Here is a 57,671-nt window from a genome sequence, read left to right as displayed (position 1 = left end):
TGCAGTCAGGTTGCCTGACTGGTTATCCGCTTCAATGCCGCGGTTGGCTTTGGCATCGTCAGCAGCATGTTTTACTAATACAAACTGCATTTTGCCGTTCCAGCCATCAGCCCAATCGACTGAGTCGTCGCCGTTAGCAGTAAGAACTACGTTTTTACAGTTCACACTACCACCGAAGAATTCCACACCGTCGTCCACGTTTTGGTGAACCTGGATATTTGAGCACTTAGTGCCTGAACCTACACCAGCAAAAGTAATACCGTTTAATTCGTTATTCGGGATAACTTCAAAGCCAGCGTGTTTGACTACAACGTAGTTTAATGAACCACTGCTGTCTGCAGAGTCCGGACCACCGTATGGGCCCGCATCACCTTCAGCTTGTACCAGGCAGTTCGCTAAATCAGCCTGATTACATTTGTTGGTTGGTGCTTTTCCTAATAAAACTAAACCACCCCATTGACCAGCTGCAGTAGGTGAACCAATCACATCCTGTACAGAAGTCATAGTGATAGGGTTAGCCGCAGTACCTTCGGCCATAAGTTTTGAACCGCGGGTAACCACTAAGAAATCAGCACCTGATTTGCCGTAGATAGTGACGCCAGGTTGTACTGTTAAAGTAGCGCTGGTGGTGTTATCCACACCCACACGTACACGGCCACTTAATACATAGTCAGCGCCAGCTGCTAAAGTTACGTTGGTGGTGATATCGCCTGTTAACTGGCAGTTTAAACGGCCTGTTAAGCTGGCTACTTCAGTAGTGCCTGTTGGGCAAGAATCTAAACCAGTACCAGTTTCAGCATGCAGACCGACAGTCCAGCCTTTGGTCCAGTCCGTAGTGCCATCAAAGGCACCAATGTAGTCCACATCATCAAACCAGCCGTCGACTTCGTTGGCTACGTTATAACCATTAGCTAATGCAGGTGAGTTAGGTGCAGGAACATAACCACCTAATAATGCATCACCTATGAAGTTATTTGGCTGCTCAGCAAACCAGGCTGTGGTATCCAGAATTTCATTGCCAGCTTCGTCTTCTGCGTTCTTCACTGGTTCAGCGCAATCCAGAATAGAGTTGCGGAAGATAATAGCGCCTGATGTGGCGTTGTTAACCGATTCCTGAGAGTTGATGTCGAAACATTCCCCCATGCCTTCAGGGCCTGTCACAACCACGTTGTATAACTCACCAGCAGTACCGGCACGTAATAAAATGCCTTCAGAATCATCTTCACCATCAAAGTTGTTACCAATGATAGTCATGTTGGAAATCTTAGGGTTACTGACTGGCAAAGCAGTGAGGTTACCTGATTGGTTGTCGGCTTCAATAGCGCGGTTTGCTTTAGTGTCATTTGGATTATGACGGATTAATACGTGTTGCATACGGCCGGTCCAGCCGTCAGCCCAGTCTAAAGAGTCATCACGGTTACCTGTTAATACTACATATTTCGCATCTACAGTACCGCCAAAGAACTCAACACCATCATCCAGGTTGTTGTGAACCTGAATATATTCAACAGTAGTGCCACTGCCTACACCAGCAAAAGTAATACCGTTTAATTCGTTGTCTGGAATAACCTCAAAGCCTGCATAACGGACTTGTACATATTTTAATGCACCGCTGTTATCTTCTGGATCATCACCACCATATGGGCCAGCTTCACCTTCAGCTTCAACCTGACAGTTGGCTAAATTAGCTTGATCACATTTATTGGTTGGGGCTTTACCTAATAAAACTAAACCGCCCCATTCAGCAGTGGACTCTTCATCAGATAAACCTAACATATCGTTTACTGAAGTCATGATGATAGGGTTAGTGGCTGTACCTACAGCCTGAATTTTTGAACCGCGGGCTACTACTAAGTAGTCGGCACCGCTTTTACCAAAGACTTTAGTGCCAGGCTGAATAGTTAAAGTGGCGCTGTTGGCGTTATCGTTACCTACTGTGACTTTGCCAGACAAAGCCCAGGCGATATCCGCAGTTAATGTAGTGTTGCTGGTGATAGCACCGGTGATTTCACAAACTGGAGTGGTTACACCAGCTAAGTCTGCAACTTGTGTTGCAAAAGAAGGGCAATCGCTGGTTGGAGGAGGTGTTACGCCGCCACCGCCGTTGCCGCCATTGCCAGTGTTGATGTTAATATCACCGCCACCACAACCAGCTAATACTAAAGCTGAGGCAATTGCGCTCAATTTTAAGAAGTTACGTAAAGCCATCACTCTATCTCCAATAATTACGGGAATACTGTTGTTATAAAAAGCTGGGGCTAACCATACTCAGGCTTAATGACTGTTTTATTACAGTGGGTGCTAAAGAGATTGAACTTAAATTGCAGGTCACGGCTGGCGCGCCATAGCGGCGATTCTGTCAAAAAAGGTTCATTAAACTGTCATCCGAAAGACTTTTTTGTTTATTAGCAAAATGTAAGCAGATTGATTGTTTTTTATTTCCATTGAAAGTAACGGGTAAAACCTGCGTGTTTTGTGTTCTGAACCCGTCAACTGGTCAGCACAGGGCAGATTGCTTGCTTCTCTTTCATAAAAATGTCATAAACTAACGCCATACTGGTCACAATCAATAAATTAGCTTGAATTGGTAGAGGGTTATGTCTAGAAAAATCCTGGTCGTAGAAGACGAAGCGCCGATCCGTGACATGTTGTGTTTTGTACTTGAACAAAATGGCTATCAAGCCAGCACAGCAGAAGATTTTGATTCGGCCGTTAATATGTTGGTAGAACCTTATCCGGATTTAGTTTTGCTGGACTGGATGTTGCCTGGTGGCAGCGGTATTCAGTTTGCAAAAAAAATGAAAGGACACGAGCTTACCCGCACTATTCCAATCATTATGATCACGGCTCGTGGTGAAGAAGAAGACAAAGTTCGTGGGCTGGAAGTGGGGGCTGACGACTATGTCACCAAGCCATTTTCACCAAAAGAGCTGATGGCACGTATCAAAGCTGTAATCCGTCGTGTGGCGCCAACCAGCCTGGATGATGTGATTGAAGTGCAGGGTTTAAAACTGGATCCGGTATCACACCGTGTCACTGCAGCCGAACAGGCTGTGGATATGGGGCCAACAGAATTCCGTTTGCTGCACTTTTTTATGACACACCCAGAGCGTGTTTATAGCCGTGAACAATTGCTGGATCATGTCTGGGGTACTAATGTGTATGTCGAAGACAGAACAGTAGACGTTCACATACGCCGTTTACGTAAAGCCATTTCTGTGGCTGGGCATGACCGTTTAGTGCAAACTGTACGGGGTTCAGGTTATCGTTTCTCTGCCAAATAACCATTCCCATTTACTTTGGCGATATGAGAAGGTGCTATGCGTTTGTTATTGTCGAAGAGAAAGATTTTAAGCAAAATCTTTCTCTTGTTCTTTGTGGTTGCGCTAATTGGCTGGTTGTTTGACCTGCTGTTTCCTGCTTTATTTTTGACCTCTGTTGTACTGCTTGGCTGGAATTACCGGCATATTTTTTTGCTGGACAAGTGGCTATGGCGTGATAAAAAACTGACGCCACCAGCTGGTGATGGCAGCTGGCAGCAAGTGTTTGACGGTATTTATTATCGTCAGCGCAAAGCACGCAAAAAGAATAAAGAATTGCGCTCCTTGATCAGACGTTTTCGTGACGGCGCTGAAGCTTTACCTGATGCCATTGTGGTGCTGAACAGTGACTGGACCATTATCTGGTGCAATAAACTGGCGCAGCAACTGGTTGGATTACGCTGGCCACAGGATGAGCGTCAGCGGATTGATAACCTGATACGAAATCCTGAATTTCAGACTTATATTCAGCACAAACAGTTTGACCAGCCACTGGAGTTGTCTTCTCCGGTTAACGAAGATTTAGTACTGGAATACCGTATGCTGCAGTACGGCGACGATCAGCATTTGTTGATAGTGCGTGATGTCACCCAACTAAAACTGCTGGAGCAGGTACGTAAAGACTTTGTGGCTAACGTTTCTCATGAATTACGTACCCCCTTAACTGTATTACAAGGTTATCTGGAAGTGATGGACGCGGATAACCTGCCGAATGAGGGCATTTGGCTCAAGGCTCATACTGTGATGCTGGAACAAACCAAACGTATGGATGCTCTGGTACAGCAATTGCTGACCTTGTCGCGTATTGAAGCCGCCGCCAAAGTGCAGTTTGAAGACCATATTGATGTGCCGGCTATGTTGGCGATGCTGGAGCAGGAATCCCAAACCTTAAACCGGGAAAAACAGCATCAGATCAGCTTTTCCATTGAACCGGGTTTAATGGTGTCTGGCATTCGTGAAGAGTTACGTAGTGCTTTTTCTAACCTGATCACCAATGCAATTAAATACACCCCTAATGGTGGTGAAATTCAGGTCAGTTGGGTACGGCAGCATCAAAAAGCGGTGTTTAGTGTCAGCGACAATGGCGAAGGTATAGCGCCTCAGCATGTGAAACGTCTAACCGAACGTTTTTACCGGGTTGACCAGGCCAGAGCCCGCGCCACAGGCGGCACAGGTTTAGGTTTAGCTATAGTCAAACACGTGTTGCAACGCCATAACAGCAAGCTGATGATTTTCAGTGAACCGAAAAAAGGCAGCAGCTTCTCCTTTAGTTTACCTGCTGAATCTCAGCCCAAGCGTAAAACAGTTAAACCCCATTAACAGGGCCTTCTTGCTGCAAAAATTGCAAAAATTTTTGCAGCAAGGGGGGCCGATAATTTTTATGTTGTACCAATCTGAAATGCCGTTGTAGCTGCAAAGGACTTTGCAGTACTACCAATTGTCCTGCTTTGATTTCATCCTGCACCGCCAGCAAAGGCAGGCAGCCTATGCCTAAACCTTGTTTTACGGCTTGCTTAATAGCTTCGGGTCTTTCCAGCTCTAACAGATTGTTGGGAGCCCAGTGTAAGCGGGCCAGTTCATGCTCTAACACAGCCCTGGTACCTGAACCTTGTTCCCGCACTATCCAGCGCTCTGCCAATAACTGTTCTGTCGATAAATTCTGATGCAGGCGCGGGTTGCCTATGAGCACTGTCAGGTCTTGTCACCAGTGCTGAATATGAAACTCCGCACTTAACACCGGTCCTTCAACAAAACCCAGTTGTGCTTGCTGCTGGTGCATCAGGTGCAGTACCTCACTGCTGTTGCAAAGCCGCAATTTAAAATCAATCTGAGGGTGTAAGGCAGTAAATTGCGCCAATAAAGCGGGCAGTAAATAACAACCTACAGTTTCACTGGCGACCAGCCGCAACTGGCCTTTTTCCGGGCTTGAGTTCACCAGTTCCTGTTGTAATTCAAGTAGCAGCTGTAACTTGGGTAATAGATCCAGCGTATGTTGAGTTGGGATCAATTGCCGCCCCTGGCGCAGAAATAACGGATGGCCCAGTCGTTGTTCCAGCTCTTTTAAAGCCTGACTTGCTGCTGATTGGCTTAATGCCAGTTGGTCAGCTGCTTTGGTCAGGCTATGCTGCCGGCAAATGGCATCCAATAATAACCAATGGCGTGGACTGGGATAATTCATTTGTTTATTTAATCTGAATGATAAGATTAATCCATTATTCTTATTTCTAAAGCGCAGTACAATAGCGCTGTCACTCCAACGAAGATGAATTCCTATGCTGGTGCTGTTACTGCTTAGCTTATTACTGCATTTATGTTATTTGGCTGTGCCTGAATTGCAGCACGTGATCAGTCCGGTTTTTATCGCTTTGATACTGGGCTTGCTGGCCGCTTTTGTGCTGCCTTTGCTGTCTGTTCAGCCCCGCCAGTTGTTGGCTGCTCAGTTGGATACTATCGCCAACTGGCAGCAAAAAGCCTTACGTTTGGGTATTGTGTTATTTGCTTTTAGTGTGGAGCCTGAACTGGTGCTGCAAACCGAGCCCCTGGCTTTAATGCAGTTGTTTTTTGTCGTGCTGCTGATACTAACTGCTGCGTTTTGGCTTGGTATCACGCTGTTTAAATTACCCAAAGAGCTGGTGCTTTTGATCAGTTGTGGTTTAAGTTTTTGTGGGACTTCAGCTATTTTTGCCACCTGGTCGGTTCGGCAAAGTAGTCAGGCAAGCTTAACTCAAAGTCTGGCTGTGGTGTTGTTGATGGGGTTGTTATCCTTGTTGGGCTACGCTGTATTGATGCAAACTGGCTGGTTGCCGGAGGCACAACTGGCCTGGCTGATTGGCAGCACAGCACCTGAAGTATCACAGGCTGTGGCCGCAGGCAGTCAGTTAGGGGATGCAGCGCCGCAGGCGGTGATCGCCAAGTTATTCAGGGTGTGTTTACTGGTGCCTTTTTTACTGCTGCTCAGTTTGAACAGTAAAACGAAAGATGGGTTGGTGTTTCCGTGGTTTGTTTTGGCGTTTATCGCCGTCTTGGTACTCACTATGGTTTTTTCCGTGCCAGCCTGGTTCAGCCAGGGCGCTGTGTTGCTGTCACAAAGTTGTCTGATTTTTGCGATGCTGGTGACAGGGCTTTTAACCTGTTGGCAGGATTTGAAGCAATGCAGCGGCAAAGTGTTTATCTTTGCCGCATTGGTGATGAGCTTACTTTTTAGTCTTTCTTATCTGTTTTTGCCGGGTTAGCCAGATAGTCCAAAGCCAGAGCTGTTAAAGCCCGAACGCCATTTTCCAGTGCCAGCTCATTCACCTGAAACAGTGGCGAATGGTTAGGCGCTGTTTGTTCCACCGGAGTATTCTCCGGGGCTATGCCTAAAAAGAAAAACACCCCCGGTACTTCTTGCTGGAAAAACGAAAAGTCTTCCGAAGCGGTAATAGGTTTAATTGGCGCAACCCCGGCTTTGCCAGCAGCCCAGTGCAAACTAGGCATTGCCCATTCGGTCAAAGTGGCATCATTCCAGGTGACAGCCGCAAAACTATGGTTATGAAATTCAGCAGTAGCACCACTGGCCGCCGCTATATGTTCTGAAGTGTGCTGCATTTTTTGTAGCAGTTGCTCGCGCATTTGTGGATCAAAAGTGCGTATTGTGCCTTCGAGTTTCACATCATCCGGAATAATGTTCCAGCGTACGCCGCCATGCACTTGCCCTACAGACAACACGGCAGGGGCCTGAGTCACATCTAACTGACGAGCCGGAATTTGATGCAGGGCCGTGATCAACTGGCCTGTCACCGCTATAGGATCCACCCCACGCCATGGGCTGGAACCATGCACCTGCTTGCCTTTGACAGTGATATTAAAACTGTCAGCCGCCGCCATGATGCCTTCACTTTTTACCTGCAACTGACCAGCGGGACCTGGCCATACATGCAGGCCAAAAATGGCATCGGGTTTGTATTTAGCAAAGACGCCTTCTTTGAGCATCAGCTTAGCGCCACCTTCTTCACCGGCAGGCGGACCTTCTTCGGCGGGCTGAAATACAAACAGAATAGTTCCGGCAAGTTGTGCTTTAAACTCTGTCAGCACTGAAGCGGTCGCCATCAGCATAGCGGTATGGGCATCGTGACCACAGGCATGCATCACACCTACCTCCTGGCCATTAAAAGTACTGCGTACTTTAGAGGCAAAAGGTAAATCGACCTGCTCTGTGACAGGTAAAGCGTCCATATCTGCGCGTAAGGCCACAGTAGGGCCAGGTTTAGCGCCTTTTAATACGCCCAGAACACCATGATGAGCGATGCCGGTTTGCACTTCTAAACCAAGAGATTTTAAATGCGCTGCGACTTTCTTCGCTGTATTGACTTCCCGGTTCGACAGTTCAGGGTATTGATGGAAATGACGGCGCCATTGCAGCATTTGTGGTTGGATGTTTTGAATCGCAGTTTCAGTTTGGGGTTTTAAATCTGTACTGGCTTGTGCCGAAAAAGCGCTGGCCAGCAGAACAGAAAATAGAGTTCTCGACATGATAGTTCCTTCTGGGTGAAGTCACTACCATACTGGTACAAGCTTAGAAAAGCAAAGTGCCTTGCGACACTTTGCCGGAAACGGAGTTTAAAAATAAAACACGAAAGCCAGCAGGAATACACCTAAAGCCAAACGGTAAATCACAAAAGGCATCATGCCCATTTTTTCTATCACTTTAAGGAAAAAATGAATGCAAACATAAGCCGAGATAAAGCTCAGCACTGTGCCTAAGCCCAAAGCAGTCCAGTCGACTGCCTGTTCGCTTTTCAGTAATTTCAGCGTTTGATAACCACCGGCCAGCAGAATAATGGGGATAGAAATCAAAAAGGAGAAACGGGCTGCCGCTTGTCGGGTTAATCCCAGCATCAAACCTGCTGTCATGGTAATACCTGAACGTGAGGTACCAGGGATCAGAGCTATAGCCTGCGCCAGACCAATAATGATCACATCTTTGACTGTGAGCTGGTCTGTTTCTTTGATTTGTTTGGCTTTTGCATCGGCGTACCACAACAGCAAACCAAAGATGATGGTTGTGCTTGCAATCACTACAGCAGAGCGGGCGTAGACTTCAATAAAATCTTTGATCAATAAACCAAACAAAGCTGCAGGTATAGTAGCCAATACAATAAGCCAGCCCATGCGGCTGTGTTGGTCATGTTGCCCTTTGAAACTGCCAAACCAACTGACGCTGATAAGACCTACATCACGACGGAAGTAATGCAGTACGGCGGCCAGTGTGCCTAAATGCACTGCCACATCAAAAGCCAGTCCCTGATCACTCCAGCCTAACAACTGCGAAGGTAAAATCAAATGAGCCGAACTTGAGATAGGTAAAAACTCGGTAAAACCTTGCAGTAAAGCCAATACAATAATTTCGAGTGTGGTCATAACAATCCATAATGCAGGTGATTAAAGTGAACCTTGTATTATCAGTTCAGCTTGAAAAAAGCCTCCTGCAACAGGAGGCCCGGATTTAGCTGGCAGAATTAACCTGTCTTATGATCAGGGTCTGACGCCTGTTCGTCAATAGGAAGTTTGCTGGCAAGAACTTTATCAATACGCTTACCATCCATATCGACAATTTCCAGTTTCCAGCCTGCAACTTCCACTATGTCTGCAGTTTGTGGGATCTTGCCTAATTGGTACATCACCATACCGTTTAGTGTTTGAAAGCGGCCTTCGATTTCATCAGGGATCTCACGGATATTCAGCGCGTCTTTAAAGTCGATCATAGGGATCAGGCCATCAATCAATAAACTGCCATCTTCTCTGCGCACTATCATCTGATCGTCTTCATCATCATCCTGCGCAAATTCGCCGGTCAGCGCATCTGTCATATCCTGCAAGGTGACTAAGCCTTTTAAGTCGCCATATTCGTCAACCACAAACACCATCTGGCTACCTGAAGTTCTGAAGTGATCCAGCAACTCCATGCCGGATAAACTATCAGGCACATAGTTACAGGTTTTGGCCAGCGAGGCGATATGGATTTCTTTGCCGGCGATAGACTGGGCTAACAGCTGCTTTGCTGAAACTATCCCTACTAAATCATCAATGTTATTGCGGCATACCGGAAAACGCGAATGAGGCGCCTGCATCACCAGCTTCAGGTTGTCTTCTATCGGCTTGTTCACATCCAAATAGACGATGTCTGAACGTGGCACCATCAACGAAGAAATGCTTCGTTCATCCAGACGGAACACATTTTTCACCATGGCATGTTCAGAATGTTCAATGATACCTGCGGTTGAGCCTTCCTGTAACATGGCCTGGATATCTTCATGAGTTACATTGTCTTCAATAATATGGCTAAAACCTAAAAACTTCATAATAGCGTGGGTTGAACCCGACAGCATCCAAACAAAAGGTTTGGTTGCTATAGCCAGAAAAGCCATAGGCCGGGCTACCAAACAGGCAATACGCTCTGCGCTGACCTGACCAATACGTTTAGGCACCAGTTCGCCTACCACTATCGACACGTAAGTAATGATGATAACCACCAGTATGGTGGAGACTATGCTGGTCACTTCAGGAGCAAAACCAAAACTTTGCAACCAGACTGATAAAGGTTCGGCCAAAATAGATTCACCGAAAATACCGTTCAGAATACCTATAGAAGTAATACCTATCTGCACAGTAGATAAAAACTGAGTGGGATCTTCAGACAGCTTTAATGCTGCTTTGGCGGAGCTGCTGCCGCTTTGTGCCAAAGCAGTTAATCTCGACTTTCTCGCTGTCACTATTGCGATTTCCGACATAGCAAACAGACCATTCAAAATGATCAGGCCAACAAGAATAAAGATTTCCATAGCGTGTTATTTAGACTCCGTTGAGTTTAAGGTTGAACTAACAAATAAGAAGTGGGTAATTGATAGCTGTACTCTATCAACTGTCCTGAATCAGATAGGATCAGATATAAGTTTTGTTCGTTGAATTTTCGGGCTTGTGGGTCAATAAAACGCACCACCCAAAGCTCTTCCTGGTTGGTGGATGAGGCTTTTTGTGCATATTTTGGTGATATAGAAGACCAATGCTCTGCAATAACCTGCTGCTGTTGCAACTGGACTATAGAGTGTTCTGCATGTTTAATGGCTTCGGAATGCGTCATAGACGCATCAGCCAGTGCTGTAAATTGTGTCAACGCTGCAATCAAAAAGACTACAGCGCTCCTTCGGAGAGGGTTCATATTAGAGTGTGTGTATTTAGTCTGTAAAAATAAAAATTTATCTTACCTATCATTTTAGACTAGTAAAGTAATTTGTTTCTTTTGCCACAAAACCTATGGTGTTTTGTGGTCGGAGTTTTATGTTATGGAACTGGTTCTGACGGCCTATTGTTGGCTGTGATCCGTTGTTGTGGATCATCAGCCAGAGGTTGTGGTGCTCTGATCCATTCCCGCCAGATAGCAACCAGCAGCGCCATCAGCACTGGGCCAACAAATAAACCCACCATGCCCATTGTTTGCACACCACCAATTAAACCAAAAAAGGTCGGTAAAAAAGGCAGTTTGACTGGCCCACCCACTAGCGTAGGTCTGATGGTTTTATCAACAATAAAGAGTTCAATACTGCCCCATAAAAACAAACCAACGCCAGCGGTTAAATCGCCTGTACCGACCAGATAAATTGAAATCAAGGTGAAAGACAAAGGTGCGCCACCAGGGATCAGTGCCATAAAGCCTGTTAACACCCCAAAAGCGACAGGAGAGGGCACACCTGCTATCCAGTAGGCGACCCCTAACACAACGCCTTCGCCAATAGCGATAATCGTCATGCCTATAACGGTTGAGCTAACAGTCGCAGGCACAACGCGTGAAAAGCGGTTCCAGCGGTCAGGCAAAATACGCTCACCTACAGTATCCAGTTGCCAGGCGATACGCTCACCGTCTTTATATAAAAAGAACAAGGTGATCAGCATAAACAATAAGGTCAACATAAATCCGGCTGTAGTCCAACCAAAGTTCAGCACCCATTTGGAGATACCGCTGATTTGTTCGCCGCTGACTAAACTGACAACTTGCCCCAGCTGATGAGGTTCGGCTAAATAGGTTTGCCAATAGCTGGCTAAGGTTTCACCTACTCCGGGTAATGCTTTGAGCCAATCCGGCACTACTGCACCATGTTCATTGGCATGTTTTAACCACTCAATCCAGGCCCGAATTTCTTCCATCGCATAACTGAACACCATAGCCAGTGGGATCACTAATCCTAAGACTATGGCAATGATAGCGACGCTGGCGGCCAGCATGGAATTGTTGCGGCAGTGGTTCAACAGGTGACGGTACAAAGGCCAACTGGCAAAACAGATAATGAGTGCCGCCAGTACAGGAACCAGAAAACCGACAAAAAAGAATACTCCTGCACCGAGGATAACCAGCAATAAAGCTCTGCTGATGGCGTCGTTACTAAAAATCTGCGGCATTTGTAACTTTTCCTTTTTGTCTCTGGAGCCTGGGTATGAAATGCTTATTCCTCATCCGGACTGGATGGATCAAACCCGGGACTTTGCAAGCTGCACTCTACCAAATAGGGGCAATCCAGCACAAAAGCAATCTTTTTCAGGTGAAACTGCTCCTGCTGCAGATCAGCTACTAATAAGGGCTGTTGTTCCAGCCATTCTTTCGGTAGTTGCAGCGTCAGTTGTTGATTTTTACCTATGACTTTGAGTTCAGGCAAAAAGTCGTCACGTCGTTTTTGGTTTAATAATACCGCCAGACGCAATAACACCAGTAAAGACACCACTGTGCTTGCGCTGTACAGATAAAACTGCGACAGATCCTCACTTTTAATTTTGCGACGATGTGAGCGTACTAAAGTCGCAATGAGTTGCTGTTGTTCCTGGTTGAACCCCGGTAAGTTGGCATTTTTTAGAATATAGGAAGAATGGCGCTGTACGCTGGAAGAATTGATATGCAGGCCTATTTCGTACACTGTGGCCGCCCAGCTTAATAAATCAGCCAGCTCGTCAGTCAGTTGCCAGCTGTGGCGCAACTGAGCAAACAACTCCAACGCTGTGCTGCGAACTCTGTCAGCCTGACTGGTATCAATGCTGTATCTTTTAATCAGACTTTGAATGGTATGTTCGCGAATATCATGGTGATGCAGCCGGTCACTCATTTCATAGAGCACGCCTTCACGAAGAGCTGCGTCGACATAATACATCTGCGAAATGCTGAGCATATTAAATGCGGCAATTAAAATCGCTAAACCAGAACAAATCAGTAATTTACGGTCGTCTGCTAAGCCAGGTAAATCCAGTTGCAGACTATTTTCCTGCGCGATCAGCAAGTCTTTTAATTGCAGTAAATGCTCCAGCTCAATACAGGCCGGATGCCAGCCTAAACCAACAATAATATCGCGTATGGTTTTAATAGTGCCTGATGTGCCTACGGCCTGTTGCCAGCCTGTTTCGCGGTAGGCGGATACTATAGGCTCCAGTTCCTGCTCGGCCTGTAAAATAGCCCGCTCAAACTTTTTCGCACTGATGCGGCCATTGGGAAAATGAAACTGGGCATAACTGACACAACCCATATTACGACTGGCCAGTCTGATAGGTAAAAAGCCTTCGCCTATGGCAAACTCAGTGCTGCCGCCGCCTATATCCATCACCAGCCGACGCCCTTGATAATGCTCAAAATGGGCCACGCCCTGATAAATAAAACGAGCTTCTTCCTGACCTGAAATCACTTCAATAGGAAAAGGAAATACATCCTGAGCGCGGCGTAAAAACATAGCGCTGTTTTTTGCCCGCCTTAAGGTGTAAGTGGCAATAACCCGCACCGATTCTGTCGGCACAGGCTGTAAGGTATCCGCAAACTGGCTCAGCACAGCTAAACCACGCAACATGGCTTCTTCGGTTAACAATAAATCTTCTGTTAAACCTTCGGCCAGCTGTACTTTTTGTTTTTCGCGGTGCAACAGCTGCAAAGCGCCATCTACCACACGAGCTATCACCATATGAAAGCTGTTGGAACCTAAATCAACTGCCGCCATATAAGCGGCTTTTTGGGTATCTGTCGTATCTGTGCTGGTCCAGTGGGTCATGTGCCGGCCTGAGTGGATTGCTGCAACTGAGCAAAATAATCATAGATTTCCTGTTGGGAGCGAATGCTACGCTTATTGCCTCTTTTTACATAGTGGTTGCTTTGATCTTTATCAATAATCCGGGCTTTGACATTGTCATGCCACTGAATATCCAGGGTCGTCATAATTTGCTGCTTAATGGCTGCATCATAAATAGGCACACCCACTTCGACCCGTTGATCCAGATTGCGAGTCATCCAGTCAGCGGAGGAGATATACAAATCGGTGTCACCGCCATTGTTAAACACATAAATTCGGGCATGTTCAAGGAATCTGTCCAGCACACTAATCACATGAATATTATCACTGCGGCCTTTGATACCAGGGATCAATGAGCACATACCGCGCACAATAATGCGGATTTTCACTCCTGCCATACTGGCTTTATAGAGTAAATCAACGATTTGATTGTCAACCAGGTTGTTGATTTTAAGCGTGATTTCAGCTTTTCTGCCTGAAGTAGCAAAACTGGTTTCCCGCTCTATTAAGGCGCATAGTTTGGGCCGGCTCCAGGTTGGAGACACCATCAGATGGTTAAACTGAAACGCCTTGTAGCTGTACTGAATAAATTCAAACACCTGGTCCACTTCATCACAAATTTCACTATGGCAGGTGAATAAGCTCATGTCGGTATAAATACGGGCGGTTTTTTCGTTGAAGTTGCCTGTGCCTATATGGGCAAACTTTACGGTTTTACCTTTTTCCTGTCTGGTGATCAAACAGAGCTTAGAGTGAATTTTTAAGGTCTGCAGACCAAAGATCACCTCAATACCGGCTTCCGTCATACGGCGTGCCCAGTTGATATTGTTTTCTTCATCAAAACGGGCTTTCAGCTCAACCACTACTGTGACTTGTTTGCCGTTACGCACAGCATCAAGCAGCGAGTTTATAACGCGCGAGTTTTTTGCCACCCTGTACATTGTCATTTTGATGGTGGTTACTTTTGGATCAAAAGACGCCTGACGAACCCACTCGGTAAAATAGCTGAAGCTGTGGTAAGGGTAATACAACAAAATATCCGACGTGCGGATCGCCTCAAAACTTGTGGTATGACGCTCAAACTCAGGGCTTTTCAGCACAGGCATGGCCGGGAATTCTAAAGACGGATGGCCGATATTAGGAAAACCAATAAAATCTTTGAAATTACGGTATTTACCGCCCGGTATTAAAGAATCATAAGAGCTGTAGCCGAGTAATTTTTTCAGCATTTTTAACATATGCTCAGGCATATGTGCGTCGTAAACCATTCGCACAGGCTCTGATTTCAGCCGCTGTTTAATGCCTTTCGACATTTTGTCTATTAACGACTGATCCAGTGTATCGCTGATATTGTATTCAGCGTCACGGGTCAGTTTCAGTGAAAAAGCCTGTATTTCGCAAAAATCAAAGAAGCCATCAAATAAGTCTTTCAGGCAATGCACTATGATGTCATCGAGCAAAATAATTTGCCGGCGGAAGCGGCCTCTTTTTTTACTTTTATTCAGATGGAGCGGCAACTCAACAAAACGTGACATCACGTCGGTAGGAACCTGCACTATGGCGTATTCGGCTTTATTGGAACCTGTCATTTCTACCATCAGATAAGTGGCGTTATCCTCTAAATGCTTCGCCAGCTTCACTTCTTCAGCGGATAAAATAATGGGGGACAAATGCCGCTGTATTTCACTGCGATAGAAGCTGCGAACCCATTGAGCCTGGGCATCGGTCAGCTTAAAGTTATCAATCAGCTCAATATTGTATTTACGCAGTTCCTGCTGTAAATCGTCATAAATTTTATTAAAGCGCTCACCCAGTTTCAGCACTATATGTTGAATATCGTGCAGTAACTGCTCCGCATCTTCCTGCTCATTGGCATGGTATTTTTTCAGCAGGATACGACGTTTCACATCAGCGACCCGGACCCGGAAAAATTCATCCATATTGTTGGAATAAATACCTAAAAAACGTAACCGCTCAATTAACGGGTTACGTTCATCTGCTGCTTCCTGCAGCACACGGCCATTAAAGGCCAGCCAGCTTAATTCGCGGGGGAAATAATTCGTATCGTTCACAGTATGTTTTAACTCTGCAAAGACCATAGCGCGCTCCTGATCGGGTTCCGGAGCTACTCTATGGCAGTTTTATGACAGACTGATGAAAGGATCAAGGGTCTGATCCTTTAATACAGGAATATTTTTTTCAGCAGAGTTAGTGTTCAATATCAACCACTACGTCCGAAGCTATAGCTTCCAGTGCTTTGACCACTTCATCTTTATTCAGATCGGCAGGCAACTCCACTGTAGCTATGGCATGAAACAACGGAACACCCCAGTTGGGGGCGCTTTGTTTGGAACTTTCAAAATGAACAATATTGGCACCTTTGTGTTTCATCACACTAGACAATTCGCGCACTATGCCAGGCCTGTCGTTGCCGGTAATGACAAACTGCAGTTGTTTATCCTGGTGGATTTGTGAATGTAAGCCTTGCTGAATTTTTATATCCAGATCGGACATACGTTCAAGCTCTGTTGTTAAGGCAAACACATGTTCTTCAGAGACTTCCAGTTGCAATATGCCAGCAAAGTAACCACCTAAGTGGCTTAAGTTACTGGCCATCCAGTTGCCCTGATGGCTGGCGATCACTGTGGCGAGTTGTTCTACTAAACCTGCTTTATCCTGACCTATAACAGTTAAAATCAACTGCTTCATATTACATCTCCCGGAAAATCAAATCTGATAAAAATGGAAAAGAACTCAGAAAAACAGTGAGTTAGCTAACCTTAGCTTTTCCCATTGTAGACCTATGGCTATTTTTTGACAGTCAAGTCGTCGCAAATTTCCTGACAATCTCAAAAAAAACTGATGTAGCTCAAAAGATGTTCTTTCGTTTCGTCATATTAATGTCATATTTCTTTCTTATGATGAGTTCCAGAAAACAACCTGAACCACGAACAGGCCTTTGTCTGTTGTGAGGAGAGCAACGTGAAAGTAGCAAAATTATTAACTTCAATCAGTCTTATTGCAGCCACTTTAGGCCTGACAGCTCAGGCTGCCATTATCGAAGCAGACCCGAAATTGCCTGCTTACGTAAAATCTACTGGTGTTTCAGGCAACATTTCCAGCATAGGTTCTGATACGTTAAACAACCTGATGACCAAATGGGCTGAAGAATTCCGTAAACAGTATCCAAACGTGAATATCCAGATCCAGGGTGCAGGTTCTTCTACCGCTCCTACCGCTTTAACTGAAGGTACATCCAACTTCGGCCCTATGAGCCGTGCTATGAAGCCATCAGAAGTGCAGGAATTTGAAGCCAAGTATGGCTACAAGCCAATGGCTATTCCAGTGGCTATCGACTTACTGGCTGTGTATGTCAACAAAGACAACCCGTTGCAAGGTCTGACTATTGCTCAGGTGGATGCCATTTTCTCAGCAACCCGTAAATGTGGTTATAAAGAAGATGTGACACGCTGGGGTCAGTTAGGTATGGAAGGCGCATGGGCAAACCGTGATTTCACTACGTACAGCCGTAACGCAGTATCAGGTACTTACGGTTACTTTAAAGATGTCGCTTTATGTGGCGGTGACTTTAAATCCAGCATCAACGAACAACCAGGTTCTGCTTCTGTAGTGCAGGGGATCAGTGAGTCTATCAACGGTATCGGTTACTCAGGTATCGGCTATATCACGTCTAGCGTAAAAGCTTTGCCTTTAGCGAAAAAAGAAGGTGAACCATTTTATGCACCTAATGCGGATCACGCATTAGATGGTAAGTATCCGTTATCACGTTTCCTGTACGTTTACATCAACAAGCACCCAAACAAAGAAATGCTGCCTTTAGAGCGTGAGTTTGTTCGCTTCGTGTTGTCGAAAAATGGTCAGGACGTAGTCGCACACGACGGTTATGTTCCGGTACCAGCTTCAGTAGCAGCAAAAGCTCTGGCTGACTTAGGTATTAAATAAGTTGTATTGAATAACACAAGGCACCTTTAAGGTGCCTTGTGTTTTTTTTATTTAAAACAATAGTTTGATTTTTTCTTGCCTGATTCGGTTTGTGTCATTTATATGACAAAAAACCACTCTGTAATATTTCCGTCATAAAACTCTACTATAGTTGCCAGCATCTAAAAGTAACTGGTGGTATAGCAACTATGCACTCAACCCATCCAAGTCAGCAGTCAGCCGGTGATGCACCGCGTTCCTTACTGCCAACTGGTGAACGTCGTGCCCGTTTACGGCGCTGGCGGTCTGTTAAAGATAAAATCTCCAAATATGGCATCAGCTTTGCCGGTATCAGTGTGGTGCTGGCTTTTGCGACTATATTTGTTTACCTGTTTTCTGAAGTAGGGCCTTTGTTTTCCTCTGCCTCAGTGGATCAGAAAACCAGCTATCAAAGCCCAGCTGCAGAACCTCTGTACAGCAATATAGAGCGTTATGGTGAGATTGGCTTAACAGTGACAGCAGATGCAAAGCTGCAGTTTTTTAACGCGGACACCGGGGAGCTGAAGCAGCAAGTGCAGCTGGCTTTGCCTGCTGATGTCACAGTTACTACTTTTGCCAAAGCTGACCCTCGTACCGGCACTATCATTTTAGGTTTATCTAACGGTCAGGCATTGATTGCCAAGCATGAATATTTGCTGAGTTATCCAAATGATAAACGTCAGGTGAATCCTAAGGTTAGTTACCCTTTAGGCGAAGCTCCTGTGCAGGTGGATGCCCAAGGTCAGGCTTTAGTGGCTATTGCTATACAGGAAAAAGACGAAAACCGGATGTTGAGTGCATATACGGCTGATGGTCGTTTAGTACTGTCAAATATGGTGGCCGAAACTGTATTCCTGACCGGCGAAACCACTGTAGTTCGTACAGATTATACTTTGCCAGATGCTCCGGCTTCAGCCAGCAGAATATTGATCGACAATACCTTTCAAAACCTGTTTGTTGCTGATAAAGCCGGACAAATCCATTATTACGCCATCAATAACCCGGAGCAAGCGCGTTTAGTGCAAAGCGTCAACGCTGTCAGTTCTGGGGCGCAGATCACTGCCATTGAGTTTCTTGTCGGTACTGTGTCTTTGATTGTGGGCTCGTCTAGCGGTGAATTGAGCCAGTGGTTTTTGGTACGTGACCAGCACAATAACTTCGACTTAAAACAAATTCGTGATTTTGAGCAGCACCCTGGTGCTATTACTCAGATTGAAGCTGAATACTCCCGTAAAGGTTTTATGGCCATAGATGACAAAGGTCATTTGGGCATTCATTACGGCACTTCAGCCCGCACTTTGTTTTTAGATGCCTTTGATGACGAGCTGATGGCAAAACAAATTGCCATTTCTCCTATTAATACCAATTTCCTGTTGCTGGATGACAAAGGTCAGATGCATAAGTTTGAGTTGGATAATGCTCACCCTGATGTGTCGTACAGAGCGCTGTGGAATGAAGTCTGGTATGAGGGCCGTGATGAAGCCCGCTATATCTGGCAAGCTTCTGCCGGTTCAGATGAATTTGAAGCCAAAATGAGCATGGTGCCTTTAGCTTTAGGGACTTTAAAAGCTGCCTTTTTTGCCATGTTGTTTGCTACCCCTCTGGCCATTATGAGCGCCATTTATGTCGCTTACTTTATGACGCCAGTACTGCGTGGCAAAGTGAAGCCTACCATCGAAATTATGGCGGCCTTACCAACAGTTATTCTTGGCTTCTTAGCAGGTTTATGGCTGGCTCCTTTTGTGGAAGAGTATTTAAGTGCTGTGTTCGCCATTCTGATCCTGATGCCATTTATGATGTTAGGTGCAGCTTACTTGTGGCGTTTTATGCCTGAATCTATCCGCAACCGTTTTGGCTTAGGTTGGGAAGCTGCATTTTTAGTGCCTGTGATTATTCTGTTTGGTTATTTAGCGGTCAGTGCCAGCCCTGTTATCGACAACACCTTTTTTGATGGCAGCTTACGCCAGTGGTTTACCGACAATGGCATTAACTACGACCAGCGTAATGCGCTGATTGTGGGGATCGCTATGGGCTTTGCTGTGATTCCAAATATCTTCTCTATTGCTGAAGATGCGATTTTTAACGTGCCTCGCCACTTAACTCAGGGCTCTTTAGCTTTGGGCGCCACACCATGGCAAACCATGGTCGGCGTCGTACTGCCAACAGCAAGTCCTGGTGTGTTCGCCGCAGTGATGGTTGGTTTTGGCCGTGCTGTGGGTGAAACCATGATCGTACTGATGGCGACAGGTAACAGCCCAGTAGTGAACTTTAATATCTTCGAAGGTATGCGTACTTTATCCGCCAATATAGCGGTGGAATTACCTGAGACAGCTGTCGGCAGTACTCACTTCCGAGTGTTGTTCCTTGCCGCGCTGGTGTTGTTTGTCTTTACCTTTGTATTTAATACCCTCGCCGAAGTGATACGGCAGCGTTTACGTCAACGCTTCAGCAATCTGTAATTAAGGGGCACTTTGATGAAATCTTTATTTGGCGTAAGAGCCTGGTTCAGATCAGGGACTCCCTGGATTTGGTTAAACGCCGGTGCTATCGCTTTGTGTCTGGTGATGGTGATTGGTGTGTTGGGTCTGATTGTGGTGCGTGGTGGCAGTCACTTCTGGCCTGCGGATTTGCAGCAGACTGAATGGTCGCCTGAATCTGGTCAGAAAAAAGTCATTATGGGTGAACTGGTTCGTGCTGAAACAGTGTCTGCTGTGATGCTGCGTGAGTCAGGTGCTACAGTGCCGGCAGAGCTGGAAGCTGTGACCCGTTATTTGGTGAAAGTGGGTAACCGTGATCTGTATGGCCGCGATTTCTCCTGGTATATGGATTATGAAATCAGCGGCTGGACTGCACCAGAGGGCGCTATTGCGCTGGAGCGTCGTGAGCGTGGCAATTTTTATGGTTTTCCATTAAAGCTGAACGAAGGCGATACCCTGATTGCTGAAGGTGCCGCCATGTGGCCTGAGTTGTTAAAACGGGTTGAACGTGCCAACGGTATTTTTCAGCAGATGAAAGATATCGAAAAAAATGACATCAGCCGCATCAACAACCAGATTGAAAAGTTACGTTTAACCGAACGTCGTCTGGTGTTGGATAAAGTGTCTGATGCTGAAATGGCAGAATTCAAAGCTCAGGCTGAAGCAGAAAACAAAATTCTGAACGATGAATATGCAGTGATCCAACAAAAACTGGATCAACTGCGTGCAGAGTCTAATCGTGACAACTTAGTGGCGCGTTCTGCGGAAGGCCGTGAAGTGACTATTTCGCTGGCGAACATCGTCAAGGCTTTTGCGCCTAACGATATGTCGGTCTGGCAAAAAACCAGACATTACTTCAGTGGCATTGGCACTTTCCTGACAGAAGAGCCGCGGGAAGCCAATACCGAAGGCGGTATCTTCCCAGCTATTTTTGGTACTGTCACTATGGTTATTTTAATGGCTATTATCGTGACGCCTTTTGGTGTGCTGGCGGCTATTTATCTGCGTGAATATGCCAAACAAGGGCCACTGCTGAAGATTATCCGGATTTCGGTCTACAACCTGGCTGGTGTACCTTCTATTGTCTATGGTGTGTTTGGTTTAGGTTTCTTTGTGTACATTATGGGCGGCAGTATCGATCAGCTGTTTTACCCTGAAGCTTTACCAAGCCCGACTTTCGGTACTCCAGGTTTATTCTGGGCGTCTTTAACCCTTGCGTTGCTTACATTACCTGTGGTGATTGTATCGACGGAAGAAGGTTTATCCCGTATTCCAAGTACTATTCGTATGGGTAGTCTGGCTTTAGGTGCAACCAAGTCTGAAACCTTATGGAAAGTGGTAGTGCCACTGGCTACTCCGGCTATGATGACGGGGTTAATCTTAGCAGTGGCTCGTGCTGCTGGCGAAGTAGCTCCGCTGATGTTGGTTGGTGTGGTGAAATTGGCTCCTACTTTACCTATAGATGGCAATTTCCCCTTTATTCACTTAGACCAGAAGATCATGCACTTAGGTTTTCATGTGTTTGATGTGGGTTTCCAGAGTCCAAACGTTGAAGCCTCGCGTCCGTTGCTCTATGCCACAGCACTGGTACTGGTGTTATTAATTGTGGTGCTGAATATGGCGGCTATTTACATGCGTAACAGATTACGTGAGAAATACCGCAGCGATACAGATTAGAAAGCATCCGGCCTGCCTGGCAGGCCTTGGAACACAGAATTTCACAGAATGGTAATGAAGATGAATCAAGATAAATTAACAGTTCCACCAGTAGAAGCCGAATTGAAATTGTCGGATGAAAAAATCAAACTTCAGGTCAATGATCTGAAGCTGTATTACGGTGATGCGCTGGCATTAAAAAGCGTCAATATGACGATCCCTGAAAAACGCGTCACGGCTTTTATCGGCCCTTCAGGTTGTGGTAAATCTACCTTGTTACGCTGTTTTAACCGGATGAATGACTTAGTGGATATCTGCCGTATTGAAGGCCAGATTTTAATGGATGGTCAGAATATTTATGACCCGAAAATTGACGTGGCTGAATTACGCCGTCAAGTCGGCATGGTATTCCAGAAACCTAATCCATTCCCAAAAAGTATTTATGAGAATGTGGCTTATGGCTTGCGTCTGCAAGGTGTAAAAGATAAACGCATTCTGGATGAAGTGGTCGAAACCTCATTAAAGGGTGCCGCTTTGTGGAATGAAGTAAAAGACCGTTTGCATGACAATGCCTTTGGCTTGTCTGGTGGTCAGCAACAACGTTTAGTTATTGCCCGTGCTATTGCGATTGAACCTGAAGTGTTATTACTGGATGAGCCAGCTTCAGCGTTGGACCCAATTTCCACGCTGAAAATTGAAGAACTGATTTATGAACTCAAAGATAAATACACTATCGTGATTGTTACCCACAATATGCAGCAGGCCGCCCGTGTATCGGACTATACTGCCTTTATGTATATGGGTGATTTAATTGAGTTTGATGCCACCAATAAGATGTTCACCAATCCATCGCAGCAACAAACTGAAGATTACATCACAGGCCGTTTCGGTTAACGGATTAGCCCCCACGAGGAGAGAGCGATGGACAAAATGAATTTAACGAAGCACATTTCCAGCCAGTTTAATGAAGAAATTGAGCAGGTTCGCAACCATGTGATGGCAATGGGCGGTTTAATTGAGCAACAACTGGCTGATGCGCTGAATGCTATTGCCAGCAGTGATGCTGAGTTAGCTCGTCAGGTGATCGCCAATGATGTGAAAGTAAACGACTGGGAAATTAAAATTGACCATGAATGCACTCGCATCATTGCTAAACGCCAGCCAGCAGCCAGCGATTTACGTCTGATTATGGCTATTATCAAAACCATTTCAGACTTAGAGCGCATTGGTGATGAAGCCGAGCGTATCGCCAAGGTAGCTCTGGAGTCCTTTAACAGTGCTCAGCAGGATTTGCTGGTCAATTTGGATAATATGGGCCGCCATGTCGCGCAGATGCTGCACGATGTGTTGGATGCTTTTGCCCGTATGGATGTCGAAGCTGCATTAGCTGTGCACCGTGAAGACAAAAAAGTAGACCGTGAGTACGAAGCCATCACCCGTCAGTTGATGACTTATATGATGGAAGATCCACGTTCTATTCCTAAGATCATGAATGTATTGTGGTCTGCCCGTTCGATGGAACGTATTGGTGATCGTTGTAAAAACGTGGCTGAATACATAGTCTTCCTGGTAAAAGGCAAGGATGTGCGCCACAGTGATGATGAAAAATTAGAGCAAGACGCGCGCAGTTAAACAATTTCAGCATTCAGTTGTCATAAAAGCCTGATAAAACCTATGTTTTATCGGGCTTTTTATACTCTGCTATTCTGCAGAGTATCCTTTGGCTGTTTAATAAGTTTTTATTACACTTTGATTGCAGTACAATGCGCGCCGACTTTCGTCAACTCAACAACAAGAGGCACACTTATTATGCCAAATCACTTTTTGGCGGTTTTCGCGAAATCCCCTATCAAGCCATTGGAAGAGCATATCAAAAAGGTTTTTGATGCCAGCCTGTTGCTGCTGCCATTTTTTGACGCAGTATTTTTAAAAGATTGGGAGAAAGCGGCTGAAGTTCGCAAATCTATTGTGACGTTGGAAAAGGATGCCGACAATTTAAAACGTGATATCCGTGTGCATTTGCCACGTGGATTGTTTTTACCTGTCGAGAGAACAGACTTATTAGAGCTGGTTTCACAGCAGGATAAAATCGCCAACAAAGCCAAAGACATCACTGGCCGTGTTTTAGGTCGTGAACTGGAAATTCCTGGCCCTATTCAGGTGGAATTTAAAGCTTATTTACAGCGTTGTATTGATGCTGTGGAATTAGCCAGCGAAGCGATCAATGAACTGGACGAGTTGCTGGAAACCGGTTTTCGGGGCCGTGAAGTCGACTTAGTGATCAAAATGGTGGAACGTATCGATGAAATCGAACACGACACTGACCAGTTGCAAATCAATTTACGTAAATTTGTTCGTAAAGCTGAAGCCGAAATGAATCCGGTTGATGTGATGTTCCTGTACCGCACTTTGGAGTGGGTAGGCGATTTAGCTGACTGTGCTCTGAAAGTAGGTTCGCGTCTTGAAATCATGTTGGCTCGTTAATTCTTAAGGTAATTCAAACATGGATATTTTAACTACGTACGGCTATACGCTGATTATCGTAGCCGCTGTATTCGGCTTTATTATGGCTTATGGTGTAGGTGCCAACGATGTGGCAAACGCCATGGGTACTTCCGTAGGCTCCAAAGCTTTAACTGTGAAGCAAGCTATTTTTATTGCGGCTATTTTTGAATTCGCTGGCGCTTATTTAGCTGGCGGTTCTGTGACCTCTACTATTCGTAGTGGCATTGTTGACCCTATTCATTTTGCGTCAGCGCCTGAACTGATGGTGTTTGGCATGATAGCAGCCTTGTTGGCTGCCGGGACCTGGTTGTTGGTCGCGTCTTATTACGGCTGGCCAGTCTCTACCACTCACTCTATTGTCGGCGCCATTATTGGTTTTGCTGCTGTAGGAGTAGGTGTAGATGCAGTGGAATGGGGCAAAGTAGGCGGCATAGTGGGTAGTTGGGTAGTCACTCCTGTACTGGCTGGTATTCTGGCGTATTTGATTTTTATGAGTGCCCAGCGTTTAATTTTTGATACCGACAATCCACTGGCTAATGCAAAAAAGTATGTGCCTTTTTATATGGCTTTTGCAGCGCTGATGATGGCTTTGGTCACTGTGACTAAAGGTTTAACTCATGTGGGTTTAGACCTGAGCACAGAGCAAAATCTGATGATAGCCGGTAGTATCGCTGTGGTTGTGGGTATAGTGGGTAAAATTGCTATTAGCCGGGTGCATATAGACCCAATGGCCGATAAAGAAATGCATTTTACCAACGTGGAAAAAATCTTCGGTATTCTGATGATCACCACGGCTTGCTGTATGGCCTTTGCTCACGGCTCTAATGATGTGGCTAATGCCATTGGTCCTTTGGCTGCTGTGGTCAGTGTGATCCAATCTGGTGGTGAAGTGGTAGGTAAAGCCAAGCTGGACTGGTGGATTTTACCTTTAGGCGCTGTGGGTATTGTGATTGGTTTAGCGACTTTAGGCGCTAAAGTGATTAAAACCATAGGTACCGCTATTACGCATTTAACCCCAAGTCGTGGTTTTGCTGCAGAAATGTCAGCCGCAACCACAGTGGTCATTGCATCTGGTACTGGTTTACCTATCTCTACCACTCAGACCTTAGTTGGTGCCGTATTGGGGGTGGGCTTAGCCCGAGGTATTGCTGCGCTTAATTTAGGTGTTGTGCGTAACATCTTTATATCATGGGTTGTTACTTTGCCTGTGGGTGCTGGTTTGTCTATTTTGTTTTTCTATATTATCAGAGCGATTTTCAGCGCCTGATCCCAGCTGTTGTTTGATTAAAAATCCCGGCCGTTGCCGGGATTTTTTTTAGTTCTTACTGGAATCTAAGATGTTAGCGGGCAGAGTGCCTGTTCTGAACGATTTGGCTGCTTTCTGTCGCAAAATAAGCTGTTGCAGCTTTGCTTTCTGATGTTATTCGATTAAATTGGTTTTAATTGAGTTTAATCATCGGAATAAAAGATGAAACGAGTGCCCAGTATCAAACAGTTGCAGTATTTGCTGGCTTTGCATGAACATCAGCATTTTGGTCGTGCTGCTGAAGCTTGTTATATAGGCCAGTCTACTTTAAGTGCTGCAATCGCCAATTTAGAAGAAACGATGAACGCGCAGTTGCTGGAGCGTGATCATAAAACTTTTATTTTTACTCCGCTGGGTGAAGACGTGGTGCGTCAGGCTCGTTATATAGTGGAGCAGTGCGAAGAGTTGACACAATTTGCTAAATGTCAGGGCAAGCCGATGGCTGGACCGATGCGTTTAGGCTGTATTCCTACCATTGCACCTTTTGTACTGAGTGAAGTGATGGCATTGGCCCGTGAACGTTTTCCTGAATTGCAATTGCTGTTGCGGGAAGATACCACTGAAAATTCCTTGCAGTCATTGATTGAAGGCCGCCTGGATTTAGTCTTGTTAGCTCTGCCTTATGATACTGGCACTTTGCATACCGAAGTGTTGGCACAAGATTCCTTTAAACTGGTGTTGCATAAAGACTGGCTGGACCGTGGTTTTCAGCAAGATATCAGCCAGTGGCCTGATGAAAGTATCTTCCTGTTAGAGCGAGAGCACTGCATGACAGGTCATGCTGTCAAAGCTTGTGAGCTGGATGATAACCGTAAAGTAAATCCATTTTTTGCCACCAGTTTGCATACCTTAAGTCAGATGGTGAATAACAAGCTTGGTGTGACTTTTATGCCACAGATGGCTATTAACAGCGGTTTGTTGCGTGGCACTGAGCTGGTGGCACAGAAACCAAGCTCTGGCCAAGCCTACCGTGATATTGGTGTCGCCTGGCGTCCCACCTCCAGCAAGTTACGCAGTTATCGTCAGATGGCGCAGTTAATTACGGAAGTTCTGCAGCAAAAATGCAGTGACTAAAACCTAAGGCTGAGTCGGCAAGGTCAGTTGTGGATAGTTGCGATAAAACTGTTTCAACTGACCGGTTTTATATAAATCGATAAAACGTCGATCCCAAATTTCTTTAAAGGAGCGTCCGGTTTCAGTGTCAGCAAAGGCCAGATAAATCGGGTCCCGCAGTAATTCTTTATAATGCAGAGGCTCCAGCTGTACTGCAGATTCCCCCTTTAAGTACTGATACAATTCACTTTTTTCTGCAAGATAAATATCAACCCGGCGATTTTTTACCAGTTCAAGGCCTTGCTCGATATTAAGTACCTCATAGCCTTTTTCCGGTAAGCCTAATACCAGATGTAAATCGTAAGCTAAGTCCCAGGCCAGCTTGTGTTGTTTTAGTTGTTCCAGTTCTGGCGGCGCTGTATGTGCAGGGTCGTAAATGGCAACTATTAAATCAAAATCAAAAGGATGGGCAGACAACAGTAAAGCTTGATGCTCTTTGTCCGATTCATAGGCGGACAAACCCGGCACCATATGGTGTTTACCTTGCTGCACCAGGTGAATGGCGCGGCTAAAGTTGCTGAAATGCCATACCAATTGCACTTGCTCTTTTGGGTAAATCAGTTGAAACAAATCTGCATAAGCACCAGTGCCGTCTGCATTAATAAAACCCGGCCAGACAGGCGCACTGATCTGTAGTTGTGATTGTACTTTTGGCTCAGCCACAGCGGATTGCACTATGAAAAAGCAAAACAGAAGCACAGTAAGGCGATACATCATGCGGTTTTGTCCTTGAGCTTTTCCAAAGCTTAGCTGAAATTTTGCTCCCTAGTGTCGTGGCGAAAAATAGCTTGTATTGAAAAAAACATCTTTGTAGACTGCCGCCGCGCTGTAAATGCGCATTTGGTGTCGGCATTAATGCCGATTTGATACAGTTTGTCGGTAAAGCGGACTAGACATATGCAAGTAAAAGATTTTTCCTTCGAGCTGCCAGAGCAGTTGATCGCACGTTTTCCTAAAGCTGAGCGTTCCAGCAGTCGTTTATTAAAAATGCAGCGCCGGACTGGTGAGTTATCCCATCTGGTGTTCACTGATTTATTGGCTGAACTGAACAGCGGTGATTTATTGGTATTTAATAATACCCGCGTGATACCAGCCCGTTTATTTGGTCAAAAAGAGTCAGGTGGCAAAGTCGAAATACTGGTAGAGCGGGTGTTGGATAGCCAGCGCTTTTTAGCTCATGTGCGCGCCAGTAAAGCGCCAAAACCAGACAGTATTATTTTGATCGATGACAACACAAAGCTGAAAATGCTGCAGCGCCACGATACCTTGTTTGAGCTGGAGCTGCTAGGCGAAGAAGCTTTATTGACTATGTTAGACCGGCTGGGGCATATGCCGTTGCCTCCATACATAGACAGACCAGACAGCGACGAAGATAAGCAGCGTTATCAGACTGTGTATAACCAGAAACCCGGCGCTGTCGCGGCACCTACAGCGGGTTTGCATTTTGATGAGCCTTTATTAGCGGCCTTAAAAGCCAAAGGTATTGAGTTTGCTTACGTCACTCTGCACGTCGGAGCTGGTACTTTTCAGCCGGTGCGGGTGGATAATGTGCTGGACCATCAGATGCATGCTGAATACATCGAGGTAGACCAGCAGGTCGTTGATGCTATTCATGCCTGTAAAGCCCGTGGTAACAGAGTAGTAGCTGTAGGCACTACGTCAGTGCGCTCACTGGAATCTGCAGCTCAAATTGCTTTGCAGCAAGGCAAAAACTTACAACCCTATAGCGGCGATACCAAAATCTTTATATACCCTGGTTACAGCTTTCAGGTGATTGATGGTTTAGTCACCAACTTTCATTTACCTGAATCCACATTGATTATGCTGGTCAGTGCTTTTAGTCAAAAAGACTATGTGATGCAGGCCTATCAAACTGCCATAGCACAAGAGTATCGTTTTTACTCTTATGGCGATGCGATGCTTATTCTGTAAAATTGTCCTCAATTGACTGTAGGGGCGGGTCTTGTACCCGCCCGTCTATTGATACCGCGATGTCCATCGACAAGCTGGGACAAGCCGCGGCCCAGATAACCCCTTCTGTCTCAAATTGCAATTCAATCTCGCACGGTTTAACCGCTCCCGCTTTGATACAACCTGAAGTACAAAGCTTAAAGGTGGGGTTTGGCCTTTTGTTCTGCTACAATCGGGCGCGAAAAAAGCCGGACTGTTTTTCTGGCAGAGACTGAGGTAGAACGTGAAATTTGAATTATTAAAAACCGACGGTAAAGCCCGTCGTGGCCGTCTTGTATTCGAACGCGGCATTGTTGAAACTCCAGCCTTTATGCCAGTGGGCACCTATGGCACAGTCAAAGGCATGACGCCTGAAGAACTGGAAGCCACTGGTGCACAAATCTGCTTAGGCAATACCTTCCATTTAATGCTGCGTCCTGGCACTGAAATCATCAAAAAACACGGTGATTTGCATGACTTTATGCACTGGCACAAACCTATTTTGACCGACTCTGGTGGTTTTCAGGTATTCAGTTTGGGTGAACTGCGCAAAATTAAAGAAGAAGGCGTGACCTTCCGTTCGCCGCTAAACGGTGAAAAAATCATGTTAACTCCTGAGCGTTCTATGCAGGTGCAACGTGATTTAGGCTCAGACATCGTGATGATTTTTGACGAATGTACGCCGTATCCTGCGACAGAGCAGCAAGCGAAAAAGTCGATGGAAATGTCTCTGCGCTGGGCCAAACGCAGTAAAGATGAACACGGCGATAATCCGTCAGCGTTGTTTGGTATTATCCAGGGCGGTATGTACCCACAGCTGCGCGATATCTCCTTGCAAGGTCTTGAAGAGATTGGTTTTGATGGTTATGCCATCGGTGGTTTGTCCGTGGGCGAACCGAAAGAGGATATGATTAAAATCCTCAACCACACCACAGGTCAGATGCCACAACATAAGCCCCGTTATTTAATGGGTGTCGGTAAACCTGAAGACATAGTAGAAGCGGTGCGCCGTGGTATTGATATGTTTGACTGTGTGATGCCAACCCGTAATGCCCGTAATGGCCATTTGTTTGTCAGCACTGGTGTGATTAAGATCCGCAATGCAAAACACAAAGACGATCCATCCACTTTAGATGCAGAATGTGATTGCTACACTTGTAAAAATTATTCTCGGTCATATCTACATCATCTGGACAGATGCAATGAGATTTTGGGTGCGCGCTTGAATACCATCCATAACCTGCATCATTATCAGAAGTTAATGCAAGGTTTGCGTGCAGCTATCGCTGAACAGAAGCTGGAAGAATTTGTGGTCGAGTTTTACCAGAAACGCGGTATGGATGTGCCGCCGCTGGAAGCACAGGTTACAGAACAATAAGATTTCATTTTTAATTTTTAACACTTTTAATTTAAAACTTTAGGGGACATGTGATGAGTTTATTTATTTCTAATGCATACGCCAACGCACCAGCTACAGCACCTGCTGGTGGTGGTTGGGATTTATTGATTATGTTAGCGGCTTTTGGTTTGATCTTTTATTTCCTGATCTACCGTCCACAAGCTAAGCGCGTAAAAGAGCATAAAAACCTGATGTCTGCGTTAGGCAAAGGCGATGAAGTGTTGACTCAAGGTGGTTTAGTAGGCCGCATTGCAAAGATTGCTGACGATAAAGACTTTGTGGCTATCGCATTAAACGATACCACTGAAGTGACAGTGCAGAAATCTGCTATCGCTGCCGTACTGCCGAAAGGCACGATGAAATCACTGTAAAAGGATTTTAATGTGTTAAACCAGAACTCCATCTGGCGGTACTTAGTGGTGATCATCGTGATGGGCGTCAGCATGCTGTACGCCCTGCCGAATTTGTATCCCAATGATCCGTCCTTACAAATCAATGCAAGCCGTGGCGCTGATGTGACTCAGCAAACCGTGGATCAATTGCAAAAAGCTTTTACTGAACAAGGGTTAACACCTAAGTCAGCTGTATTGGAAAAAGGCCAGGTGCTGGTTCGCTTTTTAAACACTGAAGATCAGTTAAAGGCACGTGAAGTAGCCAACGATACCTTGGGCGATAACTTCGTCACTGCATTAAATCTTGCTCCTGCGACTCCAGCCTGGCTGGATGCTATAGGTGCAGCCCCAATGAAATTGGGTCTGGACTTACGTGGTGGTGTACATTTCCTGATGGAAGTGGACATGAAAACTGCGATGGAAAAAAACGTCAACGATTTAGTACTGGTGTATCGCACTGATCTGCGTGAAGCCAAAGTGCGTTACCGTGCTGTAACTGCTGATGTACCAAATCTAAAAGTGAACCTGAGCTTCCGGACCGCTGAAGATCTGGCTGCAGCTCAAACGTTGTTAAGCAGTAAAGACCGTGAGATGACCTTTACTGAAACTGACGAGTTGACGCTGACCGCCGCTTTTAGCGACGTAAAAATTAAAGCGCTGCGTGAAGATGCAGTAGCACAAAACATCACTATCATTCGCAACCGTGTCAATGCTATTGGTGTGGCTGAACCTTTAGTACAGCGTCAGGGTGCTGAACGTATTGTGGTTCAATTACCTGGTGTGCAGGATACAGCTCGCGCAAAAGAAATTTTAGGTGCCACTGCCACTCTTGAATTCCGTATGGTAGACGAAGCAGGTGATTTGCAAAGCGCTATAGATGGCCGTGTGCCGCCTAATGCGCAGTTGTACAACGACCGTCAGGGTCGCCCTGTGTTGTTGCAAAAACGTGTAATGCTGACAGGTAACCATATTATTGGTGCCAACAGCAGCTTCGATGAATACAGCCGCCCTCAGGTGAATATCGATTTGGATGCCAAAGGTGGTAATACCTTCTCACAAGCCACCAAAGAAGCTATTGGCAAGTCGATGGCCACTGTATTTATAGAATACAAACCTACCGACAAAAAAGATGCGCAGGGCCGCACTATTCTTGAGAAAAAAGAAGAAGTGATTAACGTGGCCACTATTCAGGCACGTTTAGGTCGCAGCTTCCGTATTACTGGCGTAGATAGCCCGGCTGAAGCGCAAAATCTGGCGCTGTTATTACGTGCCGGTGCCTTGATTGCGCCTATTCAGATTGTGGAAGAACGTACCATAGGCCCAAGCCTGGGTCAGGAAAACATTGAGCTGGGTACCAACGCTATTATGGTGGGTATGCTGCTGACTGTGATCTTTATGGCGATTTACTACAAAGGCGTAGGTTTGGTTGCCAACGTTGCTTTGGCCAGTAACGTGGTGTTGCTGATTGGTGTCTTATCTATGGTGCCTGGCGCTACTCTGACCTTGCCTGGTATGGCCGGTATCTTGTTAACCATAGGTATGGCTATTGATGCTAACGTACTGATCAACGAGCGTATTCGCGAAGAACTGGCCAACGGTCGTTCTGTACAGCAAGCTATTCATGAAGGCTACAACAGAGCTTTTGCTACCATTACCGACTCCAACATTACCACTTTCTTAGTGGCGATTATCCTGTTTGGTTTAGGTTCTGGTCCTGTCAAAGGTTTTGCCGTAACTTTAGCCATAGGTATTATCACCTCTATCTTTACTGCTGTGACCGTATCCAGATTGTTTGTCAATCTGATCTGGGGTGGCCGTAAAGTTGAAAAATTACCTATATAAGGAATTATGATGAAGTTTCTTGATTTTAAAGAACCGCTTAACTTTATGCGCTTCAAATCGCCAGCCATCATATTTTCTTTGTTGCTGGTACTGGGGTCTCTGTTCAGTATTTTTACCAAAGGCATTAACTTTGGTCTGGATTTTACCGGCGGTATAGTGGTTGAAGCTGGTTTTGAACAACAGGCCGATTTGCCAAAAATACGAACTGCATTGGCAGCAGATGGCTTTCCTGATGCAGTAGTACAGTATTTTGGTACTTCTACTGAAGTGATGATCCGTATAGCTCCACGCGCTGATGTTGAACAGGCTGTGGTGGGTGAGCAGATTATTGAGTCTATTCAAAAAGTGGAAAAAGGCGAAGTCACCAAACGTCGCGTTGAACAGGTGAGTGCTTCAGTAGGTGACGAGCTGAAAGATGACGGTATGCTGGCTTTATTAGCCTCTTTTATCGGCATCATGATGTATGTGGCCTTCCGCTTTGAATGGCGTTATTCAGTAGGCTCTGTGGTGGCGTTAGTTCACGACGTGATCATCACTGTAGGTATGTTTTCTATCACAGGTATGGAGTTCGATTTAACTGTATTGGCAGCCTTGTTAGCGCTGGTGGGTTATTCAATCAACGACACCATAGTGGTATTTGACCGTATCCGTGAAATGTTCCGTAAACTGCGTGAAGCCACAGTCGAAGAGACTGTAAATGAAGCAATCACTTCCACACTGAGCCGTACCACTATTACCTCTGGTACCACGGCCTTGTCCTTAGTGGCGCTGTTTTACTTAGGCGGCCCGCTGTTACATGGGTTTGCTGCGGCCTTGTTATTTGGTATTGCCATTGGTACTTATTCTTCGATTTACGTAGCAAGTTCTGTTGCTGTGTTGTTAGGCGCATGCCGTGAAGATTTGTTACCTGAAGTGATTGAAAAAGAAGGTGAGAATACGCCTTCGCTTTAATTGTTTGAATGGTAGTTTGAACAAAAGGCCGGAAACCGGCCTTTTGTTTTTGAAAGAGAAAAACAATTTATTTTGCATAAATCATTTGCTTGTTATTTGCTCACATTTTTAATCATCTATTTGATAATATTCACTTTATTTAACACATTTCCTCCTTAAATGCATGGTTAAGCAGTTTCTTATCAAAACTATCCGGCTAAAAATGGCATAAAACTGCATGCTTTATCATTTCATTCCTTTCTGGTCTGATCAGTTTAATTTTAGCGCTTGGCGCACCGCATAAAACTTGTTATAACAGACGTGTAGAGCTCTGTTGTTGAAGTTTTCAGCAGTTTAAGCCGGACAGGTATACCCTACAAAAACACCTGACGGAACAATGAAAACATCGGAATGAGTTTTGCAGTACTGTGGCTTTATACTGGTACGATCTGAAAATTAGTGGTTCTAAAGGGTGCTCTTGCTCTTTAGAATGAGCCACCTTTTGGGTTGCACCACAACTCACGGCAAATAAAACACTATAGCCCACAGGGCATACTTACCTACTCATGGAACCTCTTACCTATGTCAGATTTTCGAGAACAGGCGCTGAAGTATCACGCCGAGCCTAAACCAGGCAAAATCAGTATTGAAATCAGTAAACCTGCTGAAACAGTCAAAGATCTCGCTTTGGCATACAGCCCTGGTGTGGCTGAGCCTGTGCGTGAAATCGCCAACAATATCGACGATGTCTACAAGTACACAGGCAAAGGCAATCTGGTGGCTGTGATCAGCAACGGTACCGCTATTTTAGGTTTAGGCAACTTAGGCCCTATGGCGTCTAAACCTGTGATGGAAGGCAAAGCTTTGCTGTTTAAGCGTTTTGCTGGTCTTGATTCTATCGATATCGAAGTGACGCACCGCACTACTGAAGAGTTTATCGATACCGTAGCCAATATAGCCGATACCTTTGGTGGTATTAATCTTGAAGATATTAAATCACCAGAGTGTTTTGAAATTGAAAAAGAGCTGATCAGACGCTGCAATATTCCGGTGTTTCATGACGATCAGCACGGTACTGCTATTGTGACAGCTGCAGGTTTACTGAATGCGCTGGAAATTCAGGGCAAAGAGATCAGTAAAGTGGTGATTGTTTGTTTAGGGGCTGGTGCAGCCGCTATTGCCTGTATGGAGCTACTGATCAAATGCGGCGCTAAGCGTGAGCATATTTATATGCTCGATACCAAAGGTGTGATCCACACCCGTCGTAACGATTTGAATAAATACAAAGAGCTGTTTGCCAATAACACCGACAAGCGCACACTGGAAGAAGCAATGGATGGCGCCGATGTATTTGTGGGTGTGTCAGGGCCTGACGCTTTACCTGCTGAAGCCTTAAAGCTGATGGCGGACAAGCCGGTGATTTTTGCCTGCTCTAACCCGGATCCGGAAATTAAGCCTGAACTGGCACATGCCCAGCGTAGTGATTTAATTATGGCGACAGGCCGCTCTGACTATCCGAATCAGGTGAATAACGTTTTGTGTTTCCCTTTTATATTCCGTGGTGCTTTGGATGTGCGCGCTAAGGTCATTAATGATGAAATGAAATTGGCGGCAGTGCATGCGATTCGTGCTATTGCCAAAGAACCGGTATCGCAGGCTATATTAACGGCTGCTCAAGTGGATAAACTGGAGTTTGGTGCGGACTATATTATTCCAAAGCCAATGGACCCACGTTTATTGTCCCGTGTCGCCCGTGCTGTGGCAGAAGCAGCTGTGGCATCAGGAGTGGCGCGTTTGCCCATGCCTGAAAATTATATGCAGTAAATAATTGGGGTCAGATCACATTATTGGCCAAGCCAATAATGTGATCTGACCCCATTTTCATTTACTCTTCGTCTGAATCCGCTTCCTGGATCACAGGAATTGGCTTACCCATACTGGTTAAAATGTTACGCACTTCCACTGGGATCTGGTGTGGATTGTCTTTGCGTAAATCTTCATCTGCGGGCAAAGGCTGTCCAGTGAACGCATGCAAAAAAGCTTCACATAATAATTCGCTGTTGGTGGCATGACGCAGGTTGTTGACCTGGCGGCGGGTTCTTTCATCTGTTAACACTTTCAATACGTTCAACGGGATAGAGACTGTAATCTTTTTCACCTGTTCGGACTTCTTTCCGTGTTCCGCATAAGGGTGAACATACTCACCATTCCACTTTGCCATAGGGATACCTTGATTGAATTTAGTTATATGGTCTGCTGACCTTTGCTACGTTGCGCACGTAATTGGACGAAATTTTACTTCTTTATACTCCCGAGTACAAACTCTGCGCAAGATTTAATAGTACAGACGTCTAAATGTTTTGACTTCTTATTTTTGCTGGGTATACTTTTAGACGTCTAAACATCTAAATTTGAGGTTTTTTATGAGCAAACAACACTCAGCCACAGTAGCTGCCCGCGCCGGAATAGCGCAGGACTCTGCTTATGGTGCTGTTACGCCACCTTTGTATTTAACCTCAACTTATGAACTCAAAGCCTTTAAACAACCGGGCAAATATGATTATTCACGCTCGAATAACCCAACACGGGATTTGTTAGGCGATGCGTTAGCAGAGCTGGAAGGTGGTGCAAAGGGTTTAATTACCGGCACTGGCATGTCCGCTTGTCTGTTGGCGCTGCAATTGATTGGCCCGGAAGATACTTTAGTCATTCCTCATGATTGTTACGGTGGCAGTTATCGTCTATTCCTGAATTTAGCTAATCGCAAAAAAGCTTTTAAGCTGGTTGTGGTGAATTTCCAGCAAGCCGACTGGGCAGAACAAATTAAAGCAGCACAGCCAAAAATGATTTGGGTTGAAACCCCAAGTAATCCGCTGTTGCAAATTACCGATGTTAAAGCGACAGCAGAGCTGGCAAAAACACTGAATGCCATACTGGTGGTAGACAACACTTTTTTATCACCGGCTTTGCAAAACCCTATAGCCCTGGGTGCTGACATAGTGGTGCATTCCACCACCAAATTTATTAATGGCCACAGCGATATCATAGGTGGTGCTTTAATTGCCAAAGACGCTGCAGTGGGTGATGAGCTGAAATGGTGGGCGAATTGTTTAGGTGTCACAGGCGGCGCTTTTGACGCCTATCAGACCTTACGTGGCTTGCGTACTTTATTACCCCGTATTAAACAACATCAGCACAATGCACAACTGGTGGTGGATTATCTGCAAAAACAGCCATTGGTTGGTCGTGTCTATTACCCAGGTTTAAAAGATCATCCGGGTCATGCCATTGCCAAAGCACAGCAGCACGGTTTTGGTTCCATGCTGAGTTTTGATCTGGCTGCCGATGAAGCCTATTTAGCGGTATTTTTCGAAGCCTTGCAGTGTTTCACTTTGGCTCAGTCTTTAGGTGGTATTGAAAGTTTAATCTGTCACCCTGGTTCTATGACGCATGCCTCTTTAGATGCCGCCACACAAAAAGCTGCTGGCATAGGCCCGACTTTAATTCGTTTATCTGTGGGTATTGAAGAAGCACAAGATTTAATAGCCGATCTGGCGCAGGCTTTTGCTGCTGTAGATGCAGCGGTAAAGCAAAACACTAAAACACAAAAGGTTTTGTCAGAGCCTGCAGCCGCAGATAAAGCAAAAGACGAACAACAGCAATTCAGATTAAACCCAGCACTTAGCGTGTTGTGGTAAGTAGTGGTGAGTGATGAGTAGTCCATTAGATCATAAAAACACAGTGCATAAATTTGGCGGCAGCAGCTTAGCCAGTGCTGAGCGTTTTTCTGCGATCGCCGCTATTGTGGCGAAAGAGCCACAAGCCTGGGTGGTGGTATCAGCACCTGGCGACACTACTGATGAGTTATTAGCGTTAATCGACAGCCGTGAACAACCAGAGCTTTTTGCGGCACTGTTACAGCAACTGACTGAAAAGCTGGGGTTACTGATCCAGCGTACTTTAAATGAACAGAACGCGGCTGTGCTTATCAGCAAAGTACAAAGCTGGTTCGCTGAAGTGCCGGGCTTTTTAGCCACTGCTCAGTTTAACGATGTATTGGCCATTGGTGAGCGTTTATCCAGCCAGTTATTAGCGGCTTTACTCAATCAACAAGGTCTGACCGCCACTGCTATTGATGCCCGCGACTTTTTACGTTTAGACGGCACTGAAGTGCAATACGAAGTGTCTTCTTCATGGCTGGCCCCTTTTGAAAGCAGTGGCATTAAAGTGGTCACTGGTTATATAGCTCGCGATTTACAAGGTAACAGCATTACTTTAGGCCGCAATGGCAGTGACTATTCAGCAACTATTGTAGGGCGTTTAGTCAAAGCTCAGGCTATTCATATCTGGACWGATGTGGATGCAATTTACAGTGCCGATCCACGTAAAGTGCCTTCAGCCCGGGCTTACCGTCAGGTGCCATGGCAACAGGCTTTAACTTTGGCTCAGCTGGGGAATCCGGTGTTGCATGCCAAAACCTTAAGCCCTTTATTGGATGCGCCTGCTGATTTAATAGTACGCAGCAGTTTTGAGCCGAATCACCCGGGCTGCAAAGTCAGTCAACAAGCGGCTATTGAAGTGCAGTTTTTAACTGACTTACCTCAAGCTGCATTAGTAACAGTGCCAGCGCACTGTACATTGACTGCTGCAACTGTGGCTTCCGCCTTACAAATTACCGTCTTTGCAGCACCTAATGCTTCAAATCAATGGATAGTCGCCAGCAATCAGGTGGATACATTATTAAGTTATCTGGCTGGTCAGCAGGTCTTTGCACGAGTGGATCCGCAAGCTTTTCATGCAGTGGTTTGGGTGAAACCTGCAGCCCGTCAGCAAAAACAAGTCAATGCTGCAGCAGGGCGTTGGTTAGACCGTCAGCAAGCTGCTTTTAATTTTGAAGACGAACAGCTGGCTTTATGGTTATTCCGAAGCGCTTTAACGTCTTTAGAGCTGACAGAGCTGCATCAGCTATTACTGCCGACTCAAGTGCAGTTAAATGTCGTAGTGGCAGGTACAGGCAATGTGGGCGCTGAGTTTTTAGCTTTATTGGCGAAGCAGCAGCAAGCCTTTGCTGGGCAGATTGATTTAAAACTGGCGGGTTTATTTAATTCCCGTCAGGCGCTTTTTGCCGAAAAAATTGATATTCACAACTGGCAGCAGTCGCTGTCTTTGGCTCCTGCTTATACTGAAGCTCAACTGGAGCTGGCATTGCAGCAGTTGCCTGAACCTAAAGTGCTGGTAGATTTAACGCCAAGCCGTGCTTTTGCTGAACGTTATCCGCAGTTTATCAACGCAGGTTTAGATTTAATCAGTGCCAATAAACAAGGTGTGACTTTACCACTGGCGCAGTATCAGCAGATTAAACAAGCGGCTGAACAGCAGCAGGTGCAGTGGCTGAGTAACACCACTGTAGGTGCAGGTTTGCCGGTACAACGTTTATTGCAGGAGCTGAAAAGCAGCGGCGATACAGTGCATCGGATCAGCGGTATTTTCTCCGGTACTTTATCCTGGTTATTGGCAAAATTTGACGGCAGTAAAGCCTTTTCGGATTTTGTGTTAGAAGCGCAGCAATTGGGTTTAACTGAACCTGATCCACGGGATGATTTATCGGGTAAAGATGTGCAGCGTAAATTGCTGGTGCTGGCCCGTGAGTTGGATTTAGATTTGGACATTGATCAGATTGCATTGGAGCCTTTACTACCTGCTTCGTTAAGCGCTGGCAGCATTGATGATTTTTGGGCCGGGCGTGACGTGCTTGATCAGGCATTAGCTGCGCTACAGCAACAAGCTCAGGCTGCGGGTAAAGTCTTACGTTATGTCGCCGATTTAAAGATAGCAGCAGGCAAAGCCAAGGCGCAGGTGTCTTTAGTGGCTGTAGAGCAAACCGATCCGCTGGCGGCCATTTTGCCTTGTGACAATATCTTTGTTATTGAGTCCGACTGGTATCAACAGAATCCTTTGGTATTAAAAGGCCCCGGCGCTGGTCGTCAGGTCACGGCTGGTGGTGTTCATGCCGACTTAGCCATTTTAGCCAAACAAAAAATTGCCGCTGCCAAAGCAGCTAAACATAGTCAGGCTCAGGCCGCAGCCTGGGTGAAGTGAGAAATAATATGTCTTTTGTCAGCGCACAGTATTTAGAATCCATTAACCGCAACCTGCAGGATGTTGCAGGCAAGGTCAATGTCAGCTTTGAGTTTTTCCCACCAAAAACAGAGCAGATGGAAAACACCTTATGGCAATCGATTGAACGTTTAGCGCCTTTGGCACCTTCTTTTGTCTCTGTGACTTATGGTGCGAACTCAGGCGAACGCGACCGTACACACGACATTATTAAGTCGATTAAACAGCGCACCGGCTTAATAGCTGCACCGCATTTAACCTGCGTTGATGCCAGCCGTGCTGAACTTGAACGTATTGCCAAAGACTACTGGGACAATGGCATTCGTCATATAGTCGCTTTGCGTGGTGATTTACCGCCCGGCAATAAAGAAAAACCAGCTTTGTATGCGGCGGATTTAGTAGAGATTCTACGTTCAGTGGCCGACTTTGATATTTCTGTGGCGGCTTACCCTGAAGTACATCCTGAATCACCAAACGCTCAGTTTGATTTACTGAACTTAAAACGCAAAGTGGATGCCGGAGCTTCCCGTGCTATTACCCAGTTCTTTTTTGAACCGGAAAAATACTTACGTTACCGCGATCGCTGCGCCGCTATTGGTATAGATGTGGAAATAGTACCGGGCATTTTGCCTGTGACGAACTTCCAGCAACTGACTAAATTCGCCACTATGACGAACGTGGCTATACCTGGCTGGATGAATAAAGCCTATGAAGGCCTGGAGCAGGATGCAACCACCCGTAATCTGGTCGCAGCCAATATAGCCATGGATATGGTCAAAGTGCTAAGTCGTGAAGGGGTGAATCATTTCCACTTCTACACCTTAAATCGCTGCGAATTGAGTTATGCAATCTGCCATTTATTGGGCGTGCGGCCGCAGAGTGCCATTGCCTGATGTCATTCATCGTATGAACGACAGATGCTTCCTCAGTCTGAAGTTCAGCCCGGAACAACAACGGCTGCTGCAAGCTTATCAGCAGCCGGAGCTTTGTCAGGAAGCCAAATGGCACTCAGCCAATAATTTGCATCTGACATTAGTCTTTTTAGGTCAGCAAACTTTCACTGTGCAACAGCAGTTATGGTCACAAAGCCTTGAATTGCTGCGCCAGCTCCCTTCGTTTGAACTCTGTTTTGACCAGTTGGATCAGTTTAGCCACGCCAAAGTGTTGTATCTGGGCGTCTCTCAGCCTCCCGCAGCTCTGATGGCACTACAACAAAAGCTACAGCAGCTGGCTTTGCCTTTTCTGAATGCGCCTGTGCCGGAACTTTTTGTGCCTCATGTGACTTTGGCGCGTAAGTTTCAGTCTGCGGCTGCTTTTCCTATCCCTGTTCAGCCTTTATGCCTGCTTTGTACAGAAGTGGCCTTGTATCACTCCATCAGCACAGAGCAGGGTGTGAGCTATCAGAGTGTCGAAACTTATACTTTAGTCCCAAAGAGTTGAATCTTTACACTAGATCAACACCTTAGCAGCTAGACTTAGTTACACTCAGCTTGTGTTTTGCTACTGGACGGATTCAGATGTCGCACCGCTCTTATTTGTTTTCTTTGCGTATTGGCCATGCGCTGCGGGAATGTCTGGCTGAAGGCTATAGCTTTGGCGCTTTTAAGCTGGATCTGTTGGCCGGTATCACTGTCGGTATTATCGCCATTCCACTGGCGATGGCGTTGGCGATAGCCAGCGGTGTACCGCCTCAATACGGTTTGTATACAGCAGTGATCGCAGGTTTTCTGATAGCCCTGACCGGCGGTTCCCGTTACAGCATTAGTGGGCCTACCGCAGCTTTTGTGGTTATTTTATACCCTGTTGCGCAAAGTTATGGTCTGGCGGGCTTGCTGCTGGCCACTATTTTGTCTGGTGTGATGTTGATCATCATGGCCGCTATGCGTTTTGGTCGTTTTATTGAATATATTCCCGAAGCAGTTACTTTAGGTTTTACCAGCGGTATTGCTGTGGTGATCGCCACTTTGCAAATTAAAGACGTCTTTGGTTTGCCGATAGAGAAGCTGTCTGAGCATTATTTAGAGAAATTACAGCAACTGTCTTTTGCCTTACCCGATCTGCATTGGCCATCCTTGCTGGTGGCTGCTGTGACTTTAGCTGTGATGTGGCTCTGGCCAAAACTCAAACTGCCTTTACCACCGCATTTACCTGCCATAGTGATAGCGACAGCCTTGGCCTTAGCGCTGGCTCACTTTGGGCTGGAGCTGGACACCATAGGTAGTCGATTTAGCTATCTGTTACCTGATGGCTCGCAAGGGCAGGGCATCCCAGCTGTATTACCCGAATTCACCTGGCCCTGGTTACAGGCAGGCCCTGATGGGCAAGCTTTAGAGTTCAGTACTCAAATGGTGAAAGACTTACTGGCAGCAGCTTTTGCAATGGCGATGTTAGGCGCTATTGAATCCTTACTGTGCGCCGTAGTTTTGGACGGTATGACAGGGCGCAGGCACAGTGCTAATAGCGAATTATTAGGCCAGGGCATTGGCAATATAGTGGCGCCATTTTTGGGTGGATTCACTTCAACAGCTGCTTTAGCCCGCTCCGCTGCCAATGTGCGGGCTGGTGCTCAGTCGCCCATAGCTGGCATGATCCATGCGCTGGTGGTGTTATTGGCTTTGCTGGTGCTGGCGCCTGTATTGGCCTATTTACCTATGGCAGCTATGGCCGCTTTGCTGTTAGTTGTCGCCTGGAATATGAGTGAAGCGCCTAAAGCTGTGCATCTGCTAAAAACCGCTCCGCGTAACGACATTATTATTTTCCTGATTTGTTTTGGCTGTACAGTGCTGTTTGATATGGTTATTGCCATCAGCTGTGGCATGGTCATCGCCGCTTTTTTCTTTGTTAAACAAGTGGCGGATATGACCCGTGTCGCGGATATCAGTCATAACAGAAAATACCTGCTTGAGCCTTTACCTGAAGGCTGGAAAGCATTTCGCATCAGCGGCCCTTTATTTTTTGCCGCAGCAGACCGGGTTTTTGGTGAGCTATCGGTCAAACTCAAGCAGCAGCAAGGCGCTATTTTAGTGATGGATGCAGTGACGCTGATGGATGCGGGTGGACTCTCAGCTTTTACTAAGCTGGTGAGTCTGGCTGAAAAGCAAGGCACTCATTTATTGGTGACAGATTTAACCTTTCAACCGCTGAAAACTCTGGCGAAAGCTAAGGTGCAACCTTTGCCTGGTATTTTGAGTTTTTATTCAACCTTAGCTGATGCGCTGAATAGCCTGTCGGGTCAGAATATCGATCCTCAGGGCGAAGCTATGGGTCTTTGATTTAAGTCAGTTCGACTTCTGCCTTGGGCCATTTTGGTCTAAGCTGTGGTCTTTCTGCAGTGGATCTTGTGCTTGTTTGAATTTATGAATTAAATAAAATAAAAATTCACTAATTCAGCATAATAATTCTTGAAACTGCATGGCGAAGCCACTACACTGGCCACACTTTTTTGGCGTGGCCTTAATTTATTATTTTTGTTTTCGGAGACTCAGCGACCTATGTCCACTCAATCCACTTCCCCTACCACCACACTGCGCAGCGCTGTATTAGGTGCTGCCGGCTATAGCGGCGCCGAATTGGCCGTTATGTTGGCACGGAATCCGTATTTTGAGTTGAGTTACGCTTTTGCTTCCGCTGGCCGCGCTGCTGAGCCTTTTTCTAATTTATATCCACGTTATCAGGGCGTTGTAGATATCCAGGTACAGCCGTGGACGGACGATTTAGTCGAAGACTTAGCTGGCAAACTGGATGTGGCTTTTTTAGCTTTACCGCATGAAGTCAGTGAAGCTGTCACGCCTTTGTTATTGGCCAAAGGCATAGCCGTGTTTGATTTATCCGGTGCTTTCCGTTTAAAAGATCCGGCTTTGTATCCTAAGTATTATGGCTATGAGCATCAGCATCCTGAACTCTTGGATCAAGCTGTGTATTCACTGATGGAGTGGCTGGATAAGCCATTGCCTCAGTTGGTGTCTGTGCCGGGTTGTTACCCAACAGCTTGTTCGTTGGCCTTGTTGCCTTTATTAAAAGCAGGTTTAGTGGCCGATGGTTGTATTCCTGTGATTAACGCCACCAGCGGTGTGTCTGGTGCGGGTCGTAAAGCGGCATTAAGTACGTCATTTTGCGAAGTGGGCCTGAATGCCTATGGCTTCTTTAAACACAGACACAGACCTGAAATCGAACAGAATTTAGGCCGCAAAGTGGTGTTTACGCCACATTTAGGCAACTTTAAACGTGGCATTCTGGCCACCAGCGTGGTGACTTTAAAGTCAGGCGTTACTGCAGAGCAAGTGGCAGCCGCTTTCCAGCAGGCTTATGCAGCTAAGCCATTAGTACGTTTAGTCAAACACTCACCGAATGTGGCTGATGTGGCGGGCACACCATTTTGTGATATCCACTGGCAACAGGATGGTGAGCAACTGGTGATTGTGTCCGCTATTGATAACTTACTCAAAGGTGCTGCTGCACAAGCTATGCAGGCGGCCAATATCAAATTTGGTGCTCCCGAAACCGCAGGTTTATTTGCTGGAGCCGCAGAATGAGCCAGACACCTTTAGTACTTAAAATGGGTGGCCGTTTATTACAGGATCAGGCCGCTTTAGATGCCTTATTAAAAGTTTGTGCCCAGCTTAAAACTCAGTATCCAATAGTACTGGTGCATGGCGGTGGCGATCAGGTGGATCAGTGGCTGGCTAAATTTGGTTTTACCACTGAAAAAATTGATGGCCAGCGGGTATCTCCAGCAGAACAAATGCCAGTGATTACTGGTGCTTTAGATGGTGCGGTCAACGCTGATATGGTGGCGCGGGCCACATTGCAGGGCTTAAATCCTGTGGGGTTAAGTCTGGCTGCAGGTGGTAGTTTAGCTTTTGATATTAATCATAAATTAGGTGCTGTTGGTATTGCCAAACCTAACAATCCACTACTGCTGAATACCTTATTGGCCCAGGGTTTTACCCCTGTATTCAGCTCTATTGGCTTAAGTGCTGATGGTCAGCTACTGAATGTGAATGCTGATATTGCTGCAGCCGCCATTTGTCAGCTGGTACAGGGCCAACTGGTGTTGCTGACCGATGTGCCTGGCATTCTCGATGCCAATATGCAGCTTATCCCCACTTTAACTGCAGCAGAAGCGCAACAACTGGTCACAGATGGTGTGATTAAAGGGGGCATGAAAGTAAAACTGGATGCGGCGCTGGAAACAGCTCAAGCACTGAAACGTAATATTACAGTGGCAGGATGGCAGCATCCGGACGATTTATTAAAGTTGATGCAACAACAAGCAGTAGGTACTTGCATCGTGTATTGATCCCGAAACAAAACATACCATAAGGGTGTGTTGCAACGATAAGGATGCCGCCTAGCGGACATGCAGTGTGTTTTTATGAGTAAATTAACCCAGCTTTTATGTTTAGCTGAATTGGATCAGAACCAATTATCCGACCTGCTGGAGCTTGCGCTTCAGATCAAACAAAAACCAGAGCAGTACAGCTCTGCACTCAAAGGCAAAAGCATTGCCTTATTGTTTGAAAAGCCTTCTTTGCGAACCCGTGTCAGCTTTGATGTCGGGATCAACAAGTTGGGTGGTCACAGTGTGTATCTGGATCAGCAAAACGGAGCTATGGGCGTACGCGAATCAGTGGAAGATTTTGGCAGTAATCTGGCCTGTTGGTGTGATGCCATAGTGGCGCGGGTCTATTCTCAGAAAACATTAGTATTGCTTTCGCAAAGCAGCAAGAAACCAGTGATTAATGCACTGAGCGATTTGTACCATCCTTGTCAGGCGCTGGCGGATTTGTTGACGTTAAAAGAGCATTATGGCGACTTAAGCAAGGTGCATCTGGCTTTTGTCGGTGACGGTAACAATGTCTGCCACTCGCTGATGTTAGGCGCGGCCATTATGGGTATGACGCTGACTGTGGTCACACCACAAGGCTTTGGTCCTGATGCTCATGTATTGTTAAAAGCTCAGGCCATAGCAGAAAAAAGCGGCGCTAAACTGACTTTAAGTCAGCATGTGTCAGCTGCTGCCGGTGCGGATGCTATTTACACCGACACCTGGTTGTCGATGGGGGCTAAGGCCGACCCTAAACTGGTCGAGAACCTGTTTGCGCCTTACCAAATCAATACTGCAGTGATGCAGCGTTTAGCGGTGAAACATTTTATGCACTGCCTGCCTGCACATCGTGGGCATGAAGTGACCAGCGAAGTGCTGGACAGCGATAATTCGTTAGTGTTGCAACAGGCTGAAAACCGTATGCACGCTCAGAATGCAGTATTAGTCAGTTTATTTAGTTGAGGTTGGACATGAGTATCAAAAAAGTAGTGTTAGCGTATTCAGGTGGTTTAGACACATCAGCCATTGTGCCTTGGTTAAAAGATAACTATGACTGTGAAGTGATAGCTTTTGTGGCCAACGTAGGTCAGGGCGATGAGGAACTGGCTGGTGTGGAAGAAAAAGCTATCAAGTCAGGCGCAAGCTCGTGCCATGTGGTCGACCTGCGTGAAGAACTGATCAAAGAAGTGATTTACCCAACCTTAAAAACAGGTGCAGTGTATGAAGGCCAGTATTTGCTGGGTACTTCTATGGCACGCCCTGTGATTGCCCGTGCTCAGGTTGAACTGGCGCTGAAATTAGGTGCTGATGCTTTATGCCATGGTTGTACTGGTAAAGGTAATGATCAGGTTCGTTTTGAAGGTGCTTTTGCCGCCTTAGCTCCGCAGTTAAAAGTGATAGCGCCATGGCGTGAATGGCAATTTAATTCCCGCCAGTCACTGTTAAATTACCTGGCAGAGAAAAATGTACCAACCACAGCTTCAGCTACCAAAATTTATAGCCGTGATGCCAACCTATGGCATATCTCGCACGAAGGTGGTGAGATTGAAAACCCGTGGAATGAGCCATCAGACCAAATCTGGATGTGGACTAAATCTCCAGAGCAGGCGCCGGACAAAGCTGAACATATTCAGTTAAGTTTTGAAAAAGGCGAACTGACGAAGTTAAATGGTGAAGCTGTAGCTCCAATCAAAGCCATTGAAGTGCTGAATGCTATTGGTTCAGAGCATGGCATAGGCCGTATCGACATCGTTGAAAACCGTTTAGTGGGTATGAAATCCCGCGGCTGCTACGAAACTCCTGGCGGTACTATTTTAGTCGCTGCTTTGCGTGCACTGGAATCTCTGGTGTATGACCGCACTTCACTGAAATACCGTGAAGAAGTGGGCTTAGAGTTTGCTCAGCTGGTTTATGATGGTCGTTGGTTCACGCCGTTAAAAGATGCCTTGTTAGCTGCTGCGACTTCTTTAGCCGACCAACTGACAGGTGACATAGTGGTCAAGCTGTACAAAGGCAACGTGACTGTAACGCAACGCCGTTCACCCAACAGCCTGTACTCTGAAGCCTTTGCAACTTTTGAAGGTGATGAAGTGTACAACCAAAAAGATGCTGCAGGTTTTATCCGCCTGTATAGCTTAGCCAGCCGTATCCGTGCTTTGCATAGCAAAGGTTAATGGTTCTGAGCATCAAGACGGCTCAACTGTGAGCCGTTTCTCTTTTCAAGTTTTGGGGTATTTATCATGGCGATGTGGGGTGGTCGGTTTACCGAAGCCAGTCTGGCCGAGTTCAGTGAATTTAATGACTCATTAAGTTTTGATTATCTGCTGGCGCAACAGGATATTCAGGCCTCCCGTGCCTGGACCATAGGCTTGCTTGAGGCTGGTATTATTACCGCAGCTGAAGCAGAGCAACTGGATCATGCTTTGGCTGATTTAGCTTTAGCGTTGGAATCCAATCCTAAGCTGCCGTTGCAGACGCAGGAAGAAGATATTCATAGCTGGGTGGAAGCTCAGTTGCAGCAAAAAATTGGTGCGGTGGCGAAAAAGCTGCACACCGGCCGCAGCCGTAACGACTTAGTGGCAACCGACTTACGTTTGTGGACCAAACTGAATGCCAGTCAGGTTCGCAGCACTTTAATTACTGCCATTGGTGCATTGATTACTTTTGCTGATGCGCATTTTGGCGCTGTGATGCCGGGCTTTACTCACCTGCAACGGGCTCAGCCTGTGCTGGTCAGTCACTGGGCTTTGGCTTACATCGAAATGTTTAAACGGGATTTAAGCCGTATTGACGATGCGTTAGAGCGGATGGATGTTTGTCCTTTAGGTTGTGGTGCTTTAGCGGGCACTGGTATTCAAATCGACCGCACAGCTTTAGCGCAGCGTTTAGGTTTTAAATCCGCAGCGCTTAATAGCTTAGATGCAGTGTCTGATCGGGATTATGTGGTTGAGCTGTCTGCTACCGCCTCTTTGTGTATGACACATTTATCGCGTTTATCTGAAGATGTGATTTTCTTTTGCTCAGGCGAAGCGGCTTTCTTTAAGCTGGGTGATGCTATCAGTAGCGGCTCGTCCTTGATGCCACAAAAGAAAAACCCGGATGTATTTGAATTATTACGTGGTAAAACCGGCCGGGTGCTGGGTCATTTAGTGGCTATTTTGCATGTACTCAAAGGTTTGCCTCTGGCGTACAACAAAGATATGCAGGAAGACAAACAGGGCTTTTTCGATTTAGTGGCAAGCTGGCAGCAATGCTTGCTGGTGCTGGCGACAGTACTGCCGCATTTATCGGTTAATGTGGAACGTTGCCGTTTAGCTGCAGAGCTTGGCTACAGCAATGCGACCGACCTGGCCGATTATCTGGTGGGTAAAGGCATCGCTTTCCGTGACGCTCATGAGTTATCCGGTGAGCTGGTGCTGGTGGCTTCGAAGCAGCAAAAACCGCTGGAAGCTTTAGCTTTAGCCGAAATGCAGCAGGTATCGCCTTTGATCAGTGAGGATGTTTTTGCCGCCCTGACTATTGAAGCAGGTCTGGCGAAACGGGCATCTTTGGCTGGTACCAGTCCTGAGCGGGTTAAAGAAGCGCTGGATGCAACTAAGCTTTGGTTCGAAGCTTTGTAATTCAAGGGTTAGAAAATGGGGTCAGCTCAGATTGTTAACAGTTAACAATCTGAGCTGACCCCATTTTTGTTTGGCTATACTTTAAAAAAACTGGGTGGATCAGACACTGATGAAAAAGTGGCTTTTTTTATGTTTTGTGGCATCAGTGCAAGCCACTCCAGTGGTCAAAGCTGGCCATCCAACGAATTTCAGCCTGTCTTTACCTGGAGCAGCAGAGCCAAGAGGTTATGATGCTTCATTGCTGCGCTGCATAGAGCAACAAAGTCAGTTGCAGTTTGACTGGAAAAGTTACCCTAACATCCGCTTATTTCATCATGTCGCAACAGGAGAGCTTGATTTAGTCTACCCGGCTTTGTTTGATGCTGAGCGTGATAAAAGCTCTGTGCGGTCTATCGAGTTTGTCACAGTGAATAATATATGGTTAACCTTGCCAGACTCAAAAGTTGACCTGACAAACAAGGCTATCTCCGTCTCCGTAAAACGTGGTTCGCTACAAGCCAGTTATTTGGAAAAAGCTGGGTATTTGAATGTTGTTTATGTTGAAGAATTTGATAAACAATTACTGACTCTGGACGCCAGAAGGGTGGATGCTGCCTTGCTGCCGGATTTGTCATTAAACGCATTGCTGTCTGAGCAAAGTCCGCTTTACCACCAGCAGGTGTTTAATACCACATCAGGTGGTTTTTATCTGAGCAAGGCTTTTGGTAAACGGCATATTCATTCGATTAATCAGGCTATTCTGGCTTGTCAGCAACAAATTCCAAAGCCAGCGTTGCCGAATGAATAGCCTGATTAACGGTCAGATGTTATTGAGAAAGGGCCTGCTTGGCCTGAAAATCCAGTTCAGCTTTGAGTTCAACCGGCAGTTTGAGCTGTCGTGCCAGCTCCTGTAAATAAGCGCCTTCCATATAATTTTGCTCATTGATCACCAGTAAACTAGCCAGATACATCTCCGCTGCCATTTCTTCTGTCGTAGCCGCCAAAGCAATGTCAGCCGGATCCAGCGGCTTTGCCATTTCCTGGTCAAACCAGCGCTGCAGGCTAAGATCTGAAGTCAGTTTGGCTATTTCGCTGTCAATCAATTCGCGTTCCTGTTGATCTATATGACCATCAGCTTTGGCTGCACCGATCAGCGCTTTTAAAATAGCGTTACTGTGCTGCTCAGCCTCTGCTGCAGGCAAGCGGTCTACAGTTTGTGGTTCATGTTGATCCACTGTCCCTTTATTTTGTTGTTGCCAGTTACCATAGGCTTTATAGGCAAGTACACCCAAGGCAGCCAAACCGCCATAAGTAATGACTTTCCCACCCAGACTGCGGCCTTGTTTTGAACCAAGCAGCAAAGCCAAAGCACCACCTGATAAAGCGCCACCGCCAAAACCTGACATGAGTTTGCTGACAGAAGATAAATCAGCTGTTTTAGAGCCCATAGTGCCTGAGGTTTTTTGCTGCATTACATCAGAGCCAGCTTTTAACAGTTGTTCTAACAAAGCTTTTGTATTCATCACTTTTTCTCTTCCTGAATTGAATTATAAATTTCAGACCGCTGTTTCCTTAAAAAATTCATTGGGTTGTGTAAGTGAATGTATCTGGTTGCACTTGCTGGTGGTCAAAAGCCTGACCTTCTCTGGCGGATTCTTTTGCTGAAAGAAAATGCACTAAATTGAGTGAACCGGCTGCACTACTTAAGATGAAAAGACAAACTAGTGAACCGCATTGGTGCATTTATATTCACTTTAGTGGTTGGGTGATTATCTGGCTGTTTTATTGTGGTGCAGTAGTTGTATTTGATGTTTTCTGAATAAAAACAAATTAAAACATGCTGTTATATAAAATACTAATTTTCATCTGATGGTTAATTTTTATTCAATTGACGTGAGTTGAACTAAGTAGGACTGTATTTATATGTTGATTATATGAATGGAAAATCAGCAGGCGGCGTCGCAGTTTTTGTCGCGTAATGCAGGAACATCAGTTTACCTCTCACCCTGGATAAAAACTATGAAAATAAAAAAAAGTGCGTTATGTCTGCAGATAGGTGCCGCATTACAAGGTGCTGTTTTACTGGGCTATAGTGGTGTTGCTTTAGCGGCCGAAGAGGATGATGCAGCCAAAGAGAAAGAAAATGTAGAGAAAATTGCAGTGGTAGGCTCCCGCGCCGCACCACGTTCTGTCGGTGAGTCTCCCGTGCCTATCGATATTATAGGTGCTGAAGAGTTCGCCAATCAGGGTAACCCGGATATGCTTAATATGCTGAGTACTCTGGTGCCCAGTTTTAACATCAATGCTCAGTCTATCAGCGATGCCGCTACTTTAATTCGTCCTGCCAATTTGCGTGGTCTTGGTCCGGATCAAACGCTAGTGTTAGTGAATGGTAAAAGACGTCACCGCGCCTCAGTCATTGCCTTTGCTGGTGGTGGTATTTCAGATGGTGCTCAGGGCCCTGATATTTCGGTGATCCCTGCGGTTGCTATAAGACAAGTCGAAGTATTACGCGATGGTGCTGCGGCTCAGTATGGTTCTGATGCTATAGCTGGTGTGCTGAACTTCCAGCTAAAAAATGATAGCGAAGGTGGTGTGCTGGAAGCCAAATGGGGCCAGCATTATGAAGGGGACGGCACCAGTGAAACATTGGCCGGTAATATAGGTTTACCTCTAACCGATTCCGGTTCTGCCAACTTCAGTTTTGAATACAAAAATGCGGACCCGACCGATCGCAGTGTGCAGCGCTCTGACGCTGCAGCTTTGATTGAAGCTGGCAATACAGCAGTGTTGAATCCAGCTCAGGTTTGGGGTTCACCGGAAATCAAAGATGACTTTAAACTCTTCGCCAATCTGGAACTTGATTTGAAAAATGGCAAAGAGGCCTATGCCTTTGGTAACCATGCCCAGCGTGAAGTTGAGGGCGGTTTTTATTATCGTAACCCCACTAACCGCGGCGGTGTTTATGCAGGTCCTAAAGTAACAGTAGATGATGTCGAATACGATTCGGTGTTGGTTGGCGACATGACTCCGGATGATGGTAACAGTTGTGGTCCATTACGACTGGATGCCAATGGTATTCCTATTGCATCTGACCTGGCTGCTATCACTGCAGATCCAAATTGCTGGTCTTTTGTTGAAATGTTCCCGGGCGGTTTTACACCAAAATTTGGTGGCACAGTGACCGACAGCGCCATTGCTGGTGGTGTCAAAGGCGAACTGGTTAATGACATATTTTTCGACTTAAGTGCATCCTACGGCCGCAACCAGGCCGAGTTTAAAATAAACAATACAGTGAACGCGTCCTTAGGCGCCAATTCACCGACCAGTTTTAGTCCTGGCACTTATGTGCAAAGTGAGCTCGGATTAAATATGGATTTGTTCCGCGAATTTGAAGTGGGTTTCTATGATGCAGTGGTGCTGGCAGGTGGCATGGAATGGCGTGAAGACACCTTTGAAGTCAAAGCCGGTGATGTGCCCTCTTACTCTGTGGGTGTGTTGGCGGATCAAGGTTTTGGTATTGGTTCCAATGGTTTCCCCGGTTTTAAACCTGAATCTGCAGGGGTATTCAGTCGCCATAATTTATCTTTTTATACCGATGTATCCAGTTGGGTTACAGAAAACCTGATGCTCAATGGCGCTGTTCGTTATGAAGATTATTCCGACTTTGGTGATACCACCAACTGGAAAGTCTCCGGCTTGTTTAAAATCACCGATAGCTTGTCGTTGCGCGCTGCAGCGGGTACAGGCTTCCGTGCGCCTACAATAGGCCAAAGCAAAGTGGTGAACGTCAGTACAGCTTTTGGCCCTAATGGTTTGGTAGACGAAGCAACACTGCCGCCGGATAACCCCATATCAATTCAAAAAGGCGGAAAAGCGTTAAAGCCAGAGGAATCTGAAAACCTTTCTTTTGGTTTAGTGGGCGAGTTTGGTTCCACTCACGTTTCTTTAGACATGTACAGAATTGACGTGGAAGATCGGTTGAGTCAAACCTCTCCGCTTGAACTGTCCGAAACTGATATTGCTGCTTTGCTGGCTATGGGGATTAACGACGCAACCAGCTATACCAGCATTAAGTTTTTTACCAACGACTTTGACACTAAAACGACGGGAGCAGACTTAGTCATCAGTCAGGATCTGGATTTGGGATCTGGTGCATCCAAATTAAGTTTTGTTATGAACTGGAACAAAACCGAAGTCACTGTTGATCCGCTGACCACCAATATAGATGACGTCAAAATCCGCACATTGGAGGAGAACTTACCTAAAACCCGTGGCAGCATCAGCTTTAATCACTCAGAGGATAACTGGCGTGCACTGGCCAGAGTGAACTACTTTGGTTCTTTCTGGGAAGTAGACGATACCTACGACGCTGCTCAGGGCATGTCTGAAGGATCTGCACTTCTGGTCGATCTTGAATTGGGCTACATGCTCAGCGATAACATAGAACTGATTGTCGGTGCACAAAACGCCTTTGATAAATACCCGGGTCTGAACCCTTATGGTGATTCTGTTGGGGCTAAATACCCTGTGACTTCGCCATACGGCTTCAACGGCGGCTATTACTACTTCAGAGGCGTTTATACCTTCTGATTGAGCAGTCAGGGCAGAACTCAGGCTGCATTAGGGATACCGCAGCCTGGGTTTTGTTCTTTTGATCGTGACCCGTCTGCTTTTGTGCAGGATGTAGAGGGAATAGTGCCGATGACAGAGATACATAATAAACAGCTCAGCCGAAGAGAAGCCTTGTTGTGGATAGGTAAAGTGGGTGGTTCAGCCGCTATGTTACAGGCAGCTGGTTTATTTGGCTTATTCGCCACTCCGGTGCAGGCCCAGGCTGAACTGGTGAAGCTGAAGCCTTTAACCTCGGGACCTAAAACTGTATTAATACTGGGAGCTGGCATCAGTGGTTTGGTGGCTGCCTACGAACTTGGCAAAGCAGGTTATCACTGCAAGATCCTTGAAGCCTCCCACAGAGCGGGCGGCAGAAACCTTACCATTCGTCATGGTGATTTTATTGATGAGCTAGGTAACCCGCAATTTTGTAACTTTGATAAAGACCCAGACCTGTATTTCAATGCAGGTCCTGCCCGTATTCCTGCCCATCACACCGCTATTCTGCACTACTGCCGCGAATTTGCTGTAGAGATGCAGACGTTTTGTAACTACAACAAAAACTGCTACACCCAGGATGACAATGCTTTTGCCGGAAAACCTGTTCGTATACGTGAATACGAAGCGGATACCCGGGGTTTTTTCAGTGAATTGATGGCAAAGTCTGTGCAGGCACAGGCAAAACTGGATGCTCCCTTTGACGATATAGACCGACAAAAGCTACTGGAGTTTTGCCGCTCTTATGGTGACTTATCCAGTGATTTTACTTATGAGGGCAGTGACAGAGCTGGTTATCAGTCAGGTGGCATTTTATCGCCAGGGGTGTTGAAAAAACCGAGAGCCTTTGCTGATTTGCTGCAAAGTAATTTCTGGGCTGGAGCCATGCATTTTGGCGAATTGGCTGATCAGGCGGCAGCAGTGATAACACCTGTTGGCGGTATGGACAAAATAGTCGATGCTTTTCTGAGTCGCTTAGCCGGCAAAGTGCAGTTAAAAGCACAAGTACAAAAAGTACAGCTGCTGCCACAAGGTGTTGAAGTCAGCTACTGGCTGGATGGTCAGTTGCAGGTAGAGCAGGCCGACTATTGCCTGAACTGTATTCCTGCTCAGTTGATGGCTGGTATAGAAAACAATTTCCCTGCTGACTATGTTGCTGTGATGAAGGCGCTGCAGCGTGGAAAACTATCGAAAATAGCCTTGCAGGCGAAAGAACGCTTTTGGGAGAAAGATCAGATTTATTCAGGCATCAGCTGGACCAATCAGGATATCACCCAAATTTGGTACCCTTCACATGGTCTATTTAAAGCCAAAGGCATTTTGCTGGGGGCTTACAGCTGGGACCCAGCCATCTCCGATCGTATTTCTGCAATGACCCATCAGCAGCGGATAGCCACTGCTATCACTCAGGGGGCAAAGTTGCATCCGGACTATGGTAAATACATAGAGCAGGGCAACAGTGTGTGCTGGCAACGTATGAATCATATGCTGGGTTGTGGCGCTGTCTGGTCGGAAGATTTGCTGAAGAGTAGTTTTGCGACCTTACAGGCACCTGTGGGTGCTCATTATATGGTAGGCGATCAGGTTAGTTATCACCCTGGCTGGCAGGAAGGAGCTGTGCGCTCGGCCTGGTATGCGATGGAAAGTATCCAGCAGCAGGAACACCAAAAGCAGCGGCAGGTGGCGGTATGAAGGACTGGATCTTATATTGTGCCTTGTTCGCTGTTTTATTCAGCGCTACTGTTCAGGCTGAAACTTTTCATACCGATGCCCAGTATTGTCTGGTCTGTCATGGCAGCAATGCACAGGGCAACGAGGCTATCAGTGCGCCTAATCTGGCTATTTTACCCGACTGGTATTTGTCTTCTCAGCTACAGGCGTTTCAATCGGGTTGGCGTGGTCATCAAAGCACAGACGCTTATAGTAAGGAAATGATGGCGGTGGCTCAAAGTATGAGCCCGGAGGATATAAAACGCGCCATTGGCTTTATCCGCGGTTTTCAGGTCAGCAAAACGGTTGAAAAGGTTGCCGGAGATGTGAGCCAAGGCAAAACCTTGTATCAGACTTGCGCGGCTTGTCATGGTGCTGCCGCTGAAGGTAATCAGACAATGGGATCTCCCCCTCTGGCAGGCCAGTACAGCTGGTATTTGTTACGTCAATTACAGGCTTATCGTAGCGGACAGCGTGGTAGTGCTGAAAAAGATGCAGCCGGGGCGCTGATGAAACAAATTGCACTTTCAATTAAGCGGGATCAGGATCTGACTGATCTTGTGGCTTATATCACTACTTTGGATATTCAAAAGACAAATCTTCAACAAACGGACATTAAAAAATAAGAGGAAACCACCGAATGAAAAGCCTGACAAAATTAGCTCTGTTATCACTTTGTGTTGCAAGCAGCAGCCTGATGGCAGAAGTAAAACGCTATCCTTTGCCCGACAACAGTACTTTTCCTATCGCCAATGCAGTGGAAGTAAATAAACTGGTGTTTGAAAGCGGCAAAGTACCAGCACCTAAAGATCCAAAAGCGGCCAAAGGCTCAGTGGAGTTTTGGGGCAATACCGAAGAGCAAACCCTGAACGTGCTGAGCCAGATTGAAAGCTCATTAAAGCAAAAAGGCCTGGGTATGGGCGATGTGATTAAAATGACAGTGTTTCTGGTTGGGGATCCAGCTTTGGGCGGAAAAATGGATTTTGCAAATTGCAGGTTTAGTGGCGGATGGCATGTTGGTCGAAATCGAGGTGATCGCCGCTAGACCTTAATCCCTATGGGTATGCAGTATTGGTGACAAAAAAGGCCGCAAAAGCGGCCTGTTTTTTAGCTTGGGTAAGCTATCAGAACAACTCTATTTCGTCTTGCTGTTGCTGATTATTTTGTGTTGGTAATTGTTGCACTGATGAGTTCACATAAGTTTTGGGTTCTGTACCCTGAATAAAAAACTCGAAGCCACTGCTGTTATCTGTAGCCTGAGTTAATAAACCCGTTTTCAGATCAATCCGTACTGAGGTGATGCCTACAGGAGGCTGCATATAGACTTGTGGTTTATCTTTTAACGCAAAACCGACAAACTCCTGCCAGGCCGGTAAAGCTGTTCTAGCTCCGGACTCACCGCCAGCAATCTGATCTTTGCCTAAGTTATTATTCCAGGCTGTTTTACCTAAGCGGCTTTCAGCATCATCAAAACCTACCCATGAAGTGACGACAAGTTCTGGCGAAAAACCAGAGAACCAGGCGTCTTTTACATCATTGGTGGTACCTGTTTTGCCGGCTAAATCCTGGCGTTTTAACTCTCGTAACCTGTGAGCTGTACCCAGCCAGCCAGTGCCGGCTTTCCAGTCACCGCCACCCCAAATCGAACTTTTCAGTGCGTCAGCAATTAAAAATGCATTTTGTGCTGATAACACCCGTGGCGCATAAGCCGGAGCTGTTGTAGTCGCTGGTTCGGTTGTCGCTGTTTGTTCGGCAAAAGTAGCTTCCAACTGAGCTTCAGGATCTGCTGTTTCTGCCAGAGCTGCAGCTTCCTTTGCTGCTTGTTCGGCAGCGGCCTTGGTTGCTAAGTCTTGTTGTTCGCATTCAGCGCAGACTGGCACAGGAATATGCTCGTAAATCAGGTTATTTTGATCATCCAGAATTTTGGTAATGACATAAGGCTTCACTAAATATCCACCGTTGGCGAATACCGCATAACCTGTGGCCAGTTCAAGCGGAGTTAACGAAGCTGAACCTAAGGCAAGGGTTTCACTGTGTGGCAGATCTTTTTCTCTGAAACCAAATTTAGTCAGATGCTGGCGGGTGTTTTCTATACCTACAGCACGTAATAAACGCACTGCGACTACGTTTTTTGATTTGGCTAAAGCTTCACGAATACGGATAGCTCCGTCATACACTTCAGGGGAGTTTTTCGGTCGCCATGCCTGATTTGAACCTTCATCCCACTGGTGAATAGGTGCATCGTTCATTAAGGTTGCCAGTGTCAGATTAGCTTCCAGCGCAGCAGAATAAATAAAAGGTTTGATGTTAGAACCCACCTGGCGATTCGCCTGAGTGGCGCGGTTAAACTGTGTCATGGCAAAACTGTAACCGCCTACTAAGGCCTGCACAGCACCATCCTTCGGATTAATGGCCACTATAGCGCCACTGACACCTGGAATTTGGCCTAAACGCCATTCGCCGGCATCGGGACGCACTAATACATGCATACCTGGTGCTAACACGTCGGCCGCTGCTTTAGGTGGATGGCTTTGTCTGTCATGACTGATAAAAGCTCTGGCCCAGTTTAACCCCTGCCATGGCAAGGTGATTTTACGGCCACCGGATAAAATGGCTTCTGCCTGCTGGCCTGACACTTCAGTAATAACGGCCGGAATTAAATCTTCCAGACCATTTTGTGTATCCAGATAAGCCAGAATAGCTTCATCCGTCATGCGGTCTGTTTCGGCAAATTTAACTGAACCATCTTCCTGAGGTTGGGCTGTGGCTTGCCACAAAGTGGCGACAGGGCCACGGTAGCCATGGCGTTCATCATAGCCCACGACATTTTTTTGCACAGCAGCTACAGCTTTACCCTGTAATTTAGAATCTACAGTAGTAAACACCTGAAAACCTTTGGAATAGGCTTCTTCTTCGCCATATTTATCCACCACTTCCTGACGCACCATTTCAGCTATATAAGGAGCTGAAGCGGTAATTTGCGCGCCGTGCAGTTTGGATAAAATAGGCTCCTGCAGTGCTTCATCATACTGAGCCTGAGTGATGTAGCCTTCATTCAGCATACGCCCCAATACAATATTGCGACGAGCCCGGGCACGGCTTGGCGAACGCACCGGGTTTAATACCGAAGGGCCTTGCGGTAAACCGGCAATAATAGCCATTTCAGATAAAGTTAAATCCTGAATGTTTTTGCCAAAGTACACTTGCGCTGCAGCACCCACACCAAAAGAGCGATGCCCTAATTCAATTTTGTTTAAATACAGCTCCAGAATTTCATCTTTGGTGAGTTCCTGTTCGATACGTAAAGCTAAAAATATTTCTTTAATTTTACGGATTAGCTTTTTCTCCCGAGTCAGGAAAAATA

Annotated in this window: 45 protein-coding genes and 1 pseudogene (2 of these 46 running past the window's edge); 32 read left to right on the top strand and 14 right to left on the bottom strand. The window is 46.1% G+C overall.

Annotation, left to right across the window (positions count from 1 at the left end; genetic code table 11):
- Positions 1 to 2,208, bottom strand: the 5' portion of a protein-coding gene (locus tag P3C17_RS05945; protein WP_300928545.1) for a hypothetical protein. The gene continues 477 nt to the left of window position 1, outside the view; only the first 2,208 of its 2,685 coding nucleotides appear in the window; it begins with the start codon at positions 2,206 to 2,208; the stop codon falls past the left edge of the window.
- A 389-nt stretch (positions 2,209 to 2,597) separates the two neighbouring features.
- Between P3C17_RS05945 and phoB the strand changes: the two genes are divergently transcribed.
- Both phoB and phoR read left to right on the top strand, forming a co-directional pair.
- Positions 2,598 to 3,284: a phosphate regulon transcriptional regulator PhoB gene (gene phoB, locus P3C17_RS05940; protein ID WP_233081357.1), complete on the top strand. Its 687-nt coding sequence runs from the start codon at positions 2,598 to 2,600 to the stop codon at positions 3,282 to 3,284.
- 36 nt (positions 3,285 to 3,320) lie between these two features.
- Positions 3,321 to 4,640 (top strand): phosphate regulon sensor histidine kinase PhoR, encoded by a 1,320-nt coding sequence (phoR, locus tag P3C17_RS05935; RefSeq protein ID WP_300928544.1) that lies wholly within the window; start codon positions 3,321 to 3,323, stop codon positions 4,638 to 4,640.
- Here the strand turns inward: phoR and P3C17_RS05930 are convergent.
- Positions 4,627 to 5,499: pseudogene (locus tag P3C17_RS05930) on the bottom strand (LysR family transcriptional regulator). The gene phoR and the pseudogene P3C17_RS05930 sit on opposite strands and share 14 nt — an antisense overlap.
- 94 nt (positions 5,500 to 5,593) lie before the next feature.
- Here P3C17_RS05930 and P3C17_RS05925 point away from each other — a divergent pair.
- Positions 5,594 to 6,553 carry a putative sulfate exporter family transporter gene (locus tag P3C17_RS05925; protein WP_300928543.1) on the top strand — a complete coding sequence of 320 codons (960 nt, stop codon included), beginning with the start codon at positions 5,594 to 5,596 and terminating at the stop codon, positions 6,551 to 6,553.
- On the opposite strand, the gene P3C17_RS05920 is transcribed toward P3C17_RS05925, so the two are convergent.
- The 8 genes from P3C17_RS05920 to P3C17_RS05885 all read right to left on the bottom strand — a co-directional run bounded on the left by P3C17_RS05920 (position 6,522) and on the right by P3C17_RS05885 (position 16,102).
- Positions 6,522 to 7,832, bottom strand: a complete 1,311-nt coding sequence (locus tag P3C17_RS05920; RefSeq protein WP_300928542.1) for an amidohydrolase — start codon at positions 7,830 to 7,832, stop codon at positions 6,522 to 6,524. The two genes, P3C17_RS05925 and P3C17_RS05920, sit on opposite strands and share 32 nt — an antisense overlap.
- An 87-nt stretch (positions 7,833 to 7,919) precedes the next feature.
- Positions 7,920 to 8,720 (bottom strand): undecaprenyl-diphosphate phosphatase, encoded by an 801-nt coding sequence (locus tag P3C17_RS05915; RefSeq protein ID WP_300928541.1) that lies wholly within the window; start codon positions 8,718 to 8,720, stop codon positions 7,920 to 7,922.
- A 98-nt stretch (positions 8,721 to 8,818) separates the two neighbouring features.
- Complete coding sequence (locus tag P3C17_RS05910; protein WP_300928540.1) at positions 8,819 to 10,141, bottom strand: hemolysin family protein; 1,323 nt, start codon at positions 10,139 to 10,141, stop codon at positions 8,819 to 8,821.
- A gap of 26 nt (positions 10,142 to 10,167) precedes the next feature.
- Positions 10,168 to 10,518, bottom strand: coding sequence for a DUF6488 family protein (locus P3C17_RS05905; RefSeq protein ID WP_300928539.1), 351 nt, complete (start codon positions 10,516 to 10,518; stop codon positions 10,168 to 10,170).
- A gap of 122 nt (positions 10,519 to 10,640) precedes the next feature.
- The gene (locus P3C17_RS05900) at positions 10,641 to 11,753 is read right to left on the bottom strand and encodes an AI-2E family transporter (RefSeq protein ID WP_300928538.1); all 1,113 of its coding nucleotides are present in this window, start codon (positions 11,751 to 11,753) and stop codon (positions 10,641 to 10,643) included.
- Between the two features lie 44 nt (positions 11,754 to 11,797).
- Positions 11,798 to 13,375, bottom strand: a complete 1,578-nt coding sequence (locus tag P3C17_RS05895; RefSeq protein WP_300928537.1) for an exopolyphosphatase — start codon at positions 13,373 to 13,375, stop codon at positions 11,798 to 11,800.
- Complete coding sequence (gene ppk1, locus P3C17_RS05890; protein WP_300928536.1) at positions 13,372 to 15,492, bottom strand: polyphosphate kinase 1; 2,121 nt, start codon at positions 15,490 to 15,492, stop codon at positions 13,372 to 13,374. The genes P3C17_RS05895 and ppk1 overlap by 4 nt, the downstream gene beginning before the upstream one ends.
- Before the next feature lie 109 nt (positions 15,493 to 15,601).
- The gene (locus P3C17_RS05885; RefSeq protein ID WP_300928535.1) at positions 15,602 to 16,102 is read right to left on the bottom strand and encodes an ACT domain-containing protein; all 501 of its coding nucleotides are present in this window, start codon (positions 16,100 to 16,102) and stop codon (positions 15,602 to 15,604) included.
- 309 nt (positions 16,103 to 16,411) lie between these two features.
- Between P3C17_RS05885 and P3C17_RS05880 the strand changes: the two genes are divergently transcribed.
- From P3C17_RS05880 to P3C17_RS05845, 8 genes are all read left to right on the top strand, one after another.
- Entirely contained in the window at positions 16,412 to 17,356 is a 945-nt protein-coding gene (locus P3C17_RS05880) for a phosphate ABC transporter substrate-binding protein PstS family protein (RefSeq protein WP_300928873.1), read from the top strand.
- A gap of 188 nt (positions 17,357 to 17,544) precedes the next feature.
- Positions 17,545 to 19,833, top strand: coding sequence for an ABC transporter permease subunit (locus P3C17_RS05875; protein WP_300928534.1), 2,289 nt, complete (start codon positions 17,545 to 17,547; stop codon positions 19,831 to 19,833).
- A gap of 15 nt (positions 19,834 to 19,848) precedes the next feature.
- The gene (gene pstA / locus P3C17_RS05870) at positions 19,849 to 21,528 is read left to right on the top strand and encodes a phosphate ABC transporter permease PstA (RefSeq protein ID WP_300928533.1); all 1,680 of its coding nucleotides are present in this window, start codon (positions 19,849 to 19,851) and stop codon (positions 21,526 to 21,528) included.
- 60 nt (positions 21,529 to 21,588) lie between these two features.
- Positions 21,589 to 22,401: a phosphate ABC transporter ATP-binding protein PstB gene (pstB, locus tag P3C17_RS05865; RefSeq protein ID WP_300928532.1), complete on the top strand. Its 813-nt coding sequence runs from the start codon at positions 21,589 to 21,591 to the stop codon at positions 22,399 to 22,401.
- A gap of 27 nt (positions 22,402 to 22,428) precedes the next feature.
- On the top strand, positions 22,429 to 23,139 hold the full coding sequence (gene phoU / locus P3C17_RS05860; RefSeq protein ID WP_300928531.1) for a phosphate signaling complex protein PhoU: 711 nt from the start codon (positions 22,429 to 22,431) through the stop codon (positions 23,137 to 23,139).
- A 177-nt stretch (positions 23,140 to 23,316) separates the two neighbouring features.
- Complete coding sequence (locus tag P3C17_RS05855; protein WP_300928530.1) at positions 23,317 to 23,991, top strand: TIGR00153 family protein; 675 nt, start codon at positions 23,317 to 23,319, stop codon at positions 23,989 to 23,991.
- A 19-nt stretch (positions 23,992 to 24,010) separates the two neighbouring features.
- The gene (locus P3C17_RS05850; protein WP_300928529.1) at positions 24,011 to 25,279 is read left to right on the top strand and encodes an inorganic phosphate transporter; all 1,269 of its coding nucleotides are present in this window, start codon (positions 24,011 to 24,013) and stop codon (positions 25,277 to 25,279) included.
- A 201-nt stretch (positions 25,280 to 25,480) separates the two neighbouring features.
- Positions 25,481 to 26,392 carry a hydrogen peroxide-inducible genes activator gene (locus tag P3C17_RS05845; RefSeq protein WP_300928528.1) on the top strand — a complete coding sequence of 304 codons (912 nt, stop codon included), beginning with the start codon at positions 25,481 to 25,483 and terminating at the stop codon, positions 26,390 to 26,392.
- 3 nt (positions 26,393 to 26,395) lie between these two features.
- Here P3C17_RS05845 and P3C17_RS05840 read toward each other — a convergent pair whose 3' ends face one another.
- Positions 26,396 to 27,148, bottom strand: coding sequence for a transporter substrate-binding domain-containing protein (locus P3C17_RS05840; RefSeq protein ID WP_300928527.1), 753 nt, complete (start codon positions 27,146 to 27,148; stop codon positions 26,396 to 26,398).
- 180 nt (positions 27,149 to 27,328) lie between these two features.
- On the opposite strand from P3C17_RS05840, the gene queA reads away from it, so the two are divergent.
- The 6 genes from queA to P3C17_RS05810 all read left to right on the top strand — a co-directional run bounded on the left by queA (position 27,329) and on the right by P3C17_RS05810 (position 34,768).
- Complete coding sequence (gene queA, locus P3C17_RS05835; protein ID WP_300928526.1) at positions 27,329 to 28,363, top strand: tRNA preQ1(34) S-adenosylmethionine ribosyltransferase-isomerase QueA; 1,035 nt, start codon at positions 27,329 to 27,331, stop codon at positions 28,361 to 28,363.
- A 262-nt stretch (positions 28,364 to 28,625) separates the two neighbouring features.
- Complete coding sequence (tgt, locus tag P3C17_RS05830; protein WP_300928525.1) at positions 28,626 to 29,759, top strand: tRNA guanosine(34) transglycosylase Tgt; 1,134 nt, start codon at positions 28,626 to 28,628, stop codon at positions 29,757 to 29,759.
- A gap of 53 nt (positions 29,760 to 29,812) precedes the next feature.
- Positions 29,813 to 30,151 (top strand): preprotein translocase subunit YajC, encoded by a 339-nt coding sequence (yajC, locus tag P3C17_RS05825; protein ID WP_300928524.1) that lies wholly within the window; start codon positions 29,813 to 29,815, stop codon positions 30,149 to 30,151.
- Positions 30,152 to 30,163: 12 nt separating this feature from the next.
- On the top strand, positions 30,164 to 32,014 hold the full coding sequence (gene secD, locus P3C17_RS05820; RefSeq protein WP_300928523.1) for a protein translocase subunit SecD: 1,851 nt from the start codon (positions 30,164 to 30,166) through the stop codon (positions 32,012 to 32,014).
- A gap of 9 nt (positions 32,015 to 32,023) precedes the next feature.
- Positions 32,024 to 32,965 (top strand): protein translocase subunit SecF, encoded by a 942-nt coding sequence (gene secF, locus P3C17_RS05815; protein WP_300928522.1) that lies wholly within the window; start codon positions 32,024 to 32,026, stop codon positions 32,963 to 32,965.
- 561 nt (positions 32,966 to 33,526) lie between these two features.
- Positions 33,527 to 34,768, top strand: coding sequence for a malic enzyme-like NAD(P)-binding protein (locus P3C17_RS05810; RefSeq protein ID WP_300928521.1), 1,242 nt, complete (start codon positions 33,527 to 33,529; stop codon positions 34,766 to 34,768).
- 61 nt (positions 34,769 to 34,829) lie between these two features.
- Here P3C17_RS05810 and metJ read toward each other — a convergent pair whose 3' ends face one another.
- Positions 34,830 to 35,165: a met regulon transcriptional regulator MetJ gene (gene metJ, locus P3C17_RS05805; protein WP_008900448.1), complete on the bottom strand. Its 336-nt coding sequence runs from the start codon at positions 35,163 to 35,165 to the stop codon at positions 34,830 to 34,832.
- A 202-nt stretch (positions 35,166 to 35,367) separates the two neighbouring features.
- Here metJ and metB point away from each other — a divergent pair, with 202 nt between their 5' ends.
- The 11 genes from metB to P3C17_RS05750 all read left to right on the top strand — a co-directional run bounded on the left by metB (position 35,368) and on the right by P3C17_RS05750 (position 48,794).
- A complete protein-coding gene (metB, locus tag P3C17_RS05800) occupies positions 35,368 to 36,642 on the top strand; it encodes a cystathionine gamma-synthase (protein ID WP_300928520.1) in 1,275 nt (424 codons plus the stop codon).
- A 13-nt stretch (positions 36,643 to 36,655) separates the two neighbouring features.
- A complete protein-coding gene (gene metL / locus P3C17_RS05795; protein ID WP_300928519.1) occupies positions 36,656 to 39,043 on the top strand; it encodes a bifunctional aspartate kinase/homoserine dehydrogenase II in 2,388 nt (795 codons plus the stop codon).
- An 8-nt stretch (positions 39,044 to 39,051) separates the two neighbouring features.
- Entirely contained in the window at positions 39,052 to 39,954 is a 903-nt protein-coding gene (gene metF, locus P3C17_RS05790) for a methylenetetrahydrofolate reductase (protein ID WP_300928518.1), read from the top strand.
- Complete coding sequence (gene thpR / locus P3C17_RS05785; protein WP_300928517.1) at positions 39,947 to 40,501, top strand: RNA 2',3'-cyclic phosphodiesterase; 555 nt, start codon at positions 39,947 to 39,949, stop codon at positions 40,499 to 40,501. Before metF ends, thpR begins: the two co-directional genes overlap by 8 nt.
- A gap of 77 nt (positions 40,502 to 40,578) precedes the next feature.
- Positions 40,579 to 42,333: a C4-dicarboxylic acid transporter DauA gene (gene dauA, locus P3C17_RS05780; RefSeq protein WP_300928516.1), complete on the top strand. Its 1,755-nt coding sequence runs from the start codon at positions 40,579 to 40,581 to the stop codon at positions 42,331 to 42,333.
- 219 nt (positions 42,334 to 42,552) lie between these two features.
- Positions 42,553 to 43,593: an N-acetyl-gamma-glutamyl-phosphate reductase gene (gene argC, locus P3C17_RS05775; protein ID WP_300928515.1), complete on the top strand. Its 1,041-nt coding sequence runs from the start codon at positions 42,553 to 42,555 to the stop codon at positions 43,591 to 43,593.
- Complete coding sequence (argB, locus tag P3C17_RS05770) at positions 43,590 to 44,360, top strand: acetylglutamate kinase (protein ID WP_300928514.1); 771 nt, start codon at positions 43,590 to 43,592, stop codon at positions 44,358 to 44,360. The genes argC and argB overlap by 4 nt, the downstream gene beginning before the upstream one ends.
- A 75-nt stretch (positions 44,361 to 44,435) precedes the next feature.
- Positions 44,436 to 45,350 carry an ornithine carbamoyltransferase gene (locus tag P3C17_RS05765; RefSeq protein WP_300928513.1) on the top strand — a complete coding sequence of 305 codons (915 nt, stop codon included), beginning with the start codon at positions 44,436 to 44,438 and terminating at the stop codon, positions 45,348 to 45,350.
- Positions 45,351 to 45,352: 2 nt separating this feature from the next.
- The gene (locus P3C17_RS05760; protein WP_300928512.1) at positions 45,353 to 46,561 is read left to right on the top strand and encodes an argininosuccinate synthase; all 1,209 of its coding nucleotides are present in this window, start codon (positions 45,353 to 45,355) and stop codon (positions 46,559 to 46,561) included.
- A 66-nt stretch (positions 46,562 to 46,627) separates the two neighbouring features.
- Positions 46,628 to 48,007, top strand: coding sequence for an argininosuccinate lyase (argH, locus tag P3C17_RS05755; RefSeq protein WP_300928511.1), 1,380 nt, complete (start codon positions 46,628 to 46,630; stop codon positions 48,005 to 48,007).
- A 109-nt stretch (positions 48,008 to 48,116) separates the two neighbouring features.
- Positions 48,117 to 48,794: a transporter substrate-binding domain-containing protein gene (locus P3C17_RS05750; protein ID WP_300928510.1), complete on the top strand. Its 678-nt coding sequence runs from the start codon at positions 48,117 to 48,119 to the stop codon at positions 48,792 to 48,794.
- 19 nt (positions 48,795 to 48,813) lie between these two features.
- On the opposite strand, the gene P3C17_RS05745 is transcribed toward P3C17_RS05750, so the two are convergent.
- Positions 48,814 to 49,509, bottom strand: coding sequence for a tellurite resistance TerB family protein (locus P3C17_RS05745; RefSeq protein WP_300928872.1), 696 nt, complete (start codon positions 49,507 to 49,509; stop codon positions 48,814 to 48,816).
- 496 nt (positions 49,510 to 50,005) lie between these two features.
- On the opposite strand from P3C17_RS05745, the gene P3C17_RS05740 reads away from it, so the two are divergent.
- The 4 genes from P3C17_RS05740 to P3C17_RS05725 all read left to right on the top strand — a co-directional run bounded on the left by P3C17_RS05740 (position 50,006) and on the right by P3C17_RS05725 (position 55,352).
- Positions 50,006 to 52,579 carry a TonB-dependent receptor gene (locus P3C17_RS05740; RefSeq protein ID WP_300928509.1) on the top strand — a complete coding sequence of 858 codons (2,574 nt, stop codon included), beginning with the start codon at positions 50,006 to 50,008 and terminating at the stop codon, positions 52,577 to 52,579.
- A gap of 111 nt (positions 52,580 to 52,690) precedes the next feature.
- Positions 52,691 to 54,289 (top strand): FAD-dependent oxidoreductase, encoded by a 1,599-nt coding sequence (locus tag P3C17_RS05735; RefSeq protein ID WP_300928508.1) that lies wholly within the window; start codon positions 52,691 to 52,693, stop codon positions 54,287 to 54,289.
- On the top strand, positions 54,286 to 54,933 hold the full coding sequence (locus tag P3C17_RS05730; RefSeq protein ID WP_300928507.1) for a c-type cytochrome: 648 nt from the start codon (positions 54,286 to 54,288) through the stop codon (positions 54,931 to 54,933). The genes P3C17_RS05735 and P3C17_RS05730 overlap by 4 nt, the downstream gene beginning before the upstream one ends.
- A gap of 14 nt (positions 54,934 to 54,947) precedes the next feature.
- Complete coding sequence (locus P3C17_RS05725) at positions 54,948 to 55,352, top strand: Rid family hydrolase (protein WP_300928506.1); 405 nt, start codon at positions 54,948 to 54,950, stop codon at positions 55,350 to 55,352.
- A gap of 79 nt (positions 55,353 to 55,431) precedes the next feature.
- Here the strand turns inward: P3C17_RS05725 and P3C17_RS05720 are convergent, their stop codons facing one another.
- A protein-coding gene (locus P3C17_RS05720; RefSeq protein ID WP_300928505.1) for a PBP1A family penicillin-binding protein crosses the window boundary here: on the bottom strand, positions 55,432 to 57,671 show its 3' portion. Its footprint extends 382 nt past the window's final position; the window shows 2,240 of its 2,622 coding nt (coding positions 383-2,622); its start codon lies off the right edge, out of view — the gene reads right to left on this strand; its stop codon occupies positions 55,432 to 55,434.

The sequence above is a fragment of the Rheinheimera sp. 1928-s genome, from assembly GCF_029269265.1.
Classification (GTDB): domain Bacteria; phylum Pseudomonadota; class Gammaproteobacteria; order Enterobacterales; family Alteromonadaceae; genus Pararheinheimera.
Note: the sequence above shows the minus strand (reverse complement) of the source record. Positions and strands in the feature narration are given on the sequence as shown.

Excerpts from the sequence above, each read along its gene's own strand:
- phoB (WP_233081357.1), top strand. The coding sequence starts at position 2,598 with ATGTCTAGAAAAATCCTGGTCGTAGAAGACGAAGCGCCGATCCGTGAC.
- phoR (WP_300928544.1), top strand. The coding sequence starts at position 3,321 with ATGCGTTTGTTATTGTCGAAGAGAAAGATTTTAAGCAAAATCTTTCTC.
- P3C17_RS05925 (WP_300928543.1), top strand. The coding sequence starts at position 5,594 with ATGCTGGTGCTGTTACTGCTTAGCTTATTACTGCATTTATGTTATTTG.
- P3C17_RS05920 (WP_300928542.1), bottom strand. The coding sequence starts at position 7,832 with ATGTCGAGAACTCTATTTTCTGTTCTGCTGGCCAGCGCTTTTTCGGCA.
- P3C17_RS05915 (WP_300928541.1), bottom strand. The coding sequence starts at position 8,720 with ATGACCACACTCGAAATTATTGTATTGGCTTTACTGCAAGGTTTTACC.
- P3C17_RS05910 (WP_300928540.1), bottom strand. The coding sequence starts at position 10,141 with ATGGAAATCTTTATTCTTGTTGGCCTGATCATTTTGAATGGTCTGTTT.
- P3C17_RS05905 (WP_300928539.1), bottom strand. The coding sequence starts at position 10,518 with ATGAACCCTCTCCGAAGGAGCGCTGTAGTCTTTTTGATTGCAGCGTTG.
- P3C17_RS05900 (WP_300928538.1), bottom strand. The coding sequence starts at position 11,753 with ATGCCGCAGATTTTTAGTAACGACGCCATCAGCAGAGCTTTATTGCTG.
- P3C17_RS05895 (WP_300928537.1), bottom strand. The coding sequence starts at position 13,375 with ATGACCCACTGGACCAGCACAGATACGACAGATACCCAAAAAGCCGCT.
- ppk1 (WP_300928536.1), bottom strand. The coding sequence starts at position 15,492 with ATGGTCTTTGCAGAGTTAAAACATACTGTGAACGATACGAATTATTTC.
- P3C17_RS05885 (WP_300928535.1), bottom strand. The coding sequence starts at position 16,102 with ATGAAGCAGTTGATTTTAACTGTTATAGGTCAGGATAAAGCAGGTTTA.
- P3C17_RS05875 (WP_300928534.1), top strand. The coding sequence starts at position 17,545 with ATGCACTCAACCCATCCAAGTCAGCAGTCAGCCGGTGATGCACCGCGT.
- pstA (WP_300928533.1), top strand. The coding sequence starts at position 19,849 with ATGAAATCTTTATTTGGCGTAAGAGCCTGGTTCAGATCAGGGACTCCC.
- pstB (WP_300928532.1), top strand. The coding sequence starts at position 21,589 with ATGAATCAAGATAAATTAACAGTTCCACCAGTAGAAGCCGAATTGAAA.
- phoU (WP_300928531.1), top strand. The coding sequence starts at position 22,429 with ATGGACAAAATGAATTTAACGAAGCACATTTCCAGCCAGTTTAATGAA.
- P3C17_RS05855 (WP_300928530.1), top strand. The coding sequence starts at position 23,317 with ATGCCAAATCACTTTTTGGCGGTTTTCGCGAAATCCCCTATCAAGCCA.
- P3C17_RS05850 (WP_300928529.1), top strand. The coding sequence starts at position 24,011 with ATGGATATTTTAACTACGTACGGCTATACGCTGATTATCGTAGCCGCT.
- P3C17_RS05845 (WP_300928528.1), top strand. The coding sequence starts at position 25,481 with ATGAAACGAGTGCCCAGTATCAAACAGTTGCAGTATTTGCTGGCTTTG.
- P3C17_RS05840 (WP_300928527.1), bottom strand. The coding sequence starts at position 27,148 with ATGATGTATCGCCTTACTGTGCTTCTGTTTTGCTTTTTCATAGTGCAA.
- queA (WP_300928526.1), top strand. The coding sequence starts at position 27,329 with ATGCAAGTAAAAGATTTTTCCTTCGAGCTGCCAGAGCAGTTGATCGCA.
- yajC (WP_300928524.1), top strand. The coding sequence starts at position 29,813 with ATGAGTTTATTTATTTCTAATGCATACGCCAACGCACCAGCTACAGCA.
- secF (WP_300928522.1), top strand. The coding sequence starts at position 32,024 with ATGAAGTTTCTTGATTTTAAAGAACCGCTTAACTTTATGCGCTTCAAA.
- P3C17_RS05810 (WP_300928521.1), top strand. The coding sequence starts at position 33,527 with ATGTCAGATTTTCGAGAACAGGCGCTGAAGTATCACGCCGAGCCTAAA.
- metJ (WP_008900448.1), bottom strand. The coding sequence starts at position 35,165 with ATGGCAAAGTGGAATGGTGAGTATGTTCACCCTTATGCGGAACACGGA.
- metB (WP_300928520.1), top strand. The coding sequence starts at position 35,368 with ATGAGCAAACAACACTCAGCCACAGTAGCTGCCCGCGCCGGAATAGCG.
- metF (WP_300928518.1), top strand. The coding sequence starts at position 39,052 with ATGTCTTTTGTCAGCGCACAGTATTTAGAATCCATTAACCGCAACCTG.
- dauA (WP_300928516.1), top strand. The coding sequence starts at position 40,579 with ATGTCGCACCGCTCTTATTTGTTTTCTTTGCGTATTGGCCATGCGCTG.
- argC (WP_300928515.1), top strand. The coding sequence starts at position 42,553 with ATGTCCACTCAATCCACTTCCCCTACCACCACACTGCGCAGCGCTGTA.
- argB (WP_300928514.1), top strand. The coding sequence starts at position 43,590 with ATGAGCCAGACACCTTTAGTACTTAAAATGGGTGGCCGTTTATTACAG.
- P3C17_RS05765 (WP_300928513.1), top strand. The coding sequence starts at position 44,436 with ATGAGTAAATTAACCCAGCTTTTATGTTTAGCTGAATTGGATCAGAAC.
- argH (WP_300928511.1), top strand. The coding sequence starts at position 46,628 with ATGGCGATGTGGGGTGGTCGGTTTACCGAAGCCAGTCTGGCCGAGTTC.
- P3C17_RS05750 (WP_300928510.1), top strand. The coding sequence starts at position 48,117 with ATGAAAAAGTGGCTTTTTTTATGTTTTGTGGCATCAGTGCAAGCCACT.
- P3C17_RS05745 (WP_300928872.1), bottom strand. The coding sequence starts at position 49,509 with ATGAATACAAAAGCTTTGTTAGAACAACTGTTAAAAGCTGGCTCTGAT.
- P3C17_RS05740 (WP_300928509.1), top strand. The coding sequence starts at position 50,006 with ATGAAAATAAAAAAAAGTGCGTTATGTCTGCAGATAGGTGCCGCATTA.
- P3C17_RS05735 (WP_300928508.1), top strand. The coding sequence starts at position 52,691 with ATGACAGAGATACATAATAAACAGCTCAGCCGAAGAGAAGCCTTGTTG.
- P3C17_RS05730 (WP_300928507.1), top strand. The coding sequence starts at position 54,286 with ATGAAGGACTGGATCTTATATTGTGCCTTGTTCGCTGTTTTATTCAGC.
- P3C17_RS05725 (WP_300928506.1), top strand. The coding sequence starts at position 54,948 with ATGAAAAGCCTGACAAAATTAGCTCTGTTATCACTTTGTGTTGCAAGC.